The sequence below is a fragment of the Leisingera sp. JC1 genome (genome assembly GCF_001679925.1).
GTDB lineage: Bacteria > Pseudomonadota > Alphaproteobacteria > Rhodobacterales > Rhodobacteraceae > Leisingera.
The window spans coordinates 1-54,285 of sequence record NZ_LYUZ01000046.1 but is presented as its reverse complement, the minus strand read 5'-3'; the positions used below and the strand labels follow the sequence as shown (position 1 = coordinate 54,285).

The 54,285-nt window shown below is 62.5% G+C and carries 55 protein-coding genes, 1 tRNA gene and 1 pseudogene (1 of these 57 only partly in view); 20 read left to right on the top strand and 37 right to left on the bottom strand.

Translation table 11 applies throughout. The features are described 5' to 3' along the window. Nucleotides 1–929, bottom strand: partial view of a polyhydroxyalkanoate depolymerase gene (phaZ, locus tag A9D60_RS05235; RefSeq protein WP_065266620.1) — the 5' portion only. The gene continues 346 nt to the left of window position 1, outside the view; only the first 929 of its 1,275 coding nucleotides appear in the window; the start codon lies at nt 927–929; its stop codon lies beyond the left edge, outside the window. A 133-nt stretch (nt 930–1,062) separates the two neighbouring features. On the opposite strand from phaZ, the gene A9D60_RS05230 reads away from it, so the two are divergent. After that, a complete protein-coding gene (locus A9D60_RS05230; RefSeq protein WP_065266619.1) occupies nt 1,063–2,865 on the top strand; it encodes a PHA/PHB synthase family protein in 1,803 nt (600 codons plus the stop codon). A 132-nt stretch (nt 2,866–2,997) separates the two neighbouring features. After that, nucleotides 2,998–3,447 (top strand): phasin family protein, encoded by a 450-nt coding sequence (locus A9D60_RS05225; RefSeq protein ID WP_039190717.1) that lies wholly within the window; start codon nt 2,998–3,000, stop codon nt 3,445–3,447. Nucleotides 3,448–3,559: 112 nt separating this feature from the next. On the opposite strand, the gene A9D60_RS05220 is transcribed toward A9D60_RS05225, so the two are convergent. Further along, on the bottom strand, nt 3,560–5,308 hold the full coding sequence (locus A9D60_RS05220; RefSeq protein WP_083194103.1) for an adenylate/guanylate cyclase domain-containing protein: 1,749 nt from the start codon (nt 5,306–5,308) through the stop codon (nt 3,560–3,562). A 115-nt stretch (nt 5,309–5,423) separates the two neighbouring features. Continuing rightward, nucleotides 5,424–6,293 (bottom strand): NAD-dependent epimerase/dehydratase family protein, encoded by an 870-nt coding sequence (locus tag A9D60_RS05215; RefSeq protein ID WP_065266618.1) that lies wholly within the window; start codon nt 6,291–6,293, stop codon nt 5,424–5,426. A 196-nt stretch (nt 6,294–6,489) separates the two neighbouring features. Here A9D60_RS05215 and phaR point away from each other — a divergent pair, with 196 nt between their 5' ends. Then, the gene (gene phaR, locus A9D60_RS05210) at nt 6,490–7,044 is read left to right on the top strand and encodes a polyhydroxyalkanoate synthesis repressor PhaR (RefSeq protein WP_065266617.1); all 555 of its coding nucleotides are present in this window, start codon (nt 6,490–6,492) and stop codon (nt 7,042–7,044) included. Between the two features lie 95 nt (nt 7,045–7,139). Here the strand turns inward: phaR and A9D60_RS05205 are convergent, their stop codons facing one another. The 18 genes from A9D60_RS05205 to A9D60_RS05120 all read right to left on the bottom strand — a co-directional run bounded on the left by A9D60_RS05205 (nt 7,140) and on the right by A9D60_RS05120 (nt 25,472). Then, nucleotides 7,140–7,334, bottom strand: coding sequence for a hypothetical protein (locus tag A9D60_RS05205; RefSeq protein ID WP_065266616.1), 195 nt, complete (start codon nt 7,332–7,334; stop codon nt 7,140–7,142). Nucleotides 7,335–7,387: 53 nt separating this feature from the next. Beyond that, a complete protein-coding gene (locus A9D60_RS05200; protein ID WP_254656629.1) occupies nt 7,388–7,909 on the bottom strand; it encodes a hypothetical protein in 522 nt (173 codons plus the stop codon). A gap of 93 nt (nt 7,910–8,002) precedes the next feature. After that, entirely contained in the window at nt 8,003–9,208 is a 1,206-nt protein-coding gene (locus tag A9D60_RS05195) for a DegT/DnrJ/EryC1/StrS family aminotransferase (protein WP_065266614.1), read from the bottom strand. A gap of 132 nt (nt 9,209–9,340) precedes the next feature. Beyond that, nucleotides 9,341–10,651, bottom strand: a complete 1,311-nt coding sequence (locus tag A9D60_RS05190) for an NAD(P)/FAD-dependent oxidoreductase (protein WP_175392895.1) — start codon at nt 10,649–10,651, stop codon at nt 9,341–9,343. Between the two features lie 107 nt (nt 10,652–10,758). Continuing rightward, nucleotides 10,759–12,117: a glutamine synthetase family protein gene (locus tag A9D60_RS05185; RefSeq protein WP_065266613.1), complete on the bottom strand. Its 1,359-nt coding sequence runs from the start codon at nt 12,115–12,117 to the stop codon at nt 10,759–10,761. Beyond that, on the bottom strand, nt 12,117–12,797 hold the full coding sequence (locus A9D60_RS05180; protein ID WP_065266612.1) for a type 1 glutamine amidotransferase: 681 nt from the start codon (nt 12,795–12,797) through the stop codon (nt 12,117–12,119). Before A9D60_RS05180 ends, A9D60_RS05185 begins: the two co-directional genes overlap by 1 nt. An 85-nt stretch (nt 12,798–12,882) precedes the next feature. Next, a complete protein-coding gene (locus tag A9D60_RS05175; protein ID WP_065266611.1) occupies nt 12,883–14,202 on the bottom strand; it encodes a glutamine synthetase family protein in 1,320 nt (439 codons plus the stop codon). 195 nt (nt 14,203–14,397) lie between these two features. Then, nucleotides 14,398–15,204 (bottom strand): ABC transporter permease, encoded by an 807-nt coding sequence (locus A9D60_RS05170; RefSeq protein ID WP_065266610.1) that lies wholly within the window; start codon nt 15,202–15,204, stop codon nt 14,398–14,400. Next, the gene (locus tag A9D60_RS05165) at nt 15,201–16,085 is read right to left on the bottom strand and encodes an ABC transporter permease (RefSeq protein WP_065266609.1); all 885 of its coding nucleotides are present in this window, start codon (nt 16,083–16,085) and stop codon (nt 15,201–15,203) included. The genes A9D60_RS05170 and A9D60_RS05165 overlap by 4 nt, the downstream gene beginning before the upstream one ends. A gap of 111 nt (nt 16,086–16,196) precedes the next feature. Then, the gene (locus A9D60_RS05160) at nt 16,197–16,904 is read right to left on the bottom strand and encodes a transporter substrate-binding domain-containing protein (protein ID WP_039186325.1); all 708 of its coding nucleotides are present in this window, start codon (nt 16,902–16,904) and stop codon (nt 16,197–16,199) included. Nucleotides 16,905–16,943: 39 nt separating this feature from the next. Continuing rightward, on the bottom strand, nt 16,944–17,723 hold the full coding sequence (locus tag A9D60_RS05155) for an ABC transporter ATP-binding protein (protein ID WP_065266608.1): 780 nt from the start codon (nt 17,721–17,723) through the stop codon (nt 16,944–16,946). Between the two features lie 134 nt (nt 17,724–17,857). Continuing rightward, nucleotides 17,858–18,631 (bottom strand): phosphate/phosphite/phosphonate ABC transporter substrate-binding protein, encoded by a 774-nt coding sequence (locus A9D60_RS05150; RefSeq protein ID WP_065266607.1) that lies wholly within the window; start codon nt 18,629–18,631, stop codon nt 17,858–17,860. Further along, nucleotides 18,628–19,068, bottom strand: a complete 441-nt coding sequence (locus A9D60_RS05145) for a TerB family tellurite resistance protein (protein WP_065266606.1) — start codon at nt 19,066–19,068, stop codon at nt 18,628–18,630. The genes A9D60_RS05150 and A9D60_RS05145 overlap by 4 nt, the downstream gene beginning before the upstream one ends. Beyond that, nucleotides 19,068–19,529 carry a TerB family tellurite resistance protein gene (locus A9D60_RS05140; RefSeq protein WP_065266686.1) on the bottom strand — a complete coding sequence of 154 codons (462 nt, stop codon included), beginning with the start codon at nt 19,527–19,529 and terminating at the stop codon, nt 19,068–19,070. The genes A9D60_RS05145 and A9D60_RS05140 overlap by 1 nt, the downstream gene beginning before the upstream one ends. 42 nt (nt 19,530–19,571) lie before the next feature. Continuing rightward, nucleotides 19,572–19,880: a DUF1330 domain-containing protein gene (locus A9D60_RS05135; RefSeq protein ID WP_019295581.1), complete on the bottom strand. Its 309-nt coding sequence runs from the start codon at nt 19,878–19,880 to the stop codon at nt 19,572–19,574. Nucleotides 19,881–20,063: 183 nt separating this feature from the next. Continuing rightward, a complete protein-coding gene (locus A9D60_RS05130; RefSeq protein WP_065266605.1) occupies nt 20,064–23,225 on the bottom strand; it encodes a valine--tRNA ligase in 3,162 nt (1,053 codons plus the stop codon). Nucleotides 23,226–23,576: 351 nt separating this feature from the next. Continuing rightward, complete coding sequence (locus tag A9D60_RS05125) at nt 23,577–24,401, bottom strand: 3-methyl-2-oxobutanoate hydroxymethyltransferase (protein WP_065266604.1); 825 nt, start codon at nt 24,399–24,401, stop codon at nt 23,577–23,579. 69 nt (nt 24,402–24,470) lie between these two features. Then, on the bottom strand, nt 24,471–25,472 hold the full coding sequence (locus A9D60_RS05120; protein ID WP_065266603.1) for a sterol desaturase family protein: 1,002 nt from the start codon (nt 25,470–25,472) through the stop codon (nt 24,471–24,473). A 137-nt stretch (nt 25,473–25,609) separates the two neighbouring features. On the opposite strand from A9D60_RS05120, the gene A9D60_RS05115 reads away from it, so the two are divergent. After that, nucleotides 25,610–26,491, top strand: coding sequence for a LysR family transcriptional regulator (locus tag A9D60_RS05115; RefSeq protein ID WP_065266602.1), 882 nt, complete (start codon nt 25,610–25,612; stop codon nt 26,489–26,491). 3 nt (nt 26,492–26,494) lie between these two features. Here the strand turns inward: A9D60_RS05115 and A9D60_RS05110 are convergent, their stop codons facing one another. Further along, a complete protein-coding gene (locus A9D60_RS05110) occupies nt 26,495–26,932 on the bottom strand; it encodes an Lrp/AsnC family transcriptional regulator (protein ID WP_065266601.1) in 438 nt (145 codons plus the stop codon). 105 nt (nt 26,933–27,037) lie between these two features. Here A9D60_RS05110 and A9D60_RS05105 point away from each other — a divergent pair, with 105 nt between their 5' ends. Genes A9D60_RS05105 through A9D60_RS05095 form a run of 3 tightly spaced genes read left to right on the top strand, consistent with a single transcriptional unit; the run spans nt 27,038 to nt 31,589 of the window. Beyond that, on the top strand, nt 27,038–28,189 hold the full coding sequence (locus A9D60_RS05105) for a type III PLP-dependent enzyme (protein ID WP_065266600.1): 1,152 nt from the start codon (nt 27,038–27,040) through the stop codon (nt 28,187–28,189). A gap of 48 nt (nt 28,190–28,237) precedes the next feature. Further along, nucleotides 28,238–30,535: a xanthine dehydrogenase family protein molybdopterin-binding subunit gene (locus tag A9D60_RS05100; protein ID WP_065266599.1), complete on the top strand. Its 2,298-nt coding sequence runs from the start codon at nt 28,238–28,240 to the stop codon at nt 30,533–30,535. Next, a complete protein-coding gene (locus A9D60_RS05095; RefSeq protein WP_065266598.1) occupies nt 30,513–31,589 on the top strand; it encodes a DUF2235 domain-containing protein in 1,077 nt (358 codons plus the stop codon). The genes A9D60_RS05100 and A9D60_RS05095 overlap by 23 nt, the downstream gene beginning before the upstream one ends. 65 nt (nt 31,590–31,654) lie before the next feature. Here A9D60_RS05095 and A9D60_RS05090 read toward each other — a convergent pair whose 3' ends face one another. The 3 genes from A9D60_RS05090 to metF form a co-directional block, all read right to left on the bottom strand. Beyond that, entirely contained in the window at nt 31,655–32,173 is a 519-nt protein-coding gene (locus A9D60_RS05090) for a DUF2867 domain-containing protein (RefSeq protein ID WP_065266597.1), read from the bottom strand. Between the two features lie 87 nt (nt 32,174–32,260). Next, nucleotides 32,261–32,746 (bottom strand): PaaI family thioesterase, encoded by a 486-nt coding sequence (locus A9D60_RS05085; RefSeq protein WP_065266596.1) that lies wholly within the window; start codon nt 32,744–32,746, stop codon nt 32,261–32,263. 63 nt (nt 32,747–32,809) lie between these two features. Continuing rightward, nucleotides 32,810–33,679, bottom strand: a complete 870-nt coding sequence (gene metF, locus A9D60_RS05080; RefSeq protein ID WP_065266595.1) for a methylenetetrahydrofolate reductase [NAD(P)H] — start codon at nt 33,677–33,679, stop codon at nt 32,810–32,812. Between the two features lie 98 nt (nt 33,680–33,777). Between metF and A9D60_RS05075 the strand changes: the two genes are divergently transcribed. Beyond that, nucleotides 33,778–34,683: a LysR family transcriptional regulator gene (locus A9D60_RS05075; protein ID WP_065266594.1), complete on the top strand. Its 906-nt coding sequence runs from the start codon at nt 33,778–33,780 to the stop codon at nt 34,681–34,683. Nucleotides 34,684–34,780: 97 nt separating this feature from the next. On the opposite strand, the gene A9D60_RS05070 is transcribed toward A9D60_RS05075, so the two are convergent. Continuing rightward, nucleotides 34,781–35,800, bottom strand: coding sequence for an NADP-dependent oxidoreductase (locus A9D60_RS05070; RefSeq protein WP_065266593.1), 1,020 nt, complete (start codon nt 35,798–35,800; stop codon nt 34,781–34,783). 192 nt (nt 35,801–35,992) lie between these two features. On the opposite strand from A9D60_RS05070, the gene A9D60_RS05065 reads away from it, so the two are divergent. Then, complete coding sequence (locus A9D60_RS05065) at nt 35,993–36,778, top strand: inositol monophosphatase family protein (protein WP_065266592.1); 786 nt, start codon at nt 35,993–35,995, stop codon at nt 36,776–36,778. 88 nt (nt 36,779–36,866) lie between these two features. Here A9D60_RS05065 and A9D60_RS05060 read toward each other — a convergent pair whose 3' ends face one another. From A9D60_RS05060 to putA, 3 genes are all read right to left on the bottom strand, one after another. Continuing rightward, on the bottom strand, nt 36,867–37,250 hold the full coding sequence (locus A9D60_RS05060; RefSeq protein WP_065266591.1) for a GFA family protein: 384 nt from the start codon (nt 37,248–37,250) through the stop codon (nt 36,867–36,869). A gap of 194 nt (nt 37,251–37,444) precedes the next feature. Beyond that, complete coding sequence (locus tag A9D60_RS05055) at nt 37,445–38,215, bottom strand: rhomboid family intramembrane serine protease (protein WP_065266590.1); 771 nt, start codon at nt 38,213–38,215, stop codon at nt 37,445–37,447. Nucleotides 38,216–38,268: 53 nt separating this feature from the next. Beyond that, nucleotides 38,269–41,682 carry a bifunctional proline dehydrogenase/L-glutamate gamma-semialdehyde dehydrogenase PutA gene (gene putA, locus A9D60_RS05050; protein WP_065266589.1) on the bottom strand — a complete coding sequence of 1,138 codons (3,414 nt, stop codon included), beginning with the start codon at nt 41,680–41,682 and terminating at the stop codon, nt 38,269–38,271. 125 nt (nt 41,683–41,807) lie between these two features. Between putA and A9D60_RS05045 the strand changes: the two genes are divergently transcribed. From A9D60_RS05045 to A9D60_RS05030, 4 genes are all read left to right on the top strand, one after another. Continuing rightward, nucleotides 41,808–42,278 carry an Lrp/AsnC family transcriptional regulator gene (locus tag A9D60_RS05045; RefSeq protein WP_065266588.1) on the top strand — a complete coding sequence of 157 codons (471 nt, stop codon included), beginning with the start codon at nt 41,808–41,810 and terminating at the stop codon, nt 42,276–42,278. A 64-nt stretch (nt 42,279–42,342) separates the two neighbouring features. Next, nucleotides 42,343–42,933, top strand: coding sequence for a tetratricopeptide repeat protein (locus A9D60_RS05040; RefSeq protein ID WP_141117823.1), 591 nt, complete (start codon nt 42,343–42,345; stop codon nt 42,931–42,933). Between the two features lie 109 nt (nt 42,934–43,042). Beyond that, nucleotides 43,043–43,128, top strand: a tRNA-Leu gene (locus A9D60_RS05035). Between the two features lie 163 nt (nt 43,129–43,291). Next, nucleotides 43,292–44,041, top strand: a complete 750-nt coding sequence (locus A9D60_RS05030) for a helix-turn-helix domain-containing protein (protein WP_254656628.1) — start codon at nt 43,292–43,294, stop codon at nt 44,039–44,041. Here the strand turns inward: A9D60_RS05030 and A9D60_RS05025 are convergent. The 6 genes from A9D60_RS05025 to A9D60_RS05000 all read right to left on the bottom strand — a co-directional run bounded on the left by A9D60_RS05025 (nt 44,018) and on the right by A9D60_RS05000 (nt 48,228). After that, entirely contained in the window at nt 44,018–44,704 is a 687-nt protein-coding gene (locus A9D60_RS05025; protein ID WP_175392894.1) for a hypothetical protein, read from the bottom strand. The two genes, A9D60_RS05030 and A9D60_RS05025, sit on opposite strands and share 24 nt — an antisense overlap. Before the next feature lie 237 nt (nt 44,705–44,941). Then, nucleotides 44,942–45,406: a preQ(1) synthase gene (gene queF, locus A9D60_RS05020; protein WP_065266586.1), complete on the bottom strand. Its 465-nt coding sequence runs from the start codon at nt 45,404–45,406 to the stop codon at nt 44,942–44,944. 16 nt (nt 45,407–45,422) lie between these two features. Further along, nucleotides 45,423–46,133, bottom strand: a complete 711-nt coding sequence (queE, locus tag A9D60_RS05015; protein ID WP_065266585.1) for a 7-carboxy-7-deazaguanine synthase QueE — start codon at nt 46,131–46,133, stop codon at nt 45,423–45,425. Further along, complete coding sequence (gene queD, locus A9D60_RS05010) at nt 46,130–46,483, bottom strand: 6-carboxytetrahydropterin synthase QueD (protein ID WP_065266584.1); 354 nt, start codon at nt 46,481–46,483, stop codon at nt 46,130–46,132. Before queD ends, queE begins: the two co-directional genes overlap by 4 nt. Further along, entirely contained in the window at nt 46,483–47,184 is a 702-nt protein-coding gene (gene queC / locus A9D60_RS05005; RefSeq protein ID WP_065266583.1) for a 7-cyano-7-deazaguanine synthase QueC, read from the bottom strand. The genes queD and queC overlap by 1 nt, the downstream gene beginning before the upstream one ends. Nucleotides 47,185–47,337: 153 nt before the next feature. After that, the gene (locus tag A9D60_RS05000) at nt 47,338–48,228 is read right to left on the bottom strand and encodes a LysR family transcriptional regulator (RefSeq protein WP_065266582.1); all 891 of its coding nucleotides are present in this window, start codon (nt 48,226–48,228) and stop codon (nt 47,338–47,340) included. A 110-nt stretch (nt 48,229–48,338) separates the two neighbouring features. Between A9D60_RS05000 and A9D60_RS04995 the strand changes: the two genes are divergently transcribed. The 3 genes from A9D60_RS04995 (at nt 48,339) to A9D60_RS04985 (ending at nt 50,410) form a co-directional block, all read left to right on the top strand. Then, nucleotides 48,339–49,097 carry a class II aldolase and adducin N-terminal domain-containing protein gene (locus A9D60_RS04995; RefSeq protein WP_065266581.1) on the top strand — a complete coding sequence of 253 codons (759 nt, stop codon included), beginning with the start codon at nt 48,339–48,341 and terminating at the stop codon, nt 49,095–49,097. A gap of 23 nt (nt 49,098–49,120) precedes the next feature. Next, the gene (locus A9D60_RS04990) at nt 49,121–50,125 is read left to right on the top strand and encodes a sterol desaturase family protein (RefSeq protein ID WP_065266580.1); all 1,005 of its coding nucleotides are present in this window, start codon (nt 49,121–49,123) and stop codon (nt 50,123–50,125) included. A gap of 96 nt (nt 50,126–50,221) precedes the next feature. After that, nucleotides 50,222–50,410 carry a hypothetical protein gene (locus A9D60_RS04985; RefSeq protein ID WP_019295553.1) on the top strand — a complete coding sequence of 63 codons (189 nt, stop codon included), beginning with the start codon at nt 50,222–50,224 and terminating at the stop codon, nt 50,408–50,410. Between the two features lie 6 nt (nt 50,411–50,416). Here A9D60_RS04985 and A9D60_RS04980 read toward each other — a convergent pair whose 3' ends face one another. Further along, nucleotides 50,417–51,175, bottom strand: coding sequence for an alpha/beta fold hydrolase (locus A9D60_RS04980; protein WP_141117822.1), 759 nt, complete (start codon nt 51,173–51,175; stop codon nt 50,417–50,419). A gap of 103 nt (nt 51,176–51,278) precedes the next feature. On the opposite strand from A9D60_RS04980, the gene A9D60_RS04975 reads away from it, so the two are divergent. From A9D60_RS04975 to A9D60_RS04960, 4 genes are all read left to right on the top strand, one after another. Next, complete coding sequence (locus A9D60_RS04975; protein ID WP_065266578.1) at nt 51,279–51,644, top strand: hypothetical protein; 366 nt, start codon at nt 51,279–51,281, stop codon at nt 51,642–51,644. Nucleotides 51,645–51,710: 66 nt separating this feature from the next. Further along, the gene (locus tag A9D60_RS04970) at nt 51,711–52,307 is read left to right on the top strand and encodes a TetR/AcrR family transcriptional regulator (RefSeq protein WP_065266577.1); all 597 of its coding nucleotides are present in this window, start codon (nt 51,711–51,713) and stop codon (nt 52,305–52,307) included. Nucleotides 52,308–52,400: 93 nt separating this feature from the next. Then, nucleotides 52,401–53,078, top strand: coding sequence for a PspA/IM30 family protein (locus A9D60_RS04965; RefSeq protein ID WP_065266683.1), 678 nt, complete (start codon nt 52,401–52,403; stop codon nt 53,076–53,078). Between the two features lie 64 nt (nt 53,079–53,142). After that, a complete protein-coding gene (locus tag A9D60_RS04960) occupies nt 53,143–53,430 on the top strand; it encodes a hypothetical protein (protein ID WP_065266576.1) in 288 nt (95 codons plus the stop codon). Nucleotides 53,431–53,780: 350 nt separating this feature from the next. Here A9D60_RS04960 and glyA read toward each other — a convergent pair. Beyond that, a pseudogene (glyA, locus tag A9D60_RS04955) lies at nt 53,781–54,285 on the bottom strand (serine hydroxymethyltransferase); the annotation flags it as partial.

Genomic DNA, 54,285 nt, shown 5'->3' with positions numbered 1-54,285 from the left:
GACAGGTAGAATTCCGCCGTCATGTCCATCACTGCGAGATATTCGTCGTAGAAGCGGTTGTGGGCATCGTGGTCGGAAGCCTCCCCGCGGGACACGCGCTGGATCTGGTCCATGAAGGCCTTGGAATGCCGTTCGCCGTTCATCGACATGAAGGATGCCAGCTGCAGGAGGCCCGGGTAGACCTTGCGGCCGACGCCCTTGTACTTGTAGCCGACACGCTGGATCATGGTTTCCTCCAGCTGGCCCATGGTGACGCGGCGGCCGAAATCGGTGACTTCGGTCGGGGTGGCATCCGGGTCCACCGGGCCGCCGATCAGCGTCAGCGACGACGGCTGCGCCTTGGGATCCTGCTCCGCCAGATAGGCGGTGGCGGCGAGCGTCAGCGGCACCGGCTGGCAGACCGCAACAACATGGATGTCAGGACCCAGTTCGCGCATGAAGTCGACGAGGTAAAGGGTGTAATCCTCAACGTCGAATTTACCTGCAGAAACAGGGATGTCGCGGGCGTTGTGCCAGTCCGTCACATAGACTTCACAGTTCCTGATCAGACTTTGCACGGTAGAGCGGAGGAGCGTGGCGTAATGGCCGGACATCGGGGCAACCAGCAGTACTTTGCGCGGCTGTTCTTCGCGTCCGCTGACCTTGAAATGGATGAGGTCGCCAAAGGGGCGCTCCACCACATTGGTGATTTCAACGACGTGGTCCTTGCCGTCTTCGCAGGTGAAGGAGGGGATGCCCCAGTCGGGTTTCACCACCATGCGCTGGTAAGTACGTTCCGTCACTTCGCCCCAGGCGGCCATCCAGCTGAGAGCAGGGTTTGGCAAGGCGGAAAAGACCGGGTAAGATGCCATGGAGAGGGCGGTGGCTCCCAACCATTGGTTGGTGTTCCGGACGGTCTCCATCAGGTCGTAGGTCATCATGTATCGCATGCGCGTCTCCTTCGGGCTTTGCCCCAGCGTCATCGGACCAACAAATCCGGACTATCGGACCAATCGCCGCTTTGCCCTGAAAATTGCAGAAGAGTATTCTGCATAGCAGAAAGCCTATGAGGGATTCTTTTATATGACAACTAGTGACGAATTATCCGCAGCCCCGAATTCTGAGAGCATTGAAAAGCTTAAGGAAAACATGACCCGTGTGGAGGAGCTGAGCAAACGTCTGGCTGATGTCATGTCCCGGAAGGTGCCGCATAACCCGGCTTTGGACGGTCCGAATCAAGAGCTTTATGCGCGCGCAGCAACTGCCTATTGGGCCGAAGCGATGCAGAACCCGGCCAAGATCCTGGAACAGCAGGTCGAGTACTGGAGCAAGTCTGTGCTGAATTTCGCCGAAGCGCAGAAAGCCCTGGCTGGAAAACTGGAGAATACGGATGACGGCGGCCCCAAGGACCGCCGTTTTTCGAATCCGCTTTGGGAGACCAGCCCGTACTTCAATTTCGTGAAGCAGCAGTACATGACCAACGCGGATGCGATCCGCAAAGCGGTGCAGGAAGCAGTGGACCTGGACCGCAAGGACAAGCAGCGGCTTACATACTTCGCCGATCAGATCATCGAGATGATGGCGCCGACCAATTTCCTGCCGACCAATCCGGACGCGCTGGAAAAGGCCGTGGAGACCGAAGGCCAGTCGCTGATCGACGGTCTCGAGAACCTGGTCACCGATCTGGAAGCCAACAACGGCGAGCTGGTGGTGCGGCTGGCGGATGAGAGCGCCTTTGAGCTGGGCGGCAATATCGCCACCACGCCGGGAGACGTGGTCTACCGCAACCGGATGATGGAACTGATCCAGTACAAGCCGGTAACCGAGACCGTGCATGAGACGCCGATCGTGCTGTTCCCGCCCTGGATCAACAAGTTCTACATCCTCGACCTCAAGGCGCAGAACAGCCTGATCAAATGGATAACCGAACAGGGTTACACGCTGTTTGTTGTGTCCTGGGTCAATGCGGATACCAGCCATGCCGAGGTCGGCATGGAGGATTACATCCAAGAGGGTTTCCTGACCGCTTTTGACAAGGCCAAAGAGATTTGTAAGGTCAAGCAGGTCAACGCGGTGGGCTATTGCATCGCGGGTACCACGCTGAGCCTGACGCTGTCGCTGCTGAAACAGCGCGGCGACAAGTCGGTGAAATCTGCAACCTTCTTTACCACACTCACCGATTTCGGCGATCAGGGCGAGTTCACGCCGTTCCTGCAGAACGATTTCGTCGACGGGATCGAGGCGCAGGTGGAGGAAGAAGGGCTGCTGCGGTCCTGGGTGATTGCGCGGACCATGTCGTTCCTGCGCTCCAAGGACCTGATCTATGGCCCGGCGGTCAAAAGCTACATGATGGGTGAGACGCCGCCCGCCTTTGATCTGCTTTACTGGAACGGTGATGGCGCCAATCTGCCGGGCCGGATGGCGGTGCAGTATCTGCGCGGTCTGTGCCAGAACAACGAGTTTGTCGGCGAGGGCTTTGAACTGATGGGCCACAAGCTGCATATCAAGGACGTGGACGTGCCGCTGATGGCGATCACCTGCGAGACCGACCATATCGCCCGCTGGAAGGACTGTTATGCCGGTGTGCAGCAGATGGGGTCGCGCAGCAAAAGCTTCATCGTGTCGGAGTCCGGCCATATCGCGGGCATCGTCAATCCGCCCAGCAAGAAGAAGTACGGCCATTACACAAACGACGATCTGAAGGGCGACCAGGAAGCCTGGATGGCGGGTGCAGAGTTCCACGAGGGGTCCTGGTGGCCGCGCTGGAATGATTGGCTCAAGAAACGCTCCGGCAAGCAGGTTCCTGCCCGCGAGGTAGGGGATTCGGGGTATCCCTCTTTGATGCCGGCACCCGGATCTTATGTGAAGGTGAAGGCAAACCGTTGATTTTGCAGGTGCAGAAATATTTTTTCTGCACCGCAGCAAAAAATCCTTGAAATGCTGCGGTGCGGCACGCATATTCCTCTCATGCTAAGAGCGCAGGATGGTCCTGCTGCAGCTTTCTGAGGAATTAGAACTATGGCAAAGACCCAAGACTTCACCGCGATGATGAAAGACTTCATGGGCGCCTTCCCGGTCGACACCAAAGCGATGGAAGACGCATTCAAGAACACCGCAGCTCTGAACGAGAAGCTGTCCGCTGTTGCCCTGGACGCAGCCGGCAAATCCGCCGAGATCTCCAACAAGTGGACCAAAGAAACCATCGCCAAGCTGGGCGACGTTTCCAAAGTCAAAGCAGAGCCGGCCGACTACGCAAAAGCCGCAACCGACTTTGCTTCCGCTTCCGCTGAAGTGGCTGCCGAGAACATGGCTGCCTTCGCCGAAGTGGCAAAGAAGGTTCAGATGGACACCGTTGAGCTGCTGATGGCTGCTGGCAAAGACGCAACCGAAGAAGCAACCGCTGCCGTGAAAAAGGCCACCGAAGAGGTGACCTCCGCAGCGAAGAAAGCTTCGGCAGCAGCCAAGTAAGAACGACCACGATCCGGCCCTCGCTCTCCTCCCTGACGGAGCCGGACCGTGAAGAAGGGCAGGCCGCAAGGCCTGTCCTTTTGCATTTCAGGGATCACCCGGATTTCACCTCTCACTCGGGCAGCCCGGCGCGGCGCAGCCCGTCGCAGTAATGCTCCAGGTCTTCTGGCCTGGCGAAGGGCAGCGTGCTGCGGATGCGGGTGACGGAGAAACCGGGTTCCAGCTGCAGGATGCGCCCACATTCCTGGGCTGCGGCAGCCTGGTCACCTAACTGGCCGTAGCAGGCCGCCAGATGGCGGCGGGGCGCGGGGAAGCCGGGGAATAGCCCGACCGCCTTGTTCACCTCAGAGATGCCCGGCTGGTATTCCTGGCACATGTACAGCGCCAGTCCCTTGAACCAATGGAAATAGGTTGGATGGAACGGGTTGCGCGCTGTGGCCTCTTCAAGCTCGGCGAGCGCTTGTTCCGGTTTGCCCTGATAGACCATTGCCAAGCCGCGGAAGGCTATGGCGTCCGTGTCATTCGGGTTGAGCGCCAGGGCGCGCTGGAAATGGTCCTCTGCCAGGGAAAACTCCCCCTTGAACAGATGCATGACGGCCAGGCGGCGCTGCACGACGCTGTCCAAAGGGTCGATGCGGGCGGCACGGCGCAGCAGCGGGAAGGCCCGGTCCAGGGTATCACCAGGCGATTTGCCCCAGCCGCTCATCCATTCCACCAGGTAAGTGAGCGCGAGACCGGAACAGGCCGTGGCATTACCGGGGTCGGCGTCGCTGGCCTGCTGGTACAGGCTGCGGCATTGCAGCAGTGCGTCACGGGTATCCAGGATCAGCGCCTTTGCCTTCAGCACAAGATCCCGGGCAGTCATAGGGGCGCCGCTTGCAGGCAGAGCGGCCGATTTCCGCTTTGCGGTGGCTTGCAGCTGCCCGGTCAGGGTTTGTGTGATCTGCCGGGTCAGGGCATCCTGCTGGCTGATATCAGCGCCGGCCGCCAGATGGTATTGCTCGCTGAGCAGCGTAGAGCCGCTGATCCCATCTGCCAGAGAGACGGCAATCCGCAGTTTGTCCGGCAGCTGCCGCACTGTGCCCTCGGCCAGGTAGCGCACCCCCAGCTCAACCGCGGCCATGGAAGTCTCAGAAGCGCGGCGGGCATAGCGCAGTGCGGTTGTGCGGGATATCACCCGTAGTTCGCGAAAGCGGGAGAGGCCGATTGTGATGTCTTCGGTCAGGGATTCTGCCAGGCCGCTTGCAGTGTCCGACACATCAGGTTTTCCGGCAAACGGCAGAACCGCAACAGAAATTTCATAGGCCGGGCCTTCGGGATCCAGCTGCGGCATGGTGTTTTCGGCAATGCGGAAAATCCGCACCGGATCGGAGATGTTGCGGATGACCTGCAGGCCCAGGTCATCGAAGGCGGCATTGATCCGCCCGCGGACCTGTTCCTGCACGGTGCCGGAGACACAGATTTCACCAGGTCCGGCAAGGCTTTCGAGCCGCGCGGCGATGTTGACGCAGTTGCCGAACAGGTCGTCTCCGGATGAGATCACATTTCCGGTGTGGATGCCCATGCGCAAGGCCAGACGCTTGGGCCCCGGGCTGGCTGCCTGGCCCGTTGATTTCCTGGATATCAGCAGGGCTGCTTTGACAGCCTGCAGGGAGGAGGGAAATTCCAGCAGGAAACCGTCCCCCAGTGTTTTGACAAGCTGGCCTGAATACTGACGCGCAGCGGGCACGATGATCTGGTCCGCTAGTTTCCGCACGGCCGCAACAGCCTCGGGTTCCCCGGTTTCCACCATCGCGGAAAACCCGGCCACGTCAGCGATCAGAATGGCAGCTTGTCTCTGTCTGTCCCCTTGGTCAGCCATATTCCCTGCCACCACAGACTCAAAGACTTGATGTTCATTATATCATATTGAGAGTCTTTTCGAAAATTTAGATGCAAAAAATATGATATTTTCTTCAAGGGGTTCTGCCCGGGTTTTAAAACTGCGCATCACGGAAGCTGACGAACTGCGGCTGCCAGCCGGTCAGATCGCGCAGCTTGCCCGAGCCCATCTGCTGGTCCAGTGTCGGACCTTCGGCCCAGTCGCCGTATTTGATCAGCACATGTTTCAGGCTGCGCACCACATAGCCGCCGTCATGGCCGCGGCGGCGGGCAATCTCGCGGGTTATCTCAGCCACCGGCACGCCGTCCTGGGCACTGGCGTTGAAATGGCCTGTGAGGCTCGGATTTTCCAGCAGCAGCCGGTAGGCGCGGGCCAGATCTTCACGCTGGATCAGCGGCCAGCGGGTGGAGATGCTGCCCCAGATCTCGAATGGTTTGGCTTCGCTGGCAGCCGCCAGGTAGCGTGAGAAGGCGCCGCCGTCTTCGTGGTAGACCAATGCCGGGTGGATCACCGCCGCGGAGACCTCAGGGGCGTCCAGCACCCTGCGGGCGTTCCTCTGCATCCAGGCAAACGGCTTGATCGGCCGCATCGGGCTGGTCTCATCGGCAACGCGGCTGCCAGTGGCGCCATAGAGCCAGCATCCGCCGGTGTAAATCATCCGCAGCGGCTGCGGGCGCAGGGCGGCTTGCTGCAGGATCGCGGTGATGGCTGAAGTATCGGCCTCAGCCATGTCGTCCTCAAACGTTGCGGCCAGCTGGATCAAGCCATCCGTGCGGGCCGCTTCGCGCACCCAGGGGCCGGGTGCGCGCAGATCGCCGCGCAGGGGGCAGGCGCCCAGGGCTTCCAGCTTGCGGTCCGAGGCTTTAGACCGGCTGAGTCCGGTGACATTGTGGCCATGGCGGACCAGTTCCCGGGTGACGGCGGTGCCGATGGAGCCGGTGCCGCCCAGGATCAGGATGTTCATTGCTGTGTGCTCCCGCTCAAAATTCTGGTGCGGGGGTACTGATAAAAGCTCAAGCCGGGTTCAGGTCAAGCGGCTTTTGATGCAGATGCTGCAGGGGTGTACAGAACAATTGTTGCGGAAAACACGCCAAGGCTTCCCTTTTGTTCTGCACTGGCATAGGCTTCGCTGCAATGCGTCATGACCGGGGAGGGAACACATGGCAGATCAGGACAAACCCTTGCTGATCAAACGGTATGCGAGCCGGCGGCTCTATAACACCGAGACCAGCGATTATGTCACGCTGGAGGATATCGCGGGGTTCATCCGGGAAGGCCGCGAGGTGCAGATCGTCGACCTGAAAACCGGTGACGACCTGACCCGCCAGTATCTTCTCCAGATCATTGCCGAGCATGAGAGCCGGGGCGAAAACGTATTGCCGGTCAATGTGCTGAACGACCTGGTGCGCAGCTATATGGTGCCGGGCGGCGGGGTGATGCCGCAGTTCCTGCAGACGTCCTTTGACATGCTCCGCGAAAGCCAGTCGAAGATGATGGAGAACATGAACGCCATGAACCCGATGTCCAAGATGCCGGGGTTCGAGGCGATGAAAGCGCAGCAGGAGGCGTTCCTGAAGGCGATGACCGGCGGTTTCGGTGCTGCGGGCTGGACCGGCGGTGCTGAGGAAGAGAAATCCGAGGGCAGCGGCGAGGATCTGGACGACATCAAGAAACAGCTGGCAGCGCTGCAGGAAAAACTGTCGAAGATGAAATGACGCGAAGCGCCCGGCGCTGACAGCAACAGTCACAGATAAGCCCCCTGTCCGGTTCGGCGGGGGCTTTTTGTTGCGCGGTCACTGAAGGGAGCGGTTCAGGACCCGGCCTCGACCTTCAGCACGTTATGCAGGCGGTGATAGGGGGCGTTCTTCACGATCTTGTCCAGATCTTTTGCCGCCGGTTGCGGACGCGCGCGCATGAAAAGATAGGCGCTGGCGCCGAAAGACAGGGCGCAGGCGCCGATGATCGTGCTGACGATGACAGTCTCAAGTCCCATGGCTTCAAACATGCGTTTCTCCGGTTGCACTGCCAATATAGGGGAAGAAAGCTGAAAATTCCATATCACTTCCCCTCCTGCTTCAGTTTGCCTGCTTCCAGCACATGGCGGGCCAGCGAGTCGGCGCTGTCCCGGTCTTGTGCGCGGCGGCGCATCTTTCCCCGCCCGCCGATGCGAGAGGCGGTTGCGAAAATGAAACCCGAAAACGACAGCAACGTGAGGCCAAAGGCCAGCCCGCCAGCCACCGTGCCGGCAATTGCCGCGCCAAAGCTTGCCAGCAGCGCGCCGGCGGCCAGACGCTGCGCCCATTGGCCGATAACCTGATCCGCGTCGCGGGCCTGGGCTTCCGCCTTTGCCGCCTCGGTGGCATAGGCAGTCAGCAGGTCGGCCACGGCCAGGCCGCAGTCCGGGTCGTTCGACGCGCGGAGCGCGGCGAGCAGCGCCGCCCGTTCCGCGCGGTCAGGCACAACCGCGCCAATTATCTGGCGCAGCTCATCACCGGGGACGGCATCGCCCATGCTCAGGGAGTTTGCCATAGCCACCAGCGCGGTGGCCGGGCGCCGTTTGAATTTCAATGGGCCTTTCATGAGCGGCACCGTGGACGGCACAAGCCTGGATTGCAATCGCGAAAAGCCCCGGCGCGGAGGCCGGGGCAGGAACTCGCTAAAGCACTGTCGTTCTCAGGCGGCAGCCTTGCCCATTGTTTCCTGAGCGGCAGCCAGCAGGATGTCCGCAATCACGTCCAGTTCCGCCCGGGTCAGCCGCACCGGCAGGCGCACGTCGCAGGCCTTCATCAGCATGTCACGGGTCCGGGGCAGCTCAGGGACGTTGCCCAGGAACTGCCAGTTCCAGAAGGCGCGGGCGTTGTCGGTGGACAGCCCGAAGACTTGTACCTTGACGCCCTTGGCCTCTGCTGCGGCGGCAAAGGCGCGGGTCTGGGCTTCGCTCAGTTCCACTAGGTTGAACTGGATCGAATCCGGTGCCCGGCGCTCCGGCCCCAGCGGTGCAGGCACGTCAAAGAAGGGGGAGGCGTTCAGCCGCTCCGCCACATAGTCGTGGTTGGCGAGACCGTCACGCACACGGCGCGCCAGTTCCGGCAGCTGCGGGCGGATCACCGCGGCGGACAGGTTGCTCATCCGCAGGTTATAGAGCGGCAGCTGGTTCTGCCACTTGGCAAAGGCTTGCTCCAGGTCCGGGGTGTTTTCTCCATGCGGGCCTTTGTGCTTTTTCCAGTTGTGCTCATAGGCACCGGACATGATCACGGCGCGGGCGATCAGGTCGGCGTCGTCGGTGATCAGGATGCCGCCTTCGCCGGCGTTGACCATCTTGTAGGACTGGAAGGAGAAACAGCCCACCTTGCCGAGGGTGCCGATGTTCCGGCCGTTCCAGGTGGTGCCAAGCGAATGGGCTGCATCCTCGACCACCGGGATGCCGCGGGCATCGCACAGCGCCATGATCGCGTCCATGTCAGAAGTATGGCCGCGCATATGGCTGATGATCACTGCCTGTACATTGTCCAGCTTGGCCTCGAAATCAGCCATGTCGATACGGTAGTTGTCAGCCACCTCGCACAGCACCGGCACACAGTCGGCATGCACGACAGAGGAGGGCACGGCAGCAAAGGTGAAGGCCGGGATCAGCACGCGGGCATCGCGGGGCAGGCCAAGCGCCTTGAGCGACAGGAACAGTGCTGCTGAGCAGGAGGAAACCGCCAGCGCATATTTGCTGCCCAGAAGCTCCGCGTATTCCTGTTCCAGCAGCGTGACCGGCGCATCCTGGGGCGCGGTGTAGCGGAACAGGTCACCCGATTGCATCAGAGCGTCGATTGCGTCGCGGGCGGCTGCGGGAATGGGTTCAGCGTCATGAACGTTGGGCGGCAGAGCCATATTTCAAAATCCTGAATTGTTGCTTTGGGAAATGTAAAACTAAGATTTCAGGATGCCAAGACCGGACGCGGCGGAATCTGCTGCGCCCGGCAAAATTTCACAGAATTGTTGCGGAGTTGCGCGGAAACCGGCTCAGACGCCCAGCCGGTCGCGCATGGCAAACCAGGTCATCGCCAGCACCAGCAGCGGCGAGCGCATCCGCGGCCCGCCGGGGAAGCGCGGGGCAGGGACGCGGGCCAGGGTATCAAACCCCTCAGCCTGTCCCTGGATCGCCTGCGCCATCAGCTGGCCCGCATGGGTCGCAGTGCCGACACCGTGGCCGGAGTAGCCTGAGGCGGTCAGAACATTGGGCGCCAGCCGTGCCAGGTAGGGCATCCGTTTCATAGTGATGCCCAGAGTGCCGCCCCAGGCATAGTCGATCTTCACATCCTTCAGATGCGGGAATATCTCAGCCATCGGCTTTCGCACGGTGGCCTGGATGTCGGAGGGGAAGCGGTAGCCATAGCTTTCACCGCCGCCGAACAGCAGCCGCTTGTCGTGGCTGAGGCGGAAGTAGTTGACCACGAATTTGGTGTCCGCGACGGCGACGTCACGGGTCAGCACCCGGGCGGCGTCATCCCCCAGCGGTTCCGTTGCCACCACGAAGTTGTTGATCGGCATCACCCGTGCCGCAACCTGGCCGTTCAGCCCGCCGAGGTAGCCGTTGCAAGCCAGGACCAGGTGGTCTGCTGTTACGGTGCCGCCCGCGGTGCGGACACGCAACTGGCTGCCTTCCTGAATGTCCAGAACTTCGCTGTCTTCGTGGATCACAGTTCCGGCAGCGGCAGCTGCGCGGGCCAGGCCCAGCACATAAGCCAGCGGGTGCAGATGGCCCGCGCCCATGTCGAGGGAGCCGCCAACGTAGGCAGGTGACGGGCAGAGCGCCTGCATCGCGTCCCGGTCCAGCAGTTCGATCTGATCATAGCCGTAGCGGGTTTGCAGATGTTCCGCATAGGCGTGCTCATGCGAGGTCTCCCCCTTGGAGAAACAGGCGTGCGAGACGCCGGGCTTCAGGTGGCATTCGATGCCGTGGCGGGCCACCAGATCCTTCACAAGGTCCTTGGCGCCCTCGGCCAGATCCCAGAGCTTGCGGGCATCGTCCAAACCGACCAGCTTTTCCAGCCCGTCCTGCTCCATCCGCTGACCGCTGCCCAGCTGGCCGCCGTTACGGCCAGAGGCGCCAAAGCCCACCCGCTGCGCCTCCAGCAGCACAACGGACAGGCCGGCCTCCGCCAGATGCAATGCGGCGGACAGGCCCGTGTAGCCGCCTCCAACGATGCAGACGTCCGCCCTTACATCGTTTTTCAGCGCCGGAAACCGCTCCAGCGGCGCAGCGGTCGCCGCATACCAGCTGTTTGGATATTCGCCTTTGCGGTCATTGGAATAGAGCAGGTTCATCGCCATCCCGCACCTCACCTGTTGGCGGGAGTTCCCGGAAGGGATCCCGCTGTTCTTCTTTGTCCGGATAATCAATTGCACTGGCGCTGCACCGCGGTGCAGCGCCAGAGGCTTCAGACGTTCATCAGCAGATGCTCGCGCTCCCAGGGGGAGATGACCTGCAGGAACTCCTCATACTCCGCGCGCTTCACGATTGAGTAGACGCGGGCAAAGTCCGGACCCAGAACCTCGTGCAGCTCCTTGGCCTCGTCGAACAGGTCCAGCGCCTGGCCCATCACCTGCGGGATATCGCCTTCGCCCTCATAGGCGTCGCCCTTGAACTGCTTGCGCGGGCGTTCCTCGTTGATCAGGCCGAGATAGCCGCAGGCCAGCGACAGGGCGATGCCCAGGTAGGGGTTGCAGTCCATGCCGGCGATGCGGTTCTCCACCCGCCTGGCCTCGGGTCCAGACAGCGGCACGCGGATGCCGGTGGTGCGGTTGTCGCGCGCCCATTCCAGGTTGATCGGCGCGGCGTGGTCCTTCACGTAGCGGCGGTAGGAGTTCACATAGGGCGCCATCACAGCCAGACCGGCAGGCAGGTGGTTCTGCAAACCGGCGATGAAGTTGTAGAACGCATCCGTCTCGCCGCCCTGCGGGCCGGAGAAGATGTTCTGGCCGGATTCCACATCCAGGATCGAATGGTGGATATGCATGGCCGAGCCCGGCTCATCCTCGATTGGCTTGGCCATGAAGGTGGCAAAGCAGTCGTGGCGCAGTGCCGCCTCGCGGATCAGGCGCTTGAAGTAGAACACCTCATCGGCCAGCTTGACCGGATCGCCGTGGCGCAGGTTGATCTCCAGCTGGCCGGCGCCGCCCTCCTGGGTGATGCCGTCAATCTCGAAGCCCTGCGCCTCGGCAAAGTCGTAGATGTCGTCGATGACGGGTCCGAACTCGTCCACCGCGGTCATCGAATAGGCCTGCCGCGCCGCTGCCGGGCGGCCGGAGCGGCCCATCATCGGCTCGATCTCCTTGGCCGGGTCGATGTTGCGGGCAACCAGGAAGAACTCCATCTCCGGCGCCACAACCGGTTTCCAGCCCTTGTCGCGGTACAGTTGCACCACCCGCTTCAGCACGTTGCGCGGGCTGTAGGGGATCGGCTGATCATGCCGGTCATAAGCGTCGTGAATCACCTGCAGGGTCCAGTCACCGGTCCAGGGCGCAGCGGTGGCCGTCGACATGTCCGGTTTCAGCGTCATGTCCTTTTCGATCCAGCCGTCTTCATCCGCGGCATCGGCCCAGTCCCCGGTGATGGTCTGGTAGAAGATGCTGTCGGGCAGATGAAAGTAATCGGTCTTTGCGAATTTCGATGCCGGTACCGCCTTGCCACGGGCGATACCGGGAAGGTCCGAGATAACGCATTCGACTTCGTCGAGACGACGCCCCTCCAGATAGGCTTTTGCTGCTTCGGGAAGGGTGTCGAGCCAGGCTGACATTAGGTCCTCTCTTTCCTGTAAAATTCTGCGAGGAGGGTTGCGATATCTTGGTTGTCCACGGGGGTGTCCAGCTCAGCGGCTGCACGGTCCAGCAGGTCGTCGGGCACCACGCCGCGGCCGCGCTTTTCGATCAGGCCGCCGACGAAGGCATTGGGGAATTCGGGGTGGGGCTGCCAGGAGATGATGTGGTCGCCATAGGCGAGGATGCCGTTCCGGCAAAAATCATTGCCGCCCAGCACGCGGGCGTCTTCGGGCAGTTTCACCACCTGGTCCTGGTGCCAGGCGTTCAGGGTCAGATTCTTGCCGTCCACCTGATAGGTGACCGGGCCGACGGCCCAGCCGCCCTCGAACTTTTCGACCTTGCCGCCAAGCGCCTGTGCGATGATCTGATGGCCGAAGCAGATGCCGGCCAGCGGCTGTTTGCGTGCATGGATGGCGCGGATCAGATCCTCCAGCGGCGGGATCCAGGCGTGGTCTTCATAGGCGCCGTGCTTGGAGCCGGTGATCAGCCAGGCGTCGGCGTCCTGAGGCCCGTCAGGCAGGATACCGTCCACAACCGCCCAAGTCTGAAACTCAAACCCGTTGCCGTCCAGCATGTCGCGGAACATGGCGTCGTAGTCGCCGAAGTTTCCGAACAGATCTTCGGGAGAGTGGCCGGTTTGCAGGATGCCGATTTTCATGTGTCACCAAATTTGATCAAATTGAGCCTAGCCGAGGATGCCGGGGCGGGCAAGGGGCTTGCCGGGCGCCGCAGGCAAAGCGGGTTTATACCGCCTCTAGCCAGGACAGCCAATGGCTCTCCTTAGGGCGTTCCGCAAAGCCCATGAGTTCCTGCCGCTTGGTCATCACAAGGTTGCGGATGGCGAGGTCCGGCAGGATGCGTGCAATCAGCGGGTCGGTGTCAAACCAGTTGATCGCGGTCTCCCAGTCGGCGGCCAACTGCGGCAGGCCCTCAATCTCATAAATGTTGCCCTCGGAAGGCGCTGGCGGCTGCATCTTGTCCTCAATCCCGGCCAAGGCCGCGCCGAGAACTGTGGCAAGCATCAGGTAGGGGTTGATGTCGCCGCCTGCGACCCGGTGTTCGATCCGGCGCGCCTTGGGGCTGCCGCCGGGAATACGGATGGCGGCAGTGCGGTTTTCATACGCCCAAGCGGCGCTGACCGGGGCGTGGGCGCCGGGCACCAGCCGGTCATAGGAGTTGCCGTGCGGGGCAAAGATCAGCGAGCTGGCGGGCATCGCTGCCAGACAGCCGGCAACCGCGTGCATCAGCAGATCAGACCCTTTGTCACTGCCGTCGTCAAAGATGTTGTTGCCGTCCTGATCCTCGACCGAGAAATGCACATGCATGCCGTTGCCGGCTTCCTCGGCATAGGGTTTGGCCATGAAGGTCGCGGCAAATCCGTGTTTGCGGGCAAGCCCTTTGACCAAGGCCTTAAACAGCCACGCATCATCTGCGGCGCGCATCGCCTCCTGGTGGAGGAGGTTGATTTCGAACTGCCCGAGGCCGGCCTCGGAGATGGCGTCCTGGGCGGGAATGCCCATCGCCTCAGCGCCCTCGTAGAGGTCGGAGAAAAACTCGTCAAAGGCATCGAGTTCGGCAATCGACAGCACCGATTGCTGATCCAGCTCGCGCCCTGTGAGCGGATCGATCGGCGGGGCCGGGCGGGCGCCGCTGTCGTCCAGCAGGCTGAATTCCATCTCGGTCGCAGCGACAACAGTCCAGCCGCGCGCGGTGTAGCGCGACAGCACCTCACCCAGCACATGGCGGGGATCGCCGAGGAAGGGGGAGCCATCTTCCCAGTACATTGCCATCGGCACCAGTGCCGAGGCGGTCTTGAGCCAGGGCATCGGCACCGGGCCGCGCTCGGTGGGCAGCATGACGCCATCGGCATCGCCGGTCTCAAAGACCAGCGGGCTGTCTTCGACATCGCGGCCCCAAAGGTCGACGTTGAGGGCGGAAACCGGCATCCGTGCACCGCCGCTTTCCAGCTTGCCTGCCTGGCTTGCGGGCAGCCGCTTGCCGCGCATCTGGCCGTTCATGTCACAGGCGGCAATGCGGATTGTCTTGAGTCCGGGCAAGTCCATTTGGGGCTCCATAAGTGCGTTGCGCCAACCCTAGCCTATGGAAATCCATTCGCCAAGATAATTTGATCAAAAGTTTGGTGCGGTGGCCGCACCGCTGGTGGATTGCCAGTGCTGGCGGGCGCATCAGGCCAAGCGGAGCAGCTGGCCGCAGCTTTGTTCAAAACAAAAATGGCTCCCGAAGGAGCCATTTTGTGATTAACGGATCAGGCTGATCCTCAGCCTCGGCTTGGCGCGCCGTTCTTGCGGCAGGTGGCGGTTCAGCCGCCGGTTCACAAAGCCGAACAGGGAAATGATCACCAGCGTCAGCAGTATGAAGTAGAAGGCCAGGATCGGGTAGGGGACAAACGGGTTGAAGGTCTTGTCCGCGAAATAGCTGGCGTAATAAAGCGCGTCGCCCTGCTGCCGCCAGGCCGGGAAGCCGGAAAAGAACACCAGCGTGGTTGCGTGGAACAGGAAGATCGCCTCGTTGGTGTAGGCAGGCCAGGCAAGCCGCAGCATGGTCGGGAAGGTGATGCGGCGGAAGCGGTTCCAGCCGGTCATGCCATAGGCGTCGGCGGCCTCGATATCGCCCTTGGGGATCGACAGGAGCGCGCCGTAAAAGATCTCGCCCGAGTAGGCCGCGGTATTGCAGAACAGCACGACCAGCGCCCCCAGCCAGGCGGAGGTGAACGGGTCAAAGAAGCTGGAGACGCCCTTAAGGCTGAGGAAACAGGCGTAGGCGAAGAAGAACTGGATGAACAGCGGGCTGCCGCGGAACACGAAGATGAACCACTCCGCGGGCTTGCGCCACAGCGGGTTGGGGCTGGACTTGCCGACTGCCAATGCCATTGCAAGGAAGAAGCCGGTCAGCAGCGCCAGCGCGCCGAAATAGACGTTCCAGATCAGGCCGGAGCCGATCAGGGTGAAATGCTCGCACAGGGTATATTCGCCGCGCGGCAGCAGCCGTTCGCCAAAGCCCAGGGAGCGGAAGGCATAGGCCTGGATGGTTTCAACGCAACTCATGCCGCTGCCTTTCTTTGTGCTTCACCTGCTGCGGTGGCCTGGCCCTTGGTCAGGCGGGTCATGATGCGGTCCAAAACAATCTCGGAGACTTTGGTGAAGCAGAGGTAGAACACCAGCAGCGCCGCGAAATACCAGACATGCCAGTTCGGGTGCGGGTAATCGGTGAAGCGTGCAGTCTTGGTGCCGCCCAGTTCGCGCGCCCAATAGACGATGTCCTCAACCCCCAGCAGGAACAAGAGCGGCGTGGATTTGATCAGCACCATCCACAGGTTGGACAGGCCGGGCAGGGCATAGACCCACATCTGCGGCACCAGAATGCGCCAGAACGCCTGGCGGTGGGTCATGCCATAGGCCTCGGCGGTTTCGATCTGGGCGCGCGGCACGGCGCGCATGGCACCGTAAAGGACGTTGGCGGCAAAAGCGCCAAAGACGATGGAGAAGGTCAGCACCGCCAGGAAGAAGCCGTAGGTCTCATGCACCCATTGCGGCGAGGTGGAGAGCGGCAGCTTGGCCGCGTCGCAGACCACAAAGTCGATACCCTGGCGGATCGGCTGATCCCAGTCGGGGCATTTCACCTTGTGGCGCATCCATTCAAACGCTTGATCAAGCGCGATGACGAAGAACAGGAAGAAGGCAATGTCCGGCACGCCGCGCACGATGCTGGTGTAGCCCTTGCCGAACCAGCGCAGTGGCAGGAACTTCGAGCGGGCAGCACTGGCAGCGCCGAAACCGAACAGCAGTGCAACCGGCGCGGTGATCGCCAGCAGGGTCAGCACCACAAAGACCGAGATGTAAAGGTTCACATGCTTGCCGGTGGTCAGGTAGCAGCTGAGCCAGCTCAGCCCCTCAAGCGTGGATGGGTCCGTGCAATAGGAAAACATATGTACCCTGTCTTTCTGAGCTCACGCCCGGGGCCTTGGGCGCCGGAAGCGAATGAATGAGGCCCGCGTGCCGCGACACGCGGGCCTGCAAGATCCTGAAACAGGATCAGATTACCACTGGGAGGACACTTCCCACTTGGCGATCAGTTCGTTCAGCGAGCCGTCGTCTTTCATCGACTGGATTGCCGCGTCGAACTTGCCGCGCAGTTCTGCATCCGACTCGCGGAAGCCCATGCCAACGCCGCCGCCCAGCGATTCGGATTTCTCCAGCATCACCAGGTCGTCGCCAACCACGGTGTCGAGGAAGCTCTTATCGGCCAGAACCGCGTCAGCTTCGCCGTTGCGCACGGCTGCGACGGTTTCTTCCGGGGTTGCGAATTCGACCAGGGTCCAGCCCTGCTCGGCGATGAAGGCCGCCTGGATGGTGGTGGCCTGGGCCGCGATCACGCCGCCTGCCAGGTCGACGTCAGCCGACTGCGCCACATAGGCGGACGGATCCGGCGGCGTGTAGGGCTGGGTGAAGTCAATGACTTCGTCGCGCTCGTCGGTGATCGACATGCCGGCGATGATGGTGTCGTAGTTGCCGGAAACCAGGTTCGGAATGATCGAATCCCAGTCGTTCTTGACCCACTCGCAGGTCAGTTCGGCGCGCTTGCACAGCTCATCGCCCAGTTCGCGCTCGAAGCCGTCGATCTCGCCGGCGTCGTTGACGAAGTTCCACGGCGCATAGGCGCCTTCGGTGCCCAGGCGCACGGTGTCCGCCAGGCCCATGCCCGCGGTCAGCGCCAGGGCGGCGGTGCCAAGGATCAGAGATTTCATCAAGTTACTCCCATTTTTGGTTGGTTATTGACTTCGTTATTATTGCTCGTGGCGGGTAGATGACAAGAACGCGCGCAACCGTTCGGAGCGGGTGCCGCCAAAGACGTCATCCGGCGTGCCTTCTTCCTCGATCAGGCCCTGGTGCAGGAACACCACGTGGCTGGACACATCAGCCGCCATCTTCATGTCGTGGGTCACGATCAGCATGGTGCGGCCTTCGGCGGCCAGATCCTTGATCACCTTCACGACTTCCTGCTCCAGCTCAGGGTCCAGCGCAGACGTGGGTTCGTCGAACAGCAGCGCCTCGGGCTCCATGCACAGGCCCCGGGCAATCGCCGCGCGCTGTTGCTGGCCGCCGGACAGCTGCGCCGGGTAGACGTCGCATTTGTCGCCGATGCCGACCTTGGCCAGGTAATAGCGGGCCTTCTCCTCGACCTCGGCCTTGTCGCGGCCCAGCACGGTGACCGGCGCCTCCATCACGTTTTGCAGGATGGTCATATGGGCCCAAAGATTGAACTGCTGGAACACCATCGAAAGGTTGGTACGGATGCGCAGAACCTGCTTGGCGTCGGCCGGACGGCGCGCCAGACCCTGGCCGGTCCAGGTAATCGGCTCGCCCTTGAACAGGATTTCACCCTGCTGGCTGTCTTCCAGAAGGTTGCAGCAGCGCAGCAAAGTGGACTTTCCAGACCCCGAGGACCCGATCAGCGACACCACGTCGCCCTTCCTGGCGGTGATGTCGACGCCTTTGATCACTTCCAGCTCGCCATAGGATTTATGCAGGCCGCGGATTTGCAGAACGGGCGTTGTATCGGTCAAGGTGTCTTTGTCCCTGTGAGTGGAAATTCGTTCTTATTGGACCGAAAAAAAGACCGAATGCAACGTTCAAACCGCACAAGCTGGCACCTGAGGTGTCAAAATGGCGGGTCCGGCGGCACATTTCGGAAGGGGCGCTACGTCAGCTCCGCCGCGCGGATGCGCTGTTCGGTCAGCACCGGGCCGGGCGGGGTCGGCACCGCCAGATAGTCGCTGGGGGTAAACTGCACGAGGCCTTTCAGATGCAAACACGCCTTGGTCTCCGCATCCAATTCCCGGATGGCGGTTTCAATGGCAGTGAACAGTTCACCCGTATCCCGGCCAAGGGCGGTGATATAGGGCAGGGTGGGTGTCGGTTCTGTGCGCTCGATCTCGCACAGGCCGGCAGCAAATGCGTCGTGCTCGCGGATGAGTTCCCATGTCAGCGCATCGAGCGAGGCGAAATCGGCACGGCCTTCGGCAACTGCTTCGGCAGACAGCCGGTGACCGCCGGTTTCGACCAGTGCACCGGGCAGAATGCTGCGGTCGTGCAGATGCACCATCGGCGCGGCCCAGCCTGATTGCGACAGGGATTCGTTGTAGGCAAACCGGCGCCCGCCAAAGGCAGAGATCGGCTGGCCTGCGTCTTCCTGCCGGGCGACAAAGACGCTGTTGTAATAGCCCGGCTCACAGCCGGGCAGGCCGTAGTCGGGTGTGCCCACAAGTTCCACCTCGCCATAAAGCCGGGTGCGGTAGGGGCAGCCGCAGGTTTGCGACAGCAGCAGATCCGGGGATTTCCAGACCTGCCAGAAATCGGCGCCGCGGGTCAGCTCATCCGGACCGCCGCTCAGGTGTTTGCGGATCTCCGCCCAGAGTTTATCGTTGGCCGCTGCGGTTTCCGGGCGGTCATACATGCCTAGATGGGCAATCATTTCGCCGCCTCCGCCCGTTTGCGCGCCATGGCGCTGTCCACGTCCGAAACCCCCAGCAGGCTGGCAGACAGCCGCAGCAGCGCGTCTTCGTTTGCGTCCCGGTGCCCGTCGGCCAGCGCGACCTGCCAAAGCGCCTCAATCACGCCAGTGCGGTCCTCATAAGCCACCGCATCCTTGATGGCGCGGGTGAAGCGGACGGTATCCGGCGCCTCGGCCTCCATCGCCTCAGCCTGTTCGCGCAGGATCAGCGCACCGCCGGTGTCCAGCCCGTACCGGGTGGTCAGGATGCGGTCGATGCGGTCCTTCTCCACCTCGGAATAATTGTGGTCTGAGCGGGCAATCCGCACCAGCAGCGCCGTCAGTGCCAGTTTTGCACCTTCGTCGTCCAGCTGCGCGGGCGCTGGCTCCAGCAGCCGGTTCAGCAGTTCCTTGAACATCAGCTGTCCTCCGCTGTGGGGGGGGATTTCGCCACCGCGCGGGCGCGCGCCTTCTGGCTGTCGGAATAGGAAAGGCCCATCGCCTTGCGGGCGTCTTCGATGATGGTGATTTCGCCTTCATGCTCATTGCCGTCCGCCAGCACGACTTCCCACAGCGCATCCAGCGCTGCCAGCCGTTCCTCCAGCCCCGTGGTTTCGCGGATCAGCCTGCCAAAAGTGTCGGTCTCGGGGGCCGCGGCGTGCAGTTTTTCGCAGGTGGCGCGCACCTTGGCGGCCTCAATCGCGTTGTGCTGGTAAAGCCGCGCCAGGATCCGGTCGATCAGGCTGATCTCCTCCAGCTTGTAGTCACGGTCTGATTGCGCCACCCGCACCAAAAGCGCCCCCAGCGCCAGTTCGGCATCCGGGTCGGGAAGGGCGGGCGGCTCAGACGGGCGGAACGCTTGAAAGAATTTCTTGAGCAAGGGCATCGGCAGACCTCTGGCAGAGCAGCAGGGCAGACGGCTTCAGCCGCCGTACCCTTCGATGATGTGCATATCACCCGTCGAGACCAGATCGCGAAAGGCCTTGGCGTTCTGATAAGCCACGGAATCATAGCAGGCTTTAGCGGTTTCGAAATCCTTGAATTCAAGGACAACGGTGCGGGCCTTGAACGCGCCTTCACGCACTTCCCGCTCGCCGCCGCGGATCAGGAACTTGGCTTCGTACTCCTCCAGCACCGGCCGCGCTGCCTTGATATAGGCTTGATAGCGCTCCATGTCGTTCACATCCACATGGGCCACCCAGTATCCCTTGGGGGTGGTTTCATTGGGCATGGCTGCAGCCTCCCTTGTTCTTATGGTTGACGGCAGGCTGATACAAAACCGCCGCAAAGACAATGGGGCGGTTACCAGGAATTTCCCCGTACTGATGAAAATCAGAATGGTTTCAACACGCTGCAGCGAACAGCAAAACGCCCGCCGAAGGGGCGGGCGTTTCGAAGGTGTTTTTCAGCGGGATCAGCCGATCTCGGCAAGACGTGCCAGCGCTTCCTTGACCTTGGCTTCCTCTTCCTCGCGTGCCGCCAGGTTCTCGCGGGCTTCCGCCACAACCTCTTCCGGCGCGGAGGCCGCGAATTTCGGGTTGTTCAACCGTCCGCGCAGACCGCCCAGTTCCTTGGCCAGCTTGCCCAGGGTTTTCTCCAGACGCGCCTTTTCCGCATCCACGTCGATCACATCCGCCAGCGGCAGGCCAAAGGAGGCACCGGGTGCGGCCACCGATGCGCAGCCCTTGGGGAAGCTGTCCACCTGTTCCAGCGAAGTGATGCGGGCCAGTTTCTGGATCATCGCCTCGTTCTTCTCCCAGGCGGCGCGCGCCTGATCGGAGAATTCGGTGACGACCATCGGGATCTTGGCACCGGCCGGCACATGCATCTGCGCGCGGGTGGAGCGGATGTTCTCAATCGCGGTGATCACCCAGTTCATCTCGGCATCGGCCTCGGCGTTCACCAGCTCAGTGCCGTAGGTGGGCCACTCAGCATGCACCAGCATGTTTTCGCGCTTGGCGGTGTTGCCCCACAGCTCTTCGGTGATGAAGGGCATGATCGGGTGCAGCAGGATCATGCACTGATCCAGCACCCAGCCCAGCGTCTGGCGGGTCTCTGCGATCACCGCCTCATCCTCGGAGCCGAACAGGGGTTTCGACAGCTCGATATACCAGTCGCAGACCTTGCCCCAGACAAAGGCATAAAGCGCATTGGCCGCGTCGTTGAAGCGGTAGGCTTCGAGCGCGGCGTCCACTTCCACCCGCACCTTGGCGGTTTCGCCGATGATCCACTGGTTCACGGCCGCCTTGGCGTCCGGGCAGGCGTAGGCCGGGACGGTTTCGTCATAGACGTTGTTGAAATGGGCAAAGTTCACCGCATTCCACAGTTTGGTGCCAAAGTTCCGGTAGCCCTTGAGCCGCTCCATATCCAGCTTCAGCACGCCGCCCAGTGCGGCCATGGCAGCGGAGGAGAAGCGCAGCGCGTCGGCGCCGAATTCCTCGATGATCTCCAGCGGGTCCACAACGTTGCCGGTGGATTTCGACATCTTCTTGCCTTTGGCATCGCGCACCAGCCCGTGCAGGTAGACGGTGTCGAAGGGGATGCGCTCCTTGACTGGCAGGCTTTCGTCCAGCACCGCCAGCTGCATCATCATCATCCGGGCAACCCAGAAGAACAGAATGTCCTGACCGGTGACTAGGGTCGAGGTCGGGAAGTATTTCTTGGTGTCCTCGGTCCATTCCGGCCAGCCCAGCGTGCCGATCGGCCAGAGACCGGAAGAGAACCAGGTGTCCAGCACGTCGGGGTCGCGCCAGAGATTGAGAGTGGCCCCACGAGGCTGTGTTTGATCTTCCTCTTTCAAAGGGGTGGGCATGATTTTCATGCCAAGCACACCGAGGCTGGTGCCACGTTCCTTTAGCTTTGCGTTTTCTGCTGCATAGTACTCATGCATCAGCGCAATGGCTTCATTTTCAGACGCGGCGCAGAACGCAATTGGCTCCTGATAGTCGTAGGTCCAGATCGTCTCGTAACTTTCCACAGGCCTTACGATGATGTCATCGGGGTCAGGGTTCCTAGTAATTGTCAGAGGCTCTTCAAGCATGCGGATGCTCGGCCCGTACCAAACCGGGATCTGATGGCCCCACCACAGCTGGCGCGAGATGCACCAGGGCTCGATGTTTTCCAGCCAGTGATAATAGGTCTTCTCGCCGCTTTCCGGCAGGATCTTCACATCGCCGTTCTTCACTGCATCCAGCGCCGGGCCGACAACCTTTTCCGCGTCCACGAACCACTGGTCGGTCAGCATCGGCTCGATCACCACCTTGGAGCGGTCGCCGAAGGGCTGCATGATCGGCTTGTTCTCGACGTAGGGCTCCTGTAACTGGACCTCCTCGCCGGTCTCAGGATCGGTCTTGGTCACTCTGTGCATCACCGCCAGGCCCTCGCTGGTGATCTGCTCGACCACCAGTTTGCGCGCCTCGAACCGGTCCAGCCCGCGCAGGTCATCCGGCACCAGGTTGACGGCATCAGCCTCGTTCTCAGTCAGGGTCTGCTCGCCCTTGGCCACGGCCATGGCAATGCCTGCGGCCTCTGCATAAGGCGCGCCGTCGGCCCGCATCTGGCCGCGCATGTCCATCAGGCGGTACATCGGGATGCCGCCGCGCTTGGCGACCTGATAGTCGTTGAAATCATGCGCGCCGGTGATCTTGACCGCACCGGAGCCGAAATCCTTGTCCGGGTATTCATCGGTGATGATCGGGATCAGGCGGCGGTGCTCCTTGGGGCCGACCGGGATTTCACACAGCTTGCCGACGATAGGGGCATAACGCTCATCCGAGGGGTGCACAGCCACCGCGCCGTCGCCCAGCATGGTTTCAGGCCGTGTGGTGGCGATGGAGATATAGTCGCGCTCCTCTTCGAGGATGACGTTGCCGTCCTCGTCCTTCTCCACGTAAGTGTAGGTGGCACCGCCCGCCAGCGGGTATTTGAAGTGCCACATGTGGCCTGCGACCTCGATGTTCTCGACCTCAAGGTCGGAAATCGCGGTTTCGAAATGGGGGTCCCAGTTGACCAGCCGCTTGCCGCGGTAGATCAGCCCCTTGTTGTACATCTCCACAAACACCTTGATCACGGCGTCGTGGAAATTGGGGGAGTTCTCGTGGCCGGTGCGGGTGTCGCCCTGGGCGCCTGCCATGGTGAAGGCGGTGCGGGAGAAATCGCAGGAGGCGCCGAGGCGTTTCAGCTGCTCAACGATGGTGCCGCCGGATTTTTCCTTCCACTCCCAGACCTTTTCCAGGAATTTCTCGCGGCCCAGCTCGCGGCGCGACGGCTGCTGGGTCTTGGCCAGCTCGCGCTCCACCACCATTTGCGTTGCGATACCCGCGTGGTCGGTGCCGGGCTGCCAAAGGGTGTCAAAGCCCTGCATCCGCTTCCAGCGGATCAGGATGTCCTGCAGCGTGTTGTTGAAGGCATGGCCCATGTGCAGTACGCCGGTGACGTTCGGCGGCGGGATCATGATGCAATAGGTGGAGGCTTCCGGCTTGGCGTTGGCGCCTGCCTTGAAACAACCGGCCTCTTCCCAGGCCTTGTAAAGGCGGCTTTCGGCTTCCGCCGCGTTGAATGTCTTTTCCATCGCCATGCGCTCGATCCTGCGTGGGTGTCATTTCGGGTCGGGCTATCCCTTACCGAAAGGGGCGGGAAAGGGAAAGTACCCTAAGGCGCGGCTGCTGGCAGGCGGAGCGCCCGCGCTCTGGGAGGCACATATTTTCGGGTGTTAACGGCAGGTTTTCGGGAACTATCAGCAGGCGGTGGCGTTTTATCTGCACGATGCACCTCGCGGTTCCGCCGGGTGCACTGAGTTTCAGGCGCCGGAGGCCGGCGCCGCACCCAAAGACGCCCGGCCCTTGCTGACGCGCATTCCGCGGTACGGGCCGGGCGCACGATTTTCTGCTGTGCAAAGGGTCGCCCGGTGCTGTTCGTGCAGCGGAGGTTAAATCTTGTCCAGCGCCTCGTGCAGTTTGTCCAACTCACCCTCGTGCATAGAGATCGCTTGCGCCCTGTAGGGGAAGTTCCGGGCGCGTACCTCTGACTGAAACTCCTGCAATGCCTCCACCCGCTCCTGATACATTTGCCTGTGAAGCCGGCCCAGGTCCCGGAAGGCATGGGCGTGGCGAGGCGGGTTATCCGCTTCACCGCAGATGTCGGCCATGAACAGAAAGATCACATCGCCAGCATTGCCGGAGCCGAGGGAAATGGTGACGATGGAAGTGCGGTGATTGAGCAGCCGCAGGGTGTCCTCCGCCACACATTCGATCTCGCAGGCAAAGGCGCCGGCATTCTCGTAACGCTTGAAGGTTTCATGGATCTGCATCGCTTCTTCCGCGGTGCGGCCGAAGGCGCGCAAGCCCCCGCACCAGTGGCTGAGCGAAGGCACCAGCCCCATGTGCACCTGCACCGGGATGCTTTCCCTGGCCAGCATTTCCACAACGTCATAGGAGTGGTTGGTGAAATACATATCCGCACCGTTTTCCATGCATTGGATGGCATGGCGCATGATCTCGTCATTGGTGGCGAATTGGCCCCAGTTCATCGCGGTGCCTGCAAAATGGGTGGGAGCGATTTCACGCGCCATGTCCAGATGCACGTCCCACAGGGTCAGCAGGTCAATACCCGCATCGACGCAGGCCTGGATCTCCGCCTCATTGGCCGGGTTGCACATGGTCAGACGCTCGCCGGTTTTCTTGAGGCCGATCAGATCCTTGACTGTGTAGTTGCGCTGCGCCGGGCGGCGGCCGAAGGTGTAGATGTTTTTCATGGGTTCTGCCTGTCTCTCAGATGGGAAGACCGGGCCAAAGCGGCCCGGCAGGGTGTTCCGTGACGCCTGTTACTCGGCAGCCCAGATCTTGCGGCGGCGTTCCTTGACCATTTCGTTGCCCTCTTCGGTGCCGTCATGGAAGGTGTTGAACCACTCGTCCCAGGGCGTTTCCCAGGTGCCGTAATTGCAGTCGAAGAACCGGTGGTGCAGCTGGTGGAAGAAATCGCCAACCAGGAATTTGGCCTTGTTGCCCAGCTTCAGGTGCTCAAACCCGGCGTGTGACGTTGGAGCGCCGATGCCGTGATGGAAAAGCAGGAAGATCGCCAGGACCGGGTGACCGGGCAGGAGGAAGAAGATCATCGTGTCGAACATCAGGAAGAAGCTCTCCACCGGGTGCATCGCCAGGCCGGACCAGGGGCCGGTGTTGATGTTGCGGTGATGCCAGGCGTGCACCCTGGTATAAAGCACACCCACATGCAGCAGCCGGTGCAGCCAGTAGAAGTGGAAGCCAGCCCAGATCGGAATGAAAATGGTCATCAGAATGAAGGTGACGGGGTTGTCTTCCAGCGTGATCATTTTGACCCAGCCATTGGCATAGGCGTATAAGATCAGGCTCTCCCAGAAGGTCCAGAAGGTGAGTGCCGGGCCAAGGGTCCAGAACATGTTGTCCCAGACCTGGTTCTTGAAGGTGAAGACCTTGGCGCCTTTCATCATCGGGCGCAAGTCATAGCGGTATTCGTCTGCCTGCGTACGGAACTTCCACAGCACCAGATGCAACCCGCCGGCCACCACCATCAGGATGCAGAAGTTGCGGAACCAGATCTCGGCCACCCAATCCCAGCTGAGCGTAGCAATCCTGTCAAGCGAAGGGGTGAAGAAAGTCCAGGTTATGATGGCAAATACCAGCAACAGCGCCCGCAGCGCCAGCGGGTTCCAGCTTTGCAGCAGGTACTTGATCGAAGCCAAGGGCTTCATCGGCCAGTCCCAATAGGGGGACGTCTGGATCGGCAGCTGCGGTGTGAAGTTCCAAATCTTGCGCTTGGGGCGCGGCGCGTTGGCGGGACCTGTCATGTCTCGTCTCTCATCTGGCTGGTTGGGTTGCCGCTGTTGCAGCGGGGTGTTCGCTGCCATGAACCCTAGGGGAGGGGCGGGTAATCCCAGCACGGTATGTCTTGCCGGTAAGGCTAAGTTTTGCTTAGCCTGCTCGCATGGCGACCCGGATCCCCTCCCTGAACTGGCTGCGTGTGTTTGAGGCTGCGGCGCGCACCGAAAGCTTTGCCCGCGCGGCGGCGCAGCTGAACATGTCGGCGGCTGCCGTCAGCCAGCAGGTAAAGGCGCTGGAAACCCAACTGGGCACGCCGCTGTTTCAGCGCCATGCCCATGCGGTGACGCTGACGGAGGCCGGGCGGGCCTATTTGCCCTCAGTGCAACAGTCGCTCTTGATGCTGGAAACCGCCACCACTGGCCTGTTCGGGGAAAGCCGCGAGCAGCGGCTGTTTGTGCAGTCGGTGCTGCTGTTTGCCCATGGGGTGCTGGCGCGCGGGCTGCCGGACTTCCAAGCCGCGCACAGCCAAGTCAATTTGGCACTCAGCACAGGCAATATGGCGGCGGATTTTGCCAACCAGTTCACCGACTTGCAGATCGTCTTTGGCAACCCGTCGCTGTTCGGCACCGAAGGCGACGAGCTGCTGCGGGAGGTGCTCTATCCGGTGGCACCGCCGGAGATTGCCACGCAAATCCAAACTCCCCAGGATCTGTTCCGTTTTACCCTCATCGAGGTCTCCACTCATCGGGCCAGCTGGGTGCAGCTGTTTGAAAACCTGCGCCTGTCCCACGGCCAAGCCCGCTATTTCTTTGCCGACAATTCTTTGATGGCGGCAGAGCTGTCGGCGCAGGGATTAGGGATTGCTCTGGCGCGGACGCCAGCGTCGGATGCAGTGGTTAGGGCCGCCGGGCTGGTCCGTTGCCTGCCGGAGGTCGAAGTGCCGGGGCAGGAGGCATACCATCTGATCTATCCGGACCGGGGCTCCATGCGTCCCGCAGCAAAGCTGTTCCGGGACTGGCTGCTGGACTATGTGAGAACTGTCTGAGCCTTACTGCCCGGTCCGGTCCAGTTTGGTGGCCAGATGAATCAGGCTCTCAGATGAGCGCACGCCGCGCGCCTCTGCGATACTGTCGATGGTTTCATCGAGTTCAGCCGTGCTTTGGGCCACCACCTGTGCCAGCAGGTCGAACCGGCCGGAGGTCGTGTGTACCACCTCGACGCCGGGCAGGCTGCGCAGGCGGGCCAGAACCTCCGGTCCGGATCGCGGTTCGATTGACATCAGGACAGTCGCCTGCAGCGGCGGGCGGGCAGCTGCGGAGGATTTCAGGGTGTAGCCGGTGACCACACCTGTGGTTTCCAGCCGCTCGATCCGTGCCTGCACTGTGGTTCGGGCCAGGCCCAGATGGCGGGCAAGCTCAGCCACCGGGCGGCGGGCGTTCTCCCTTAGCAGGGTGACAAGGCGCTGATCTGTTTCGTCGGATTGCATAAAATACCTGCGATGTGACGGATGATTTCGTCACTATAGTAAATGTGCCGACCGGAATCGACGATCATTTCACGCAAAATATGTAAAACGAATGAGGGTTACCCGATGCAGCAGATTCCTCCGCTATGGCTTTCGCCTGAATCCCACCTTGCCCGCAGCGCGCCGGATCATCCGATCCTGTATTTCTCGCCGCGGGTCTTGCATGAGGTGGCGCTGAGGTTCCGGGCAGGCTTTCCGGGTTTGGTAACCTACGCGGTCAAAGCAAACCCGCATCCCGCGGTCCTGTCCAATCTGGTGGCGGCGGGGATCACCGCCTTCGACGTGGCTTCGCCCGCGGAAATGGAGGCGGTGCGCGCCGCCAGCCCCGACGCGGTGATGCACTACAACAACCCGATGCGGTCTGAGGCGGAGATCGTTGCCGGTATCGAACACGGTGTGGCCAGCTGGTCGGTGGATGAGCTGAGCGAACTGGAGAAGCTGGATGCGGTGCCGCGCTCTCGTGAAATCGCTGTGCGTTTTGCCTTGCCGGTTGCTGGCGCTGCCTATGATTTCGGCAGCAAGTTCGGCGCTGAACCGGAAGAGGCAGTGGAACTCCTGAAACAGGTGGCCGCCCGCGGCTGGACCCCGGCGCTGTGCTTCCACCCCGGCACCCAGTGCGAGGACGAGAGCGCCTGGGTCGAATATGTCCACGCTGCCAAGCGGATCATTGATCAGGCCGGCGTGCAGATCGCCCGCCTGAATGTCGGCGGCGGCTTTGCCGCCAACCGCGACGGCGTGGCGCCGGACCTGGAGAAGGTCTTTGCCGCCATCGGCGCAGCGGCAGATGCGGCCTTTGGCACAGAGAAGCCGGAGCTGATCTGCGAGCCAGGGCGCGCCATGGTCTCGGAAAGCTTTACCCTGGCGGCGCGGATCAAGGGGATGCGCAAGGCAGGCGAGGTGGTCTTCCTCAACGATGGGATCTATGGGGGCTTGGTCGATATCCGGGACATGGGCCTGCCGGGGCGGGTTGAGGTCGTTGGTTCCGATGGCAAGCATCGCACGGGCGAGCGCAAGCCGCGGGTGGTTTTCGGCCCCACCTGCGACAGCCTGGACAGGCTGCCGGACGGTCTGCCTCTACCCTGCGATGCAGCCACCGGCGACTATGTCCTGTTTCCGGGGCTAGGCGCCTATTCCTCCGCCATGAGCACGCAGTTCAACGGCTACGGCCTCAGTGACGTGGCGACGGTGATTGAGCTGGCTGGACAACCGGCCAGCTAAGGGTACTCTCGCCCCCGGACAGCCAGTCAGCGCGGACAGGGGGCGAGTATGGACAAATTCGGGAAAAGCCAGCCGGTAAAACGGGTCGAGGATGTAAGGTTCCTGACCGGCCAGGGCAACTATATCGAAGACGCAGCCCCCGCGGATGCCCTGCGCGCCTGGGTGCTGCGCAGCCCGGTGGCGCATGGGGTGATCACAGCGCTGCACACCGAAGACGCGCTGGAAGCAGACGGCGTCCATGCGGTAATCACCCTGGCGGATCTTGAGGCCGCTGGCATCAACGTTTCGATGGATGGCACAACGGTCAAGAACCGGGATGGCTCTGACGGGGCCTCGCCGGAACGCCCGATGCTGGCCCGCAACAAGGTGCGCTATGTCGGCGAGCCGGTTGCGGTGGTGGTCGCGGAGACTTTGGATCAGGCCCGTGACGCAGGCGAGCTGATCGAGTTGGAAATCGACGACCTGCCGGTCAAGCTGGACCTGATGCCCGGCGGTGAGCCCTTGCACGGCAGTGTGCCGGACAACAAGGCCTTTGACTGGGGCATGGGGGATGAGGCGGCCACCGAAGAAGCCTTCCGCACCGCCGCCCATACCGTCGCGCTGCAGGTCGAGGACAACCGGATCATGGTCAGCACCATGGAGCCGCGCGGCTGTTTTGCCGAATGGCAGCAGGGTCGGCTGCATTTCACCTTTGGCGGTCAGGGTGTTTGGGGCATGAAATCCCAGTTGGCAGCCAAGCTGGGGTTGAACGAGGATGACATCAAAGTCACCACGCCCGACGTCGGCGGTGGCTTTGGCATGAAGGCCTTTGCCTATCCGGAGTATTTCGCCGTGGCCCATGCCGCCACCGTGCTGAGCCGCCCGGTGTTCTGGATTGCTGACCGCACCGAGGCGATGCTGAGCGACAATGGCGGCCGCGATCTGACCTCGCTTGCGGAGCTGGCCTTTGACAAAGATCTGAAGATCACCGCCTACCGGGTCAGCACTCGCTGCAATCTTGGCGCCTACAACTCCCATTTCGGGCAGCCGATCCAGACCCAGCTGTTCAGCCGGGTGCTGGCCGGGGTCTATGACATCCAAACCGCCTGGCTGCAGGTGGAGGGGATCTATACCAACACCACCCAGGTGGACGCCTACCGCGGCGCCGGGCGGCCCGAGGCGATCTATGTGCTGGAACGGGCGATGGACCGTGCCGCGCGCGAGCTGGGCGTTGATCCCCTGGAACTGCGGCGGCGGAACTTCATCAAGCCTTCAGCGTTTCCCTACGGCACCGTGACCGGGGAGACCTATGACGTGGGCGATTTCGACAAAGTGCTGAGCCGGGCGGCCAAGGAGGCGGATCTGAAGGGATTCGCTGCCCGGCGCGCAGAAAATGGTAAACGCGGCAAGTACCGGGGCGTTGGGGTCTGTTACTATATCGAAAGCATTTTGGGCGATCCTTCAGAAGGCGCGGAAGTGGAGTTTCTGGAGGATGGCCGGGTGAACATCTATGTCGGCACGCAAAGCAACGGACAGGGGCATGAGACCGTCTATGCCCAGTTCCTGGCCGACCAGAGCGGTATTCCGGCGGACAGCATCCAGGTGATCCAGGGCGACAGCGACCGCATCGCCCAGGGCGGCGGCACCGGCGGCTCGCGCTCTGTCACCACTCAGGCCAACGCGACGCTGGCGGCGGTGGAAACCATGATTGCCGCCTTTACCCCGTTCCTGGCGGAAGAGATGGGGGTGGACGCGGACGCTGTGGAGTTCGATGGCGATACCTTCCGGGCGCCGGGGTCCAACCTGACCCCCACTATGCTGGAAGCGGCGGAGATGGCCCGCGCGCAAGGCCGCACTGATTTGCTGCGTCACGCGGCGCGGGCCCGGTTGCCGGGACGCTCGTTTCCGAACGGCGCCCACATTGCCGAAATTGTTATCGATCCGGAGACTGGAGAAGCCGGCGTGGAGCGCTACACTGTAGTGGACGATTTCGGTAATCTGATCAACCCGATGCTGGCCGAAGGCCAAGTGCATGGCGGGGTGGCGCAGGGGCTGGGACAGGCCATGCTGGAGCGGGTTGTCTACGATGAGGACGGGCAGCTGCTCACGGCTTCGTTCATGGACTATGCCTTGCCGCGGGCCAGCGGCGTCCCCATGATTGGATTCACCTCCGAGCCGGTGCCTTCGACACAGAACCCGATGGGGATGAAGGGCTGCGGTGAGGCGGGCACCGTCGGTGCGCTGGCAGCGGTTGCAAACGCGGTGCAGGACGCGGTCTGGGACCGCGGCGTGCGGCAGGTGGACATGCCGTTCACCACGCTGAGGATTTGGGAAGTGCTTAGGGATGTTTCTGAAGCTGCTGAGTAAAAGGGTTCTAGGGTGGCTTGGACGGCCGCTGCGCTCGGAACATTCCGGCGAAACCAAGCTGCGCGGGCCGCATGCCCATGTGATCATTCTGGATGGCACCATGTCGACGCTGGAGGCAGGACACGAAACCCACGCGGGCCAGCTGTACCGCCTGTGCCAGGAAATGGGCGGCCAAGTCTCGGTATTCTATGAATCCGGTGTCCAGTGGAAGGGGTGGGGCAGCGCTCCCGACGTGATGATGGGGCGAGGCATCAACCGGCAGATCCGCCGCGCCTACGGCTACCTTGCCTCCCGTTACCGTCCCGGCGACCGGATCTATCTGTTCGGCTATTCCCGCGGTGCCTATGCCGTGCGCTCTCTGGCCGGTGTGATTGACCGGATTGGCCTGTTGAAACCTGAACATGCCACCGTCCGCCATATCCGCACGGCCTACCGTCACTACCGGCTGAACGGGCGCTCCAATTCTGGCGCCGCCTTTACCGCGGCCCATTGCCACGACGCGGTCGAGATCGAGATGGTCGGCGTCTGGGATACCGTCAAAGCGCTGGGCCTGCGGTTGCCGCTGCTGTGGCGCTGGGCCGAACGGCAGCACAATTTCCACAACCATACCCTGGGACCGCATATCAAGAGCGGTTACCACGCCTTGGCGCTGGATGAGACACGTGACGTGTTCAGGCCGGTGCTTTGGGACTGCCCAAAGGGCTGGAGCGGCCATGTGGAACAAGTCTGGTTCCGTGGTGCCCATGGCGATGTCGGTGGTCAGCTGGGCGGCTACGAAGACGCGCGGCCGCTGGCCAATGTGTCACTGATCTGGATGCTGGAGAAGGCAGAGGAACGCGGTCTTCCGCTGCCGCTGGACTGGCGGATGCGGTTCCCTGTTGATCCTCAGGCGCCCTCTGTCGGTACCTGGCAGGGCTGGGCCAAGATATTTCTGCTGCGCAGCCGCCGCCGGGTTGGTCTGGACGCCAGCGAACGCTTGCACAGCAGCGTCGGTGCAGGCAGCCGGAAGGCGTCCGCAGCGGGCGGCTGGCTGGCAATGTTTTCCAAAACTTGAAGGCGGCCTGACAGCGGCCGGACCTGCATGGCACGACCGGTCCGCGGCGGCGTTAGGCCGTGGCGCTACCGGGAGGCAGTCTTGCGTTGTTCCAGCTCTTGTCTCAGCCGTTTCAAGGAGAGTGAAACAATCAGCTTGTGCGCCGGGCGGACGGGGAGCATGTAGATGCGGCCGAACAGGTTATGGGTCTTCACGGATGACGTGATGCTCAGCACGCCGCTGCTGCTGGTCACGCAGGTCATGACGTCCAGATGCCGGTCCCGCACGGTGAGGGTCAGAATCTGATCCGAGACTGCTTCCACCAGAAAGAAATCCAGCTTGTCGCCGGTCGAAACTTCCTGACGCTGCCGCCCGGAAAACCCGCCGATCCGCCTGACCCCGAACAGGGCGGAGATGGCGTCGCGCAGCCGGAAGGCCAGTTTCATCCCGGGCAGCGGGTGCTGGTGCATGATGTTCCAGGCCTCAAGCGGTGTGACCGGAACCGGCAGAACCAGTGACTGCGTATCAAGGAAATCAAGTTCCTTTGCCGGGGCCAGAACCTGGATGCGGGCGGTCGCGGCGCGGGCAAGGCTGTTTGGCGGCATGACCGGCCTTTCTGCGGTTTTTGATCTGCTAGCAGATACTTAGGCGGAAAGCCGAAGCAAACAAGAGCGCAGTAGGCGCCCGGGTGCTCAGTGCGGTGCGATTTGCATCACGATGCAGGTGGTGGAGCCGGTGGCATAGAGCCGCCCGTCCTCAATCCCGCGCAGCTCACCATGCGCCACACCGGTGGAGCGGCCAACATGGTCGATGCTGCCGGTGCAATCAATCGTGGTGCCCAGCGGGATCGGCCGCAGGATGTTGATCTTGTATTCCAGCGTTGTGTAGACCGCGCCCAGTGGCACTTTGGTCATCACCGCGCAGGCCATTGCGCTGTCCAGCAGTGTTCCATACCAGCCGCCATGCACCGTACCCATCGGATTGCAGACGTGAAACTCCGGCGTGCCGCGGAATACCACCTGGCCGTCCTCGACACTGCGCAGATGATAGCCGAGCGTTTCGGCAATTGGCGGGCCCGGCAGGCGGCCTTCCAGGATGCCGCGCATGAAGTCGAGCCCGGAAATCCGGGAGATCTGATCGATGGTCAGCAGGTCAGAGGGCTGTTTGGCGTAGAACATGGCGCGCGGGTCCTTGGCGGGCAGGTGCCGCCATTAGAAACCGCGCGCCTTCCGGCGCAACGCTTACGCCACGTTCTGAAGCGACACTTTTGGGGTGACACCCAGGGCGAAGCAAACGTCGCGGGTCAGTTCCGGCCGGTTAAGCGTATAGAAATGCAGCTTGTCCACACCGCCCTCCAGGAGGTCAGAGCACAGCTCGGTGCAAATCACCGTCGCCAGCAGTTCCTCGCGCCCGTCCCGCAGCGCCTTTTCAAAGGCATTCTCGACCCATTCGGGAATGACGGTGCCGCAGCGCTTGGCGAAGTTGCGGGCGCCTTTCCAGTTCTCGATCGGCAGGATGCCTGGGGTCAGCTTGGTGCCGTCAATCCCGGCCTTTTCGCAAGCGTCGCGGAAGCGGAAGAAGGTCTCTGCCTCGAAGAAGAACTGGGTCAGTGCCTCATCCGCGCCGGCATCCAGTTTGCGCTTCAGCCATTCCACGTCAGCGGCCTGATCAGCGGCTTCCGGGTGGCGGTCCGGATACGCGCCGACCTTGATGCTGAAATCGCCGCGTGCCTTCAGGCCTTCAATCAGCTCAACCGAATTGGCAAAGCCTTCAGGGTGCGGGGTGAATTTGCCTTCGCCTTTGGGCGGGTCGCCGCGCAGGGCGACAATCTCGGTCACGCCGGCCTCGGCAAACTGGTCTGCGATCTCCAGCGTTTCCGCTTTGGAGGCATTCACGCAGGTCAGATGCGCTGCCACATTCAAGCCGGAGGATTTGTGCAGCGTCGCCACCGCATCGCGGGTCAGGGTGCGGGTGGTGCCGCCAGCGCCGTAGGTGACGGAAACAAAACGCGGATCCATCGGAGAGAGGACCTGCACGGTGTCCCAAAGCCGGAAGGAGGCTTCGAGATTTTGCGGCGGGAAGAATTCAAAGGAAATCTTGGGCGTCGTCATCTCAGGTCTCTCACTAGGTTGATGTCACCTCTTGTTGCACGCGCAGCAATGTGAGACAATTTCATAATACTCAAGATTAACATGAGCGATCTGATAGGATGCATATCGAATTCCGCCATCTCCGCACCATCAAGGCCATCCATGAGGCCGGCGGTCTGGCCCGCGCTGCCGAGCAGCTGAACATCACCCAAAGTGCGCTGAGCCACCAGGTAAAGGGGCTGGAGGAACAGGCCGGCGTCGAGCTGTTCATCCGCCGCTCCAAGCCGATGAAACTGTCACCGGCAGGCCTGCGGTTGCTGCGACTGGCAGAGCAGGTCCTGCCGCAAGTCGAGGCCGCGCAAGCGGAATTTTCCTCTCTGAGGGACGGAAACACAGGCCGGATGCACATCGCCATCGAATGCCATGCCTGTTTCGAATGGCTGTTCCCGGTGCTGGAGGGGTTCCGCAAGAATTGGGGCGATGTGGATGTGGACATCCGCCCGGGCCTCGCTTTCGACGCGCTGCCCGCGCTGCTGAAGGAAGAGGTGGACCTGGTGGTGTCCTCCGATCCGGAGGACATCAACGGCGTCGATTTCATCGAGCTGTTTGACTACAACCCTGTCTTTGTCGCTTCGGCGCAGCATCCGCTGGCTGCGAAACCCTATGTGGAGGCGGAGGATTTCATCGGCCAGAACCTGATTACCTACCCGGTGGACAAGGTCCGGCTGGATGTGTTCAGCCAGCTGCTGATCCCCGCCGGTGTGGAGCCTGCCGCAATCCGGCAAGTCGAGCTGACGGCGGTGATCCTGCTGCTGGTTGCCTCCAACCGCGGGGTGTCCGTGCTGCCGGACTGGGTGGTGCGGGAGGTGAAATATTCCTCCGACTATGTGACCCGGCCGCTGACCAAATCCGGCATCACCCGCAGCCTTTACGCGGCAATCCGGACAGAGGACCGCGAGAAACCCTTCATGCAGGAGCTGATCCGGCTGGCCAAGGTCGAGGCGCGCAAGCTGCAGCATCAATAGAACCTGCCGCCTGCGGTGGCGCGAAGCGGCCTGCGCCCTTCCGGCGCCGGTGCCCGCTCCACGCGGTTGCGTGATCCGGCAGACGCAGCCGCCCGGCTCAGACCAGTTTGACGATCTGCTTGCCGGTATTGCCGCCCTGCATCATCGACAGGAAGGTCTTGGGCGCATTTTCAAGGCCCTCTGCGATGTCCTCCAGGTACTTGATTTCCCCGCTTGCGATCTTTGGGGCTGCTTCCTGCAGGAAGGCCGGGTAGCGGTCGTAGTGGTTGAAGATGATGAAGCCATTCACGGACAGGAACTTGGTCAGCACCGTCCGCCAGATGGCTGGGGCCGTCAGATCTGTCTCGGGACTATTATACCAGGCGATCATGCCGCAGACCGGGATACGGCCAAAGTTGTTCATCAGCGGCAGCACCGCTTCCAGCACCTTGCCTCCGACGTTTTCATAGTAGATGTCGATGCCGTCCGGGCAGGCGGCTGCCAGCGCTGCGCTCAACGCCTCTGCCGATCCCAGGGCGCGGTGGTCGAGGCAGGCGTCAAAGCCGAATGTCTCCACCGCCAGCTTGCACTTGTCCTCGCCGCCCGCGATGCCAACCACGCGCAGGCCTTTCTGCTTGGCCAACTGGCCGACCATGGAGCCGACCGGGCCGGTGGCGGCGGCAACCACAAGGGTTTCGCCTGGCTGCGGGCGGCCATAGGCGTCCAAGCCATGCCATGCGGTAAACCCCGGCATGCCGAGAACGCCAAGCGCTGTGGTGAGCGGTGCCATGTCCGGGTCCAGCTTGCGCAATTCCGAGGCTTTGGCGCTGGCATGGCTGGCCCAGCCGAACATGCCCAGGGCAAAGTCGCCGGGCTGGTAGTCCGGGCTGCCCGAGGCAACCACTTCCCCCACGCCGCCCGCAGTCATGGTCTCTCCGATCTCCACCGGCGACGCATAGGATTTTCCCGCATTCATGCGCCCGCGCATGTAGGGGTCCAGTGACATATAGTGAACCTTTACAATCACTTCTCCTTCGCCGGGCTGGGGCAGGTCCACGGTCTCGAGGCGGAAGTTTTCCTCACTGGCCTGGCCTTCGGGGCGGCTGGCCAGCACGATACGCTGCATCTGGTCGGGCATGGGGGCATTCCTTGTTCTGTTTGCAGCAAACACTGGCCGTGGCGGCGGCGGATTTCAACCGCTTGAACCGGCAGCGCCGCGGCGTCAGGCCGGATCAGCAGTTTCCGGCTTAACCCCTTGGCATTCCGGGGCAGGGCGCGTATAGGCACGCATTGACCCGGCATCTCCCCGACGTGACAGGATTCTGCAGACATGATTGGCAGCGCAAACCTCAATGTGATGATCAAGGCCGCCCGCAAGGCAGGCCGCTCCCTGGTGAAGGACTTCCGCGAGGTGGAAAACCTGCAGGTCTCGATGAAAGGCGCGGGCGATTTTGTCTCCAAGGCCGACATCGCCGCCGAGAAGATCATCAAGGAAGAACTGCGCAACGCCCGCCCGACCTATGGCTGGATCGCGGAAGAGGGCGGCGAGATCGAGGGCGAAGACCCCACCCGCCGCTGGATTGTCGACCCGCTGGACGGCACCACCAACTTCCTGCACGGGCTGCCGCACTGGGCAATCTCCATCGCGCTGGAGCACAAGGGCAAGATCGTCGCGGGCGTTGTCTATGACGCTGCCAAGGACGAGATGTTCTTTGCCGAAAAGGGCGCGGGCGCCTGGATGAATGACACCCGCATCCGCGTGTCGGGCCGTCACCGGATGATCGAGTCGATCTTTGCTACCGGGGTGCCATTCGGCGGCCGCGCCGACCTGCCGCTGACGTTGCAGGACCTGGCGCGCCTGATGCCCGCCTGCGCCGGCGTGCGCCGCTGGGGCTCTGCCGCACTGGACATGGCCTATGTGGCTGCCGGCCGCTACGAGGGTTTCTGGGAACGCCGCCTGAACGCTTGGGACCTGGCCGCAGGCATCATCATCGTGAAAGAGGCCGGCGGCCTCGCCGAGGCGATCGACCCGGAAGCAGGCATCATCGACAGCGGTTCGGTGGTTTGTTCGAACGAGCCGATCTTCGAGAACTTCGCCAAGGTGATCCGCGGCTGATTACGCCTGGAGCTGTACGCACTGGAAACGCGGCCATTGAGCCGCGTTTTTTGATTTACGGGCGGCGCTGCCGGGCCTGCCGGCAGGATCACTGATCCGACGGATGATTCACCCCGTCGTTCCACTGGATCTCGCCATAGGTTTCCGGATGGGTCCGCGGATTGGCGCCCTCGATACAGCCCAGGTTGACGCCGCACTCCTTCGGGTCGGACCGGCGCTGGTGGTGAGTGTAGATGCCGCAGGTCTTGCAGAAATAGTGTTTCGCCGTATGAGTGCCCCAGGTGTAGAGGCTGAGGTTCTCCGCCCCTTTCAGCACCTGCAGGCTGGAGGTCAGGGCCGTCACGGCCGCCGCCCCGCGACGCAGGCAGAAGGAACAATCGCAGCGCGCGGCAGAGGCGAGGCCCTCAGGAAATTCAGCCTCTATCTCAACGGCGCCGCAGTGGCAGGTGGCTCTCAATCGTGTCACAGCCATTCCCCTTGATTGGCAAGTTTTGAGTAAATACTTCGATAATTCCCCGTAAACTTCTCCGGACCAGATCTACCATTACCTGACCCCGATGCCCGTCGGGGTGGCGGCCTGCGTTTTAATCAGTAGCCTGTTCCCATGGTTCCGCAGGCCGTCTTGATACTTCCTTCCTGAAAGCGAACACCGGACTGCGGGGCGCTTCATTTCCCCCATGGCCCCGGATCACGCTTCTTTCGCGGCAGTTTCGGGATGCGGCTGGCGGAGTAGTCGTACTCATTCTCAGGGTGTGGCGGAGTGCCATGCGTCCGGTTCCAGAATGCCGGGCCGCCGCGGCGCAGCCACAGGGGCAGGCACAGGATCAGACCGACCGCAAAGCCGCCGGCATGGGCCCAGTAGGCGACGCCGCCCTGGTCAGGATCAGAGCCGAGGCCGCCAAAGAACTGCATCATCAGCCAGACACCCAGCATGACGAAGGCGGGGATTGTGAAGATGCGGAAATAGACGATCAGGATCAGCAGAATATCGACGCGGGCCTTGGGGTACATCAGGAGGTAGCCGCCCATCACGCCTGCAATCGCACCGGAGGCCCCGATTGTGGGCACCATCGACCCTGGTGCGGACATCACATGGATCAGCCCCGCGCCAAACCCGCTGAGAAGGTAGAACAGCAGAAAGGGCAGGTGGCCCATCTCCTCTTCCAGGTTGTCGCCAAAGATCCACAGGAACAGCATGTTGCCGCCCAGGTGCATCAGCCCGCCGTGGATGAACAGGGAAGTGAAAAGCGTTTCATACCCGTAGCCGCTGCTGATCTCGGCAGGCACCACCGCATAGGCGTCATAGAAATACTGCAGCGCACGGGGCGAAACGTAGCTGGCGGAATAGTAGATATAGGCCAGTACATTCGCGGCAATCAGCGCGTATACGACATAGGGCCGGCGGCCGGACGGGTTGTGGTCGCGGATCGGAAACATGGGGGAACGCTGGGCCGGAAACGGCCCAGCGTCAAGTGCTTAGCGCGAACAGCTCAGGCCATGCCGCCCAGCAATTGGGCGTTGCCGCCGGAGGCGGTGGTGTCGACGCAGACGTGGCGCTCGGCCAGCACGCGGGCGCGGTCGGGCTTGCCCGGGATCAGCGGCACGATTGCACCGTCGCGCTTGGCAAGGCTTTGTTCGATCTCGCGGCCTGTAGCTTCGTCGCCCCACCACAGCACCCCGGCGATGCCCTGGATGCTTTCCAGCTGGCGCATATCAAGCAAACCGTGCGCCTCAATCGCGGTGCCACCGAGGCTGATCACTTCTTTGGCCTGGGCCGCCGCGGCCTCCGCCCCCGGCCCCATGCACAAGAGCGGCGGGCGGGCAGAGACTGTCAGGCGGTTCGATTCACCGGTCGGGCCGGGCAGGGAGGTTGTGACCGGCTGCGAGGGCACGCCGCTTGGCGCCTTCAGGTCGGTGATGTTGCTGTCCCAGCTGTTTGCGCTGGACTGGCGGTCCGGCGCGCAGAAGCGGCTGAGGTAAAGCGGGCCGCCAGCCTTGGGGCCGGTGCCTGACAACCCCTCGCCGCCAAACGGCTGGCTGCCGACGATGGCGCCGATCTGGTTGCGGTTCACATAGATGTTGCCCGCATGCACCCGGTCGCAGACATGCTGCACCCGGTCATCAATGCGGGTGTGCAGCCCGAAGGTCAGCCCGTAACCGGTGGCGTTGATGTCGGAAATCACCTGATCCAGCTGCTGCGACTTGAACCGTGCGACATGCAGAACCGGGCCGAAGATTTCCTCTTCCAGCGCACTGATGCCGGGTACCTCGATCATAGTGGGCGCGACAAAGGTGCCGCCCTGCGGCGCGCGCATTTCCTTCAGCACCCGGCCCTCGGCGCGGGCCTTGTCAATGTGGGCCAGGATGCCCGCGCGGGCGCCCTCGTCAATCACCGGGCCGCTGTCGGTGGACAGGTGCCAGGGATCATCCAGCTGCAGGCAGTCCATCGCGCCTTTCAGCATCTTCAGCACGTTGTCGGCAATGTCGACCTGCAGATACAGGCAGCGCAGCGCTGAGCAACGCTGGCCGGCCGACTGGAAGGCGCTTTCGATCACCGCCTGCACCGCCTGTTCCGGCAGCGCGGTGGAGTCGACGATCATCGCGTTCAGCCCGCCGGTTTCCGCAATCAGCGGCGCGCCCGGCTGCAGATTGTCAGCCATCGCCTTGCGGATGCGCAGGGCGGTGGCGGTGGAGCCGGTGAAGGCGACGCCGTTCACGCGCGGGTCGGAGGTGATGGCCGCCCCGACCACGCTGCCGCGGCCCGGCACCAGCTGCAGGGCGCTGCGCGGCACCCCGGCCTCATGCATCAGCTGCACGGCACGGTGGGCGATCAGCGGCGTCTGGTCGGCGGGTTTTGCCAGCACCGCGTTGCCTGCGGCCAGAGCGGCCGAGACCTGGCCGGTGAAGATCGCCAGCGGGAAGTTCCAGGGCGAGATGCAGGAGAAGATGCCGGCGGGCGGCGCATCAGGGATGCGGGCCGCATAGTAGCGCAGGAAATCCACCGCTTCGCGCAGTTCGGCAACCGCATCAGGGATGGTCTTGCCGGCCTCGCGGGCGAGGATTGCGAACAGCTCGCCGAAGTTTTCCTCATAGAGGTCAGCGGCTTTGTTCAGGATCGCGGCGCGCTCGGATGCCAGGGCGTCCCACGGGTCGGCCAGCGCCAGCGCCAGCTCGATATCCTCGGAACTGCACTGGGCGACAGTGCCCACGACGCTCTGGTCGGTGGGGCTGGTTACATCCTTGGCTTCTTCCGGCTGGGCGTCACCCGCCAGCAGCGGCGCGGCTTCCCACTGGTGGCTGCGCCAGGGCGCGCGGGCCTTTTCGATCTTTACCAGCGTCGGGGCGTGGCCCAAATCGAACCCTTTGGAGTTCGGGCGTTCCGGCGCGTACAGCTCCGGCCCCGTCGGGATCTTGCGGGTCACATCTGCGATTGCCGCAAACGGATCGGCCGCCACCACCTCTGGCGGCACGTTGTCGTCCACGATCTGGTTCACAAAGGAGGAGTTGGCACCGTTTTCCAGCAGGCGGCGCACCAGATAGGCCAGCAGGTCGCGGTGGGCGCCAACGGGTGCGTAGATCCGGCAGTTGGTCTTGTTCTGCTCCAGCACCATCTGGTGCAGGGTCTCGCCCATGCCATGCAGGCGCTGGAACTCATACCGTTCGTTGCCGACCCCTTCGGCCATATGCAGGATGGCGGCGACGGTGTGGGCGTTGTGGGTGGCGAACTGCGGATAGATCCGGTCCGTCATGCCCAGCAGCTTGCGGGCGTTGGAGATATAGGACACATCGGTCAGCGGCTTGGAAGTGAAGACAGGGAAGCCGTCCACGCCCTCCACCTGGGCGCGCTTGATCTCGGTGTCCCAATAGGCGCCCTTGACTAGCCGCACCATGAAGCGGCGGTCGTATTTTTCAGCCATTTCATGCAGCGCGTCGATAGCAAGCCCGGTGCGAGGGCCATAGGCCTGCACCACCACGCCAAAGCCATCCCAGCCCGCCAGCGCGGGGTCAGAGACCACGGCCTCGATCACCTCCAGCGACAGCGATAGGCGGTCGGCTTCCTCGGCATCGACGTTGAGGCCCATCTTGGCCGCCTTCGCCAGCAGCGCCAGTGCCTTCAGGCGCGGCACCAGCGCTTCCATCACGCTGTGCTCATGCGCCAGCTCATAGCGCGGGTGCAGTGCCGACAGCTTGACCGAGATGCCGGGGTTCCTGCGGATGTCATCGCTGTTGCAGGCGGCTGCAATGGCGGAGATCGCCTTGGAATAGGCCAGGTGATAGCGCGAGGCGTCGGCCTCGGTCCGGGCGGCCTCGCCCAGCATATCGTAGGAATAGGTGTAGCCCTTGGCCTCCATCCCGGCGGCGCGGTTCATCGCGCTCTCGATGGTCTCGCCCAGCACGAACTGGCGGCCCATCTCCTTCATCGCACGGCTGACAGCGGTGCGGATCACCGGTTCGCCCAGGCGTTTGATGGCACCGCGCAGGGCGCCGATCGGGCTGCGTTCCTCGTCCAGCACCTTGCCGGTCAGCATCAGTGCCCAGGTGGAGGCATTGACCAGAGAGGAGGTCGATTTGCCCAGATGCTTGCCCCAGTCGGAGGGAGCGATCTTGTCTTCGATCAGCGCGTCGATGGTATCGGCATCCGGCACCCGCAGCAGCGCTTCGGCCAGGCACATCAGCGCGACGCCCTCATCGGTCGACAGGCCGTATTCGGCCAGGAACACCTCCATCAAACCCGGCGCCGAATGGCCGCGGATATCACGCACCAGCGCGGCGGCGTTGGCGCAGATCTTCTTGCGGTCAGCATCGGTGAGGGCGGCCTGGGCCACCAGCTGGTCGCGCATCGCGGTTTGATCGGCATAGGTGCCGGCGTCGATCCGGTAGCGCAGCTTGGTTTGAGCGGTCATGCGGGGAACTCCACAAAAGGTGTGCAGGGCTTTTGTTGAGAATACACCCTTTCCGAAAGGACAATCGCCTAAAGATGTGATAGATGCAGGTCAAATGAGTAAAAAATAAACTCAGGAAAGTCCAAATGAACTCCATTGATCTTGATCGTTACGACCGGGCGATTCTGAACGTGCTGAGCGAGGACGGACGCATCTCCATCGCCGATCTTGCGCGGCGGATTGGACTGTCGAAAACCCCGACCCAGACCCGGCTCAAGCGGCTGGAGGCGGAGGGCATCATCACCGGTTACCGGGCGCTGGTGGACCCGATCCGGCTGGGGCTGGACCACGTGGCCTTTGTCGAGGTGAAGCTGGACGACACCCGCGAGGCGGCGCTGGCCAAGTTCAACGCTGCGGTGGCGCGGCTGCCTGAGATCGAGCAGGCGCATATGATGGCTTCGCATTTCGACTACCTGCTGAAGGTGCGCACCCGTTCAATGACGGATTACCGGGCGGTGCTGGGGGAGAAGATCTCCTCGCTGCCGCATGTGGCCTCCACCTCCACCTATGTGGCGATGCAGGCAGTCAAGGAAGACGGCGTGCTGGGGCCACTTTAGGGGACCATGCGGGGTTACACGTCCAGTTGACTTGATTGAAACCGCATTTGTGCGAGCATGGGACATGTTTCTTGCACTGTTCCGCCCCCCGTTTTCTCTTGTTGCAGCTTTCATTGCAGCGACTTTTCCAGCCCACGCATCGGACTGCCCTGATGCGCCCGACCACAGCACCCCGCTGGAGGCGCTGATGGAAGAGGTGCAGGAAGCCGAAAGTGAAACCCAGGCGCGGGAAATCGCCAACCGGATGTGGGAATACTGGGCCGATGCGCCAAATGCGCAGGCGCAGGCCATGCTCGACCGTGGCATGACCAAACGCTCCGCCTTCGATTTCCTCGGCGCGCTGGCGGACTTCGATCAGCTGATCGCCTATTGCCCGGACTACGCCGAGGGCTACAACCAGCGCGCCTTTGTGCACTACTTGCGCCGGGATTTCGCCGCGGCCCTGACGGATCTGGACCGGGCCTTGGACCTGTCGCCACGCCATATCGCCGCCATGAGCGGGCGGGCGCTATCGCTTTATGGTCTTTCTCGGCTGGAGGAAGCGCGCGAAGCATTGACCGCGGCGCTGGCACTGAACCCCTGGCTGCCGGAACGCTATCTGGCAGAGCCCGGCGGGCCGCTGGCACCGCCCGGCACCGGGGATGTGGAGTTGTAGCGCTGCCCGCTCTGCGCGAAATTTTTTCCGGTCTGGCCGAAAACACATTGTCCGCGTGAAATCAGGAGGCTAGACCTGCGTCCAAGGTGCCGCGATCCGGCGCCTGTGTGCGGACGTGGTGGAATGGTAGACACCGGAGACTTAAAATCTCCTGGCCGTATGGCCGTGCGGGTTCGAGTCCCGCCGTCCGCACCAGCTTTCTCCAGATAATTGCGGCGCTGCCCTAAAGACTGCCTTCTGTTCTCTCTGCGGTACCGCGCCGGGTTGCGGTCCCAGCGCCTTTTTGATGGCGTTTCACCTGTTCGCGCTGGGATTGCGTTGCTGTGACGATAATTTTGTGCAAGATGTTTCGCGGAATGTGAAAGATCCGGCACATATGGCGCTCATCCACGAGAAAATCGCGGCTCTTCTGGAGGATATGAACCTGTCCAACCGGCAGGCGGCGCTGAAGTGCGGCATCCCCTATGGCACCTTCAACAGCGCGCTGAAGCATGAGCGCGAGATCGGCTGGAGCACGCTGGACGCGCTGGCGCGCGGTCTGGGGGTGTCGTTCCACTACTTCTCTTCCGAGACCGCGGGGCTGGAGCTGCTGCCGGATATCCGTGCGGACGCGGCTGCCGTGAAGGCGTTCGAGATTCTCAATACCCGGCTGCAGGCCGCTGCCAGAACCCGCCAGTACAGCGGCTGCGACGTGTCATTGCAGGATTTCCTGGACTGGTGGTTTGCCAACAGCGGCCGCCTGGAAGGCTTTGACCGGCTGCAGCACGCGGTCGACATGTTCAACCCGCCGGATGCGGAGCAGAACCGCATCCAGCCGATCCGCTCCGGTCCGGCCAGCCTAGCCTCTATCTGCTTTGAAGTCTCCGACAGCAACCAGCTGCGCAGCACGCTGAACGGATTCAGCGACAAGGTGAACGCCGATCTGGTGATGGCCCACAGTGAGGCCATCAGCCGGGGCGAGCCGGTGATCACCCATCCTTCGCTGGACGTGAAACTGCTGAATGGACGCCGCTTCACCCGCCAGTACCGCCGGGTGCTGGCACCCGTCTATCTGCCTGACGGCAAGCTGCTGGTGGTCAATTTCTCACAGGACATCAAAACCGGCTAGGTCGCTCTGCAGCATATGCTCCATCTCCAGCCGGGGCGCGCCGACAAACCATTCGGTGCTGCTGCGCACCTCCGGTTCCGGGGCGCGCCATTTCTGCGCCCTTGGGATGGCGCGGGTGAAGCCATAGACCAGGTCCAGCCGCGCCTGCATGTGGCGGTCGGGGATAAAGGCATAGATCCAGTCCACATCCCATTTCTGGATTGCCAGGATCTGAAAGATCCGCATGAAGGGCGCCAGCCTCTCCGCCCGCCGCCCGCGGTGACCGGGCAGAAAGGTCAGCTCACCCACATAGGCCAGTCGCCCGCGCACTTCGCGTGCCAGCGGCTCGGCCACGCTTTCCACTCCACCGCCGGCATCATTGGGAAACTGGTGGCGCGAGGTGCGCAGCAGGTACTCCGCCAGCGTCTCCCGGCCCAGGTCCTGCAGCATCGAAGCCGCACCGCCGATATAGCTGTCGCCGTCCTTCAGGAACAGCCAGAAGGCCGAGTTTTCGGTGTGGTCGGCCCGTTCGATGGCAAACCCCGGCATCTGGAACTGACGTCCTGACGAGGCGGCGGCCTCCGGCACTTTCTCGAAATCGGTGAACATTTCAACCTGCAGACCTGCCTGCGAAAGCGCCTGTAGATAGCCCGAAAGCGTTTTCCCCAAGTCCAAAGAGTTCATCATAGTCCCCCGTCATTTTGTTATCTGCCCGGGCTTGCCGGATCCCCGAATGGCTTCGCCAGGCGGGGCAGGACCACTAAACTCAAAACTACTTTTGCGGTAAATTGTTTGTTTCTTCAGGCTTCGCTGCAATCAGCCGCAGAGGTGTTACGCTGGCGGGCCCGGTTTTGTTTTTTAATAAGAAAAGCCCGGCAGATGTGCTGCCGGGCTGAGAAACAAAAGGTGCTTTGGGTTGTGTCAGCCGCGACCGCGGTAGGGCGGCACGCCCTGGTCCGGGATCCATACGCCTTCGGGCATCGGGCCGGTCTGCCAGAACACATCAATCGGAATGCCGCCGCGCGGGTACCAGTAGCCGCCGATGCGCAGCCACTGCGGCTCCAGGAAGTCCGCAAGGCGGCGGGCGATGGAGACGGTGCAGTCCTCGTGGAAAGCGCCGTGATTGCGGAAGGAGGTGAGGAACAGCTTCAGCGACTTGCTCTCCACCAGCCAGTCGCCCGGCACATAGTCGATGACCAAGTGGGCAAAATCCGGCTGGCCGGTCATCGGGCAGAGCGAGGTGAACTCCGGCGCGGTGAAGCGCACGTTGTAGGCCACGTCGCTTTGCGGGTTCTGCACCCGCTCCAGTTCCGCTTGTTCCGGGCTTTGCGGCACGATGGTGTCGCCGCCCAGCTGTTTCAGATTGCTGTAGATGCTGTCAGACATGTCAGTTTCCTTGTCTTCAGACGCCGCGCTTGTTGCCCCAGACCAGCACATGCAGCTGGGGCAGGACGCGGGGGGTGAACCAGCTGTCGCCGGTCACTTTTTCAATCAGCCACAAGAGGCGTTCGGTGGCCTGGTTAAGATCAACCGGCAGCTCCGGGTCGACCTCCGGGTTGCCGGGCTGCAGGTACAGCGGCAGCTCCGGGTGGCGCTCTGCGGCATCTTTTGCCCAGGCATAATCGGTATCGTTAAATACCACGATTTTCATCACCGTCTGACCGCAGCCCTGAGCCTGATGCAGGCAGCGGGTGAACTTGTGCCAGTCGGTCTTTTCGCCGCTGGAGGGCGGTTTGGGGCTCAGCACCAGCGTGTCCAGCGCACCGAACCAGGGCTGGGAAACCGACCCCTGCGTCTCGCAGGCAAAGCGGTAGCCTTCTTCCTTGCCGATGGCGATCACCTGGGCAAAGTTCTGGATAGCCGGGTTGCCGCCGGAGATCGAGACGGTCAGCGGCTTGCCGCCGGACAGGCGGCGCACCTCTGCCATTACCTCCTCAGCCGTCATCACCGCCCAGTCACGCCGGTTGGCGCTGTCGACCGCGTGCATGCTGTCGCACCAGGAGCAGCGGTAATCGCAGCCGCCCGCGCGCACAAATACCGTGGGTTCCCCGATCAGCGCGCCTTCGCCCTGGATGGTGGGGCCAAAGATTTCCGCGATGCGCAAAGTCGTCATGGCCGGTACTCTGCCCAGGTTTTGGGGGTTTCGGAGACCTTAACGGCAGTGACTTCCGGCCAGCGCGCATGGCACCAGTCATAGAAATGCCTGGCCATGTTCTCCGCCGTCGAATGCCCCTCCAGCACATCGTTCAGATGACGGTGGTCGAAGGTGCCGTCGATGTAGTCCTTCAGCGGCTTCAGCTCGTGATAGTCGCGCACAAATCCGTCGCTGTTCAGCTCTTTCGCCGCCAGTTCCACCACAACGACATAGTTGTGCCCGTGCAGCCGGGCGCATTGGTGGTCCGTCGGCAGGTGCGTCAGCTGATGGGAGGCGGAGAAGTGAAACTCCTTGGTGATCCGGAACATCAGGCGCCGTCCTTGGCGGCAATCGCCGCTTTCCAGAACTCCGGGTCGGCATAGTCCGTCGGATCCTCGACACCGGCCAGATGGAAGGCTTCGCGCCGCTCCACACAGGTGCCGCAGCGCCCGCAGTGCTTGTCGCCGCCCTTGTAGCAGGACCATGTGTCGGCAAAGGGAGTGTTGTGTTTGGCGCCCGCGGTGACGATGTCGCCCTTGGTGCGGTGCACAAAAGGCGTATAGAGGCGCACGTCAGCATAGCCATCCAGCGCTGCCCGCTGCATGGCGTCAAACGCCTCTGTAAAGGCCGGGCGGCAGTCCGGATAGATGAAGTGATCCCCGCCATGCACCGCGGTGGCCACGGCGTCATCGCCATTGGCGGCCGCAATGCCATAGGCGATGGCCAGCATGATCGCGTTCCGGTTCGGCACCACGGTGACCTTCATGGTCTCTTCCTCGTAGTGGCCGTCCGGCACGTCGATGTCATCGGTCAGGGCAGAGCCGGAAAGCGCGGCGCCGATGCCGCGCATGTCGATGATGTCATGCGGCACACCCAGCCGTTTGGCGGCGGCGGCGGCATAGTCCAGTTCCTTCTTATGGCGCTGGCCGTAGTCAAAGGAGACAAGACGGGTCAGCTGATGTTCCTCAGCGACCATATGGGCAAGCGAAACGGAATCCAGCCCGCCCGAGCAGATAACGATAGTTTTCATTTTTGAACCCTTGTTTTGATGACCGGGTAGGCTGCGACCGGTGCCGCGCGTGTAGCAGTATGGCGGGAATGGCGCAAGCGGCGGGCGCATTGAGAACATTCCGCAGGACTTGTCGGGAAAATTTGAAAATGGCTGTCTGACGGGCCGGATGTCTTAAACCGGCGGCAGTTCCCCCTCCAGCCACTCCAGAAACGCCCGTGATGCCGGGGTGCTTGCATGGCTGGGTGGCGGCATCAGAAAATAGTTCTCCAGCAATTCGGCCGAGTGATCGCTGACCCGGATCAGCTGGCCGCTCTCCAGCAGCCCGCCCGCCAGCGTGTCATGGGACATGGAGATGCCGGCCCCGTTCAGTGCCGCAGTCATGGCAATCACGTAGGTGGAGGCCAGGTTGATCTCGTGATTGCGGTCAAACGGAAGATCTTGCGACTTGAACCAAGCGCCCCAAGACCCTGTCACGCCAGCACAATCCAGCAGCGTTGCGGTGCTGAAGTCCACTTTTCCATCCTGATAGCCCGGTGCGCAGACCGGGTAGAACTGGTCGTAGGTCAGCCGTACAGCCGCCGCCGACATGTCATTCGGGCGGCCAAAGCGGATCTCGGTCCCGGCAGAGGCTGCATGGCGCTCCGGGTCCCAGATCGGCGTCACGATGTTCAGCACCAGCCAGGGGAACTTCTGGTACAATCGCGGCAGACGCGGCGACAGCCAGAAGACTGAGAATGCCATGTTGCACTGCAAGACCAGATGCCGCCCCTGGTCGCCGCCGGTAAAGGCCTGGGTGCCGGCCGCAATCAGCTCAAAGGCCTCGCGCACGATGGGCATGTAGTTCGCCCCGGCCTCGCTGAGTTCCAGTGCGCGGGTTTTGCGGATGAACAGCTCCCGGCCCAAAAAATTCTCCAGGCTGCGCACATGCTGGCTGATCGCCGATTGGGTCAGGTTCAGCTCCGCCGCGGCGCGGGTGAAGGACAGGTGCCGGGCGCTGGCCTCAAAGGCGCGCAGCCAGGTGAGCGGGGGCAGGGAGGAGGAAGGCGATCCGGGAGACGGCATGGATGCAAGACCTATGCATTAGTTTAGTTAATGCATAGCGGCTGAATCAATCGTTTGTCAGCAGGAATTTCGGCTGGCACCACTAAGAAAAGCGGATTTGGAGGCCCAAGATGAACAAGCAAGCGGAACTGAGCCCGAACCTCACCCATTGGCAGGAGCGCGTCGACATGGCCGCGGCCTTCCGCTGGACCGAGCGGCTGGATATGCACGAAGGCGTCGCCAACCACTTCAGCCTGGCGGTGAATGAGGATGGAACCCAGTTCCTGATGAACCCCAATCAGGCGCATTTCCGGCGCATCAAGGCCTCGGACCTGCTGTTGCTGGATGCCAATGACCCCAAGACAATGGATCGCCCCGATGCGCCGGACCCGACCGCCTGGGGCCTGCACGGCTCAATCCACCGGCTCTGCCCGCATGCCCGTTGCGTGATGCATGTGCATTCGATCCACGCCACCGTGCTGGCCTGTCTCGCCGACAGCACCCTGCCGCCGATCGACCAGAATACTGCCACCTTCTACAACCGCTATGTGGTGGATGGCGATTTCGGAGGGCTGGCGTTTGAGGACGAGGGCGCCCGCTGTGCCTCGATGCTGACCGACCCTAAGGTCAAGGTGATGATCATGGGCAATCACGGGGTGCTGGTGATCGGCGACAGCGTCGCGGATACCTTCAACCGGCTCTATTACTTCGAGCGCGCCGCCGAGACCTATATCCGCGCCCTGCAAACCGGTCAGACGCTGCGGGTGCTGAGCGACGAGATTGCCGAGAAAACCGCGCAGGAACTGGAGGATTATCCGGATCAGGCTGAGCGCCATCTGGCAGAGCTGAAGGCGATCCTCGACGATGAAGGCTCCAACTACGCAAGCTGAGCGCCAGCATGGGAGGCGGCACAATGGACGGAATCGTGCACACCGCGGAACGCGACCGGGAAGCCGAGCGCTGGCACTACCACCCCAAGGGGCCGGTGCCGCTCAACCCGCTGTTCAGCTGGCCGCCGCGCCCGGCGGCGGTCCTGCGCTGGTACCGCGGCGCCTGGATGGAGATCACATCGCTGACGCTCTGCTTCCTGCTGGCACTGGCGATCTATGCCTGGATGCTGCCGCCGCTGGCAGAGATGGGTGAATTCCGCCCCGGCTGGATGCTGCAGGTCTGGCTGGCCAACCTGCTGCCGCAGGCCGCAGTGGCAGGCTGCCTGCACTGGTGGCTCTACATGCGCAAGGGCCAGGGGATGCAAAAGAAGTTCGACAAACGCGACCTGTCGCGCGGCAACGGCACCTTCGCCTTCAAGAACCAGGTTCTGGACAACATCTGGTGGACGCTGGGCAGCGCGATTACCGTGGCCACCGTCTATCAATGGGGCATCTACTGGCTGATGGCCAACGGCTGGGTGCCAGTGGTGACATTTGCGGAGGCGCCGGTGTGGTGCGTGGTCTGGATGCTGTTCATTCCAATGTGGTCCGGCCTGCATTTCTACTGGGTGCACAGGCTGGAGCATCACCCGAAGCTCTACAAACACGTGCATGCGGTGCACCACCGCAACGTCAACATCGGGCCGTGGTCAGGGATTTCAAACCACTGGTATGAAAACCTGCTCTACTTCACCACCTATTTCATCCACCTGGTCGTGCCTTCGCACCCGCTGCATCTGGCCTTCCATGCGATGTTCCAGCAGATCAGCCCGGTTCTGTCGCACTCCGGTTTCGAGCGGGTGATCGCCAAGGAAACCGAGGCCGCCAAGGCCGGCGATTTTTTCCACCAGTTGCACCACCGCTATTTCGAATGCAACTACGGCACCTCGGAGATCCCCTTTGACAAGTGGTTCGGCACCTACCACGACGGCTCCGCCGCCGCGACTGAGCGGACCCGGGCCTACAAGAAGCAGATGTACACCCGCTAGAATTGCGTCGCGGGTAAGCTGATCAGGATCAAGGCGTATATATTCGCGAATCCCTATGCCTGTGTGCAGGACAGTCAAAGGCATAGGAGAAAGCCCATGTTGCGCCTTGCATCCATCCTCTATTCGCTGATCGGCAGCAGCCTGGCAGGGGCCGGGGTGATTGCAGTTCTGGCGGCCGGGCTTGTAACCACACAGGCAATTCTTGCGGCCGCAGCCGCTGGTGCAGTGCTGGCTCTGCCGGTGGCCTGGCTGGTGGCAAAACAGCTCTACGCCCGCGGCGCCTGACGAGCGTCAGGCGTTCAGGAACACCCGCGCGGCGGCCTCGAACTCCCGCGGCTTCTCGGCGTGCAGCCAATGGCCCGCGCCGGGCAGCTTGGCAAAACGGGCATTGGGGAAGCGCGCGCGGATCTCTTCGCGGTGCTCCGGCAGCACATAGTCCGATTCCGATCCTGACAGGAACAGGGCAGGGCCGTCCCAGGCGGAGTCTGTCTGCGGGAAGGACATGATGTTCGGCATCTGATCCGCCAGCGTGTCCAGGTTCAGCTTCCAGCGCTTGTTCGGCAGGTCCAGCGACTGGGTGAAGAAGCTCTGCAATGCAGGCTCAACCCCGGCCTCCGACAGCTGCGCAGCGGCCTCGGGGCGGCGCTCGATGGTCTCCAGATCCAGCGACTTCATCGCGTGGATATACTGGATCTGCGTGTGCCCGTAGGCGACCGGTGCGATGTCGGCGACCACCAGCTTGCGCACCGCTTCAGGGTGGTTCAGCGCCAGCATCATCGCCGCCTTGCCGCCCATCGAATGGCCGATCACATCCATCTGCCCGCCATGGGCCGCGATCACCTCTGCCAGATCCCCGGCTAGCTCTGGATAGGTGTGGCTGTCCGCACGCGGGCTGTCGCCGTGGTTGCGCATGTCTACTGCAACCACCTGCCGCTCATCCGACAGACGCTTAGCGATGACGCCCCAGTTGCGGGCAGAGCCATAGAGGCCATGGGCAATCAGGAGCGGAGTTTTCGAGGTGGCAGAGCCATGAGTGATCGTGTTCAGCATAAGCACTTGATAGCGGCGCAGGCGGAGGCTTGCCACCCCCATTGAGGCAGCCGCGGGTGCAGGCTAGGGTAGCGCTACAGCGCAGCAAGGGGAGAGTGCCAGAATGGCCGCCAGCCTGGACCAGGATATCGAAGACATCCGCACCCTCCTGAAGGAGCGCGAGCACGCCTCCGGCGACCTGACAGCTGCGCTGAAACACGTCCGCCGCCGCATCCCGCGGCGGGTCTACAAGCAAGGCATGCGGCTGGCAGCCGCGCTGCCGCTGCTGGCGCACCCCAAACTGCGGATGACGGTGGACGAAAAGCCTCTGCAGGGCGCCGCCCGCGAGGTAAAGGCGCATCTGCAGAAAATCGACCTTGCCGACCGCCGCAAAGGCTTCTGGCTCGGCGTCCTTGGCAGCATGGCCTTTTCCATCCTCTGCGTGCTGATCCTGCTGGTGGTGGTGCTGCGCTGGCGCGGCCTGATCTGATTTCCCGCTTTACCCCGTGTCTGCCGACTGTATTTTGAACACAGTTCAAGACAAAGGCAGGACGCCATGGCAGGCAAAGTGGAAGCGCGCAAAGCGGCGCTGCGGCAGAAACTGGTGGAAGCGGCGGAGATCCGTATCGCGCGCGACGGGGCAGGGGCGCTGCGCGCCCGCGATCTGGCGCAGGATGCGGGCTGCGCGGTCGGGGCGATCTATAACGCCTACGATGATCTGACCGCCATCATCATGGCGGTGAACGGGCGCACCTTTCAGAAACTGGGCGCCGCGGTTGAGGCTTCGGTGGCGGGCGCAGAAGACGAGCCGCCGACCCGCCGCCTAATCCTGATGAGCAACGCCTACCTGCAGTTTGCGGTGGAAAACACCAACCTCTGGCGGGCCATGTTCGACCTGCGGATGACGGCTGAGGAGAAAGCGCCGGAGTGGTACCTGACCGCGCTGGATGACCTGTTTGCCAATATCGCCAGGCCCGTGGGTGAACTGTTCCCGGACAAGGACGCAGGCGAGGCGTCCCTGATGGTGCGGGCATTGTTCTCTGCCGTCCACGGCATCGTGCTCCTGGGGCTGGAGCAGCGCATCTCAGGCGTGCCGCCGGAACGCATCGAGCAGATGATTGCCCAGGTGCTGGAGCAAATCGGCGGCAAGTGATTTTTGAACATCGTTCAAGAAAATACTTGAACACCGTTCAAGTCGTTGCTACATGATTCTCCGTGAACGATGTTCATGTTTGCGGAGGAAGCAATGTTCAACACTCTGAAGACCCTGATCACCGGCGCCAATGCCCGGGCAGAAGAGCAGCTGCGCGAGACCTACTCGATCGAGCTGATCTCCCAGAAGATCCGCGAGGCGGACGCCAATCTGAAGGCTGCCAAGCTGACGCTGGCCAGCCTGATCCAGCGCCAGCGCGCGGAGCAGCGCCAGGTGGACACCCTGGAGGAGCGCATCCGCGACCTGATGTCCCGGGCAGGCGAGGCGCTGGAAGGCGGCCGCGAGGATCTGGCCCGCAGCGCCGCCCAGGCAGTGGCCGACATGGAGAACGAGCTGGCGGTGCGCCGCCAGACCCTGGACCGGCTCGACACCCGTATTCTGCAGCTGCGCCAGTCGGTGGAAACCGCCAGCCGCCGCATCACCGACCTGAAGCAGGGCGCGATTGCCGCCCGCGCCACCCGGCGCGAGCAGGACCTCCAGCGCCGCCTGCACCGCCACACCGGCGGCGACAGCCCGGCGGAGGAGGCCGAGGCGCTGATCCGCGACGTGCTGCAGCGCGACGACCCCTTCGAGCAGGGCGAGATCCTGCGCGAGATCGACGGCGAGCTGTCGCGCACCACCATTGCCGACGATCTGGCTGACGCGGGCTTTGGTCCCCGCAGCCGCAGCACTGCCGCCGACGTGCTGAGCCGCCTCAAGCCCAAGGACTGACCCGACCTTTTTCATTTCACGCGGCCCGCCGGGCCGATCCCACTGAATTTACCGGAGAAAACACATGTATACCGATAACACCGACAACAAGCTGATCATTCTGCTCAACACTGCCGGCGTTGCCATTGCCTATGGCATGCTGGGGATTTCGCTTTGGCTCTCGACCGACGTGCCGCTGGCGACCAAGGGCTATTGGGGCATGGCCGTGCTGCTGCTGACGCTGAGCCTCATCAACGTGGTGAAATACCGCTTCGACCACCGCTCCAGCGAGGACCGCATCCGCAAGATCGAGGATGCCCGCAACGAAAAACTGCTGGAAGATGCGCTGATGGACAGCAAGCAGGACTTCTGAGCTCAGCTAGGCCGCTCCTGGCCGAAAGCCGCCCGCCGGATATGCGGGCGGCTTCTTTTTTACCGCAGTTACCGTGCGTTGACCGCATTGCGAAGCCAGCCGCTCCCGCCCCCTTCCTGCCTGCAGTCATTGCGCGCGCAGGGGAGCACGGGGAGGGCGGATTAACGCTGCGTACGCTGATGTAATATACTGTTAATAAAAGAGGTTTCGCAGTGAAACCCCCTTTCGGTGACGCCTGTTTCCTGTCGGCTGGCCGCTTTTTGCAGCGCGCAGTCAAAATTTGCCTGCCAAAGCAAAACCGCCGCGGCTTTTGGGCCGCGGCGGTTTCATGTGTTCAGTCCCGGATGGGATTACAGGTTCGGATAGAGCGGGAACTTGGCGCAGAGGTCCGCGACCTTGGCGCGCACCGCCGCTTCCACATCCGCATTGCCCTCTTCGCCGTTGGCCGCCAGCCCGTCGATCACCTCGATGATCAGGTCGGCGATCTGGCGGAACTCCGCCTCGCCGAAGCCGCGGGTGGTGCCGGCCGGGGTGCCCAGGCGCAGGCCGGAGGTCACGGTGGGCTTTTCCGGGTCAAACGGGATGCCGTTCTTGTTGGTGGTGATATGGGCGCGGCCCAGCGCCTTGTCGGCGATGTTGCCGGTGACGCCCTTGGGGCGCAGGTCCACGAGCATCACATGGGTGTCGGTGCCGCCGGTCACGATGTCCAGGCCGCCCTGGATCAGCTGGTCCGCCAGTGCTGCCGCGTTGGCGCGGACCTGCTTCTGGTAGGCCTTGAACTCCGGCTTCAGCGCCTCGCCGAAGGCTGCCGCCTTGCCTGCGATCACATGCATCAGCGGGCCGCCCTGGATGCCC

Bases quoted from the DNA above. Each gene is read 5' to 3' on its own strand.
- A9D60_RS05060 (WP_065266591.1), bottom strand. From the start codon at position 37,250: ATGGCTGTGACACGATTGAGAGCCACCTGCCACTGCGGCGCCGTTGAG.
- A9D60_RS05225 (WP_039190717.1), top strand. From the start codon at position 2,998: ATGGCAAAGACCCAAGACTTCACCGCGATGATGAAAGACTTCATGGGC.
- A9D60_RS05220 (WP_083194103.1), bottom strand. From the start codon at position 5,308: ATGGCTGACCAAGGGGACAGACAGAGACAAGCTGCCATTCTGATCGCT.
- A9D60_RS05165 (WP_065266609.1), bottom strand. From the start codon at position 16,085: ATGTTTTCCTATTGCACGGACCCATCCACGCTTGAGGGGCTGAGCTGG.
- A9D60_RS05205 (WP_065266616.1), bottom strand. From the start codon at position 7,334: ATGTTTGAAGCCATGGGACTTGAGACTGTCATCGTCAGCACGATCATC.
- A9D60_RS05130 (WP_065266605.1), bottom strand. From the start codon at position 23,225: ATGGCGATGGAAAAGACATTCAACGCGGCGGAAGCCGAAAGCCGCCTT.
- metF (WP_065266595.1), bottom strand. From the start codon at position 33,679: ATGACGACGCCCAAGATTTCCTTTGAATTCTTCCCGCCGCAAAATCTC.
- A9D60_RS04975 (WP_065266578.1), top strand. From the start codon at position 51,279: ATGGCCGCCAGCCTGGACCAGGATATCGAAGACATCCGCACCCTCCTG.
- A9D60_RS05055 (WP_065266590.1), bottom strand. From the start codon at position 38,215: ATGTTTCCGATCCGCGACCACAACCCGTCCGGCCGCCGGCCCTATGTC.
- A9D60_RS05095 (WP_065266598.1), top strand. From the start codon at position 30,513: ATGTTTCTGAAGCTGCTGAGTAAAAGGGTTCTAGGGTGGCTTGGACGG.
- A9D60_RS05075 (WP_065266594.1), top strand. From the start codon at position 33,778: ATGCATATCGAATTCCGCCATCTCCGCACCATCAAGGCCATCCATGAG.
- A9D60_RS05145 (WP_065266606.1), bottom strand. From the start codon at position 19,068: ATGTTCAAGGAACTGCTGAACCGGCTGCTGGAGCCAGCGCCCGCGCAG.
- A9D60_RS05100 (WP_065266599.1), top strand. From the start codon at position 28,238: ATGGACAAATTCGGGAAAAGCCAGCCGGTAAAACGGGTCGAGGATGTA.
- A9D60_RS04985 (WP_019295553.1), top strand. From the start codon at position 50,222: ATGTTGCGCCTTGCATCCATCCTCTATTCGCTGATCGGCAGCAGCCTG.
- A9D60_RS05195 (WP_065266614.1), bottom strand. From the start codon at position 9,208: ATGGCTCTGCCGCCCAACGTTCATGACGCTGAACCCATTCCCGCAGCC.
- queE (WP_065266585.1), bottom strand. From the start codon at position 46,133: ATGACGACTTTGCGCATCGCGGAAATCTTTGGCCCCACCATCCAGGGC.
- A9D60_RS05190 (WP_175392895.1), bottom strand. From the start codon at position 10,651: ATGGCGATGAACCTGCTCTATTCCAATGACCGCAAAGGCGAATATCCA.
- queD (WP_065266584.1), bottom strand. From the start codon at position 46,483: ATGTTCCGGATCACCAAGGAGTTTCACTTCTCCGCCTCCCATCAGCTG.
- phaR (WP_065266617.1), top strand. From the start codon at position 6,490: ATGGCAGATCAGGACAAACCCTTGCTGATCAAACGGTATGCGAGCCGG.
- A9D60_RS05170 (WP_065266610.1), bottom strand. From the start codon at position 15,204: ATGAGTTGCGTTGAAACCATCCAGGCCTATGCCTTCCGCTCCCTGGGC.
- A9D60_RS05045 (WP_065266588.1), top strand. From the start codon at position 41,808: ATGAACTCCATTGATCTTGATCGTTACGACCGGGCGATTCTGAACGTG.
- A9D60_RS05135 (WP_019295581.1), bottom strand. From the start codon at position 19,880: ATGCCCAATGAAACCACCCCCAAGGGATACTGGGTGGCCCATGTGGAT.
- A9D60_RS05180 (WP_065266612.1), bottom strand. From the start codon at position 12,797: ATGAAAATCGGCATCCTGCAAACCGGCCACTCTCCCGAAGATCTGTTC.
- A9D60_RS05110 (WP_065266601.1), bottom strand. From the start codon at position 26,932: ATGCAATCCGACGAAACAGATCAGCGCCTTGTCACCCTGCTAAGGGAG.
- A9D60_RS05040 (WP_141117823.1), top strand. From the start codon at position 42,343: ATGTTTCTTGCACTGTTCCGCCCCCCGTTTTCTCTTGTTGCAGCTTTC.
- A9D60_RS04960 (WP_065266576.1), top strand. From the start codon at position 53,143: ATGTATACCGATAACACCGACAACAAGCTGATCATTCTGCTCAACACT.
- A9D60_RS05070 (WP_065266593.1), bottom strand. From the start codon at position 35,800: ATGCCCGACCAGATGCAGCGTATCGTGCTGGCCAGCCGCCCCGAAGGC.
- A9D60_RS05000 (WP_065266582.1), bottom strand. From the start codon at position 48,228: ATGCCGTCTCCCGGATCGCCTTCCTCCTCCCTGCCCCCGCTCACCTGG.
- A9D60_RS05115 (WP_065266602.1), top strand. From the start codon at position 25,610: ATGGCGACCCGGATCCCCTCCCTGAACTGGCTGCGTGTGTTTGAGGCT.
- putA (WP_065266589.1), bottom strand. From the start codon at position 41,682: ATGACCGCTCAAACCAAGCTGCGCTACCGGATCGACGCCGGCACCTAT.
- A9D60_RS05175 (WP_065266611.1), bottom strand. From the start codon at position 14,202: ATGGACTTGCCCGGACTCAAGACAATCCGCATTGCCGCCTGTGACATG.
- A9D60_RS05065 (WP_065266592.1), top strand. From the start codon at position 35,993: ATGATTGGCAGCGCAAACCTCAATGTGATGATCAAGGCCGCCCGCAAG.
- queC (WP_065266583.1), bottom strand. From the start codon at position 47,184: ATGAAAACTATCGTTATCTGCTCGGGCGGGCTGGATTCCGTTTCGCTT.
- A9D60_RS05200 (WP_254656629.1), bottom strand. From the start codon at position 7,909: ATGAAAGGCCCATTGAAATTCAAACGGCGCCCGGCCACCGCGCTGGTG.
- A9D60_RS05120 (WP_065266603.1), bottom strand. From the start codon at position 25,472: ATGACAGGTCCCGCCAACGCGCCGCGCCCCAAGCGCAAGATTTGGAAC.
- A9D60_RS04980 (WP_141117822.1), bottom strand. From the start codon at position 51,175: ATGCTGAACACGATCACTCATGGCTCTGCCACCTCGAAAACTCCGCTC.
- A9D60_RS04990 (WP_065266580.1), top strand. From the start codon at position 49,121: ATGGACGGAATCGTGCACACCGCGGAACGCGACCGGGAAGCCGAGCGC.
- A9D60_RS04965 (WP_065266683.1), top strand. From the start codon at position 52,401: ATGTTCAACACTCTGAAGACCCTGATCACCGGCGCCAATGCCCGGGCA.
- A9D60_RS05150 (WP_065266607.1), bottom strand. From the start codon at position 18,631: ATGATTGCCCATCTAGGCATGTATGACCGCCCGGAAACCGCAGCGGCC.
- queF (WP_065266586.1), bottom strand. From the start codon at position 45,406: ATGTCTGACAGCATCTACAGCAATCTGAAACAGCTGGGCGGCGACACC.
- A9D60_RS05185 (WP_065266613.1), bottom strand. From the start codon at position 12,117: ATGTCAGCCTGGCTCGACACCCTTCCCGAAGCAGCAAAAGCCTATCTG.
- A9D60_RS05125 (WP_065266604.1), bottom strand. From the start codon at position 24,401: ATGAAAAACATCTACACCTTCGGCCGCCGCCCGGCGCAGCGCAACTAC.
- A9D60_RS04970 (WP_065266577.1), top strand. From the start codon at position 51,711: ATGGCAGGCAAAGTGGAAGCGCGCAAAGCGGCGCTGCGGCAGAAACTG.
- A9D60_RS05085 (WP_065266596.1), bottom strand. From the start codon at position 32,746: ATGTTCTACGCCAAACAGCCCTCTGACCTGCTGACCATCGATCAGATC.
- A9D60_RS05090 (WP_065266597.1), bottom strand. From the start codon at position 32,173: ATGCCGCCAAACAGCCTTGCCCGCGCCGCGACCGCCCGCATCCAGGTT.
- A9D60_RS05025 (WP_175392894.1), bottom strand. From the start codon at position 44,704: ATGAACTCTTTGGACTTGGGGAAAACGCTTTCGGGCTATCTACAGGCG.
- A9D60_RS05230 (WP_065266619.1), top strand. From the start codon at position 1,063: ATGACAACTAGTGACGAATTATCCGCAGCCCCGAATTCTGAGAGCATT.
- A9D60_RS05160 (WP_039186325.1), bottom strand. From the start codon at position 16,904: ATGAAATCTCTGATCCTTGGCACCGCCGCCCTGGCGCTGACCGCGGGC.
- A9D60_RS04995 (WP_065266581.1), top strand. From the start codon at position 48,339: ATGAACAAGCAAGCGGAACTGAGCCCGAACCTCACCCATTGGCAGGAG.
- A9D60_RS05215 (WP_065266618.1), bottom strand. From the start codon at position 6,293: ATGAACATCCTGATCCTGGGCGGCACCGGCTCCATCGGCACCGCCGTC.
- A9D60_RS05105 (WP_065266600.1), top strand. From the start codon at position 27,038: ATGCAGCAGATTCCTCCGCTATGGCTTTCGCCTGAATCCCACCTTGCC.